This is a genomic window from Gemmobacter serpentinus (assembly GCF_008973825.1).
GTDB lineage: Bacteria > Pseudomonadota > Alphaproteobacteria > Rhodobacterales > Rhodobacteraceae > Gemmobacter > Gemmobacter serpentinus.
In genome coordinates this window covers 1-57,671 of sequence record NZ_WCHR01000041.1, presented here as the reverse complement: position 1 = coordinate 57,671, position 57,671 = coordinate 1, and the positions used below count along the sequence as shown (strand labels likewise).

Sequence of the window (57,671 nt, the reverse complement as noted above, 5' to 3'; positions counted from 1 at the left end):
TCTGGGCGTGTTGCAGCACCGCGATCGCACTGTCGAGGGCACCCGCCCGGTCATGCCCCTCCAGCGCGATGCCCGAGGCCTTGTCTTCCAGCCCTGCCCATTCGCGGCGCACACCGGGCAGGATATTCATCGCCCGCACCGTCTCGCGCCGGGCCGCCGTCGCCATGCCAAAGGCAAAGGCCTGATCCTCGGGCTCGCGCTGCTCGGCCCGCACCACCTTCCAGATCGACCGGGCCCGCGCGCTCAGGATCGCCAGAACCGCAATATAGGCCAGCGCCACCAGGCCAAAGACCGGGTGCAGGATGAACAGCACCACGATGAAGATCGGCGACAATGTCGCATCCATCAAGGCCTCGGCCAGCGATCCGGTCAGACCCTGGCGGAGTGTCGCGATATCGCCATAGGCCCGGAAGGCCGCGGGCTTGTCGCCGCGATGGACCGCATCAAACACGCCTTCGCGCAATTCGTGGTCGATCCGGTGACCAAGCGCAAACAGCGCGCTGGAGCGGTAATGTTCCAGTATCCCCCAGACCACCAGCAGGAACCCCACCAGCAAGGTGATGAAGCCCAGGGTTTCCCAGCTATGGCTGGTATAGACACGCTGGGTGACCTGCATCATGTAGATGAAGGGGATCAGCGCGAGCAAAGTGATAAAGATGCTGTGGAACCAGATCCGCACATAGCTGCCGCGCGCTTTCTGGATTACAGAAGAAACCTTCATGGGCGATCCTAGATTGTCCCGGCGACAGGGATCACAACTGGGGGCTGGAAACAAGCATGTACAGCATTTTTGAAAGCTGGGAAGCAGCTACCGGCGCGGCATTGCGGATTTATGACCCCTTTGCCTACCGTCCCGCCCTTTATACGCGCATGGTGCCGGTCTGCCTGTCGGAAACGCTGGCGCTGGCCGAACGCTGGCCGGTGCTGTGGCGGCGCGATGCCCATGGCGATCCAGACCTGGTGGTGCTGCGGGGCTTGCACCCGCAGCATGAGCTGCCCGAGGCGCATGGCGTCAGCCGCACCGCGCTGCCGCTTCTGGTGCAGGCCTTTCCCTTCCGCTTCCGCGATCCCACCGCAGGCGGCGAGATCGGGCTGGAACGCGGCGCGCCGATGCGCGAACGCGATGCCGGTTCCTATATCATCAGCGAGACCGGCGAATTGCTGCCCGGGGCCGAACTGAAGCTGCGCGCGCTGGAGGCCTGGGAGGCCGAGCGCGCCCTGCGCCATGACGTGACCGCGGCGGTGTTCCGCCACGGCCTGCTGGAACCCGTGCGCCTGCCCGGCGATCTGAGCGCGCGGTTCGGTCTGCCCGATTTCATGGTGGTGGTGCCCCATCCCGACGATTCCCTGATCTTCGGGGCGATCGATCCCGCGCATTGGCGCCTTGTCGCACAGTTCCTTGCGGCGCAAAGGCTGTCGCTTTACACGATGGCGCGACTGATCGCCCTGACGGAAGGCGCTGCCTGATGGCCTGGTATGATGATCTGGACGGTGTCTCCGGCGCAGAGCCGCTGAGCGATGCCCGGCTGGAAGCCTGGCCCGACCGTGCGATGGATGCCCGGCTGCATCGGCTGCGCTTCTGCCCGGCCACCCTGCCCGAACTGTATCAGGTGGCGCGGCATCTGCCGCTGACTGTGATCGAAGAGACGGGCATCGAACAGGCGGGCACAGACCAGATGGGCCGCCCCTGCGTCATGGTGGATTTCCGGCCCGAGACCCTGCGCCGCCCGGCCTTTGATGCCGGCGGCACCCTGCAACGCAGCTATCGCCCCGCCGCCACCCGGCTGCTGCCCTATATCACCACGCCGGAGGGCCGGGTGATGCGTCTCCTGGACCGCGCCGGGCCGCCCGACATTCCGCGCCCGCCCGAATTGCAACTGCAACTGGCACAGATGCTGCGGGCCCAAGGGTTCGGCATCAGCCAGCTGAGCGCCGCCGCCGCGATCCTGATCGCCGAAGGCCTTCTGGCCCCGCAAGACCATGGCAATGGGGCGCGGGAATGGCTGCCCGCCGCCGATGCCCCGCCCCCCCGGATGGATGGCAGGCCGGATCCGCTCTATTTCCTGGCGCTGCGGCTCCTGGCGGTGCTGGAGTTTTCGCGCCTGCATCGCCGCGAGACCGGGCGCGACGGGGCCGCAGGTCCGGGGCCGTTTTCGGGCCAGTTGCAAAGCCTGCTCAGCCGCGATGAAGCCTTGCGCAACCAGACCTTCCTGATCCAAGATGATGTGCTGGATTTTTCAGCATTCCTGTCACCATCCTGATTCGAGTCGCCGGGAAGTTTTCCCAATCGCCCGCGGAATCGACCCTTGATTGTAGCGGAATCATCGTCAAACAGAACCGGAACCGGGATCATCCGACAGATTTCAGATCCCCCCATTAAAGTGGCAATTGCTTAAAAAACGGGTGAACTTTCCACCAGCCCTCCCCTAAAACGTGCAGCGCAGGCCTTTTGCTTTCTTGAAAGCGTTACCGAAACCGACTAATCGCTGCACAATATCATTGTTTCACGTTCGAGTTATCTGCGTTCCCCGCGCCCCATCCGGCGCATAGACGACGCCGAAACCATCCTTGTGTTCTTCCGTTCGAGTGAGACGCGTTACCAGGTACCCTCTCGGGTGCCCTCTCCGAACATGCTGAACCCAACTCTTTTCAGGGACGAAATCTTATGGCGGTAGATGAGTATAGCAGCGGCGGTGCCGTGACGAAGGGCCTGGAGGATCTGGGCCTCAAAAGCAACTGGGCCAAGGCCATTCTGGACAGCATTGCGCCGACCCAGGGCGAAGACATCAAGGTTGCCATCCTGCAACCGGGCGATGCCGTGCCGGCCGATGCCGATCTGATCGTGCGCAGCGCCGCGGATGGCACCGTGACCGTGCAGGTTCCGGGTTCGTCGGACGTGACCACGATCGGCACCAAGGGCAGCAATGTCTTTGCCGGCGGCAACAAGCTGACCAATGACAAGGTTCTGGCCGGCAACGGCAATGACACCGTGCTGGGCGGCAAGGGCAATGACCAGTTGCTGGGCGGCAATGGCCGGGACGTCATGCATGGTGGCGAGGGCCGCGACACGCTTTATGGCGGCGCAGGCAATGACACGCTCAATGGCGGCAAGGGCAATGACATGCTCTATGGCGGCCATGGCAATGACACGCTCCATGGCGGCACCGGCAGCGACAAGCTCTATGGCGGCGACGGCAATGACCGGCTCTATGGCGGCGAAGGCAGCGACACGCTCAATGGTGGCGCGGGCAATGACGTGCTCTATGGCGGCGCAGGCAAGGATCTGTTCATCGCCGGCGCAGGCGACACGATCTATGGCGGCGCAGGCGTGGATACCGTGCGCATCGATGCCGATTTCGACGATGTCAGCATCCAGACCACCGGGGCCAAGACCGTCATCACCTTCGGCGACGGCACCTTCGTCACGATCACCGGCGTCGAGAAGCTGGACTTCAAGGACGAAGACCACACGCTGTAAGATCACAGTCTCCGCAGCCGCCCGGCCCATTCCCGGGCGGCTGTCTTCCGACCGGACAGACCGTTTTACCGGAACAATCAGGTGCCCCAGATCTCCGATGCGGCAGGTCAGGACCCGCGCCGCGCCGATCCCTCCCTTTGCGATCAGCTGCTCCGCCTGCAGATCGCGCTGAGCGCAAGTGCCGCGCCCGCGGCCGATGCCTTGATGCAACGCGCCCTTCTGCTGTTCCGGCTCGGCCAGATTTCCCATGCGCTGCGCGATCTGGAGCGGGCGCTTGCCCTCGACCCTGCCGATCCGCAGGCCATGGGCTTTTATTGCCGTATCAGTGCCGGTTTGCGCCCCGCCGCCGCCCGCCATGCCATGGCCACCGCCCTGCTCTCCAGCCCCTTTGCCGATATGCAGCAACGCCATCTGGCGCTTTCCGCGCTGGACCCGGCCCTGCTGCCGCTGCTGCTGTGCACAGCCCAGCCCGAGACCGAAAGACTGACCCTGCTGCAAGGGCCGGGGGATCTTTTGCAGATCACCGGCACAGGCCCGCAGGATGTGCCGCAGCCCTTGGGCCGCGATGCCGCAAGCGGAGTCTCGGCGCTGGATTACCATCTGGCCCGCCCCGATGCCGGATCTGCCCCCCGCCGCCTGGGCGTCCGGCTCAATGACCAAAGCTGCGCCGTTGATATCGACGCCGCCGATGCTCCGACCACGCCCCGCGGGTCCCAGATGCCCGCCAAGGCCGCCCGGCTCTGGATCATCCTGCCGCTGAAAGATGGCGGTGCGGTGCTGGAACGCTGTCTGGCCTCGGTCATGGTCAACCTGCAGGATCTGCATGGCGCAAGGCTGCTCCTGGTCGATGACGGATCGGAACGGCCCGAGACCCGCGCCCTGCTGCGCAAAATGGCGCAATCGCCCCGCATCCGGGTGATCCGCAGCCCCGGGGGCCTTGGCTTCACGGGTGCCGTCAATCTGGGCCTGCGCCATATCGGAACCGGGCCTGTCCTGCTGCTGAACTCCGACACCTGGTTGCCGCGCCATACCCTGACCCGGATGCTGGCGCATCTGCGCGACCCGGAGGTCGGCACCGTCACGCCCTTGTCGAACAATGCCGGCAGCCTTTGCCTGCTGGGGCCCGGGCAGGCCGCTGCCATGCCTCCCGATATCATCAGCACAAGGCTGGCACAGGCGGCCCATCGCCTGCAGCCCGGCCTGGCCGTCGATCTGCCCAATGGCAATGGCTTTGCCATGCTGATCTCGGATCCCTGCCTGCGCGCCATCGGGCCGCTGTCGGGGCTTTATGAAAGCGGCTATTATGAAGAGGTCGATTTCTGCCTGCGCGCCGGTTTGCGCGGCTGGCGCCATGTTGCGGCCTGCGACTGTTTCATCGCCCATGTCGGGTCGGTGACCTATGGCGCGCAGAAACAGCGGCTGGTGGCCCAGAACCGCCGACGGCTGATGCAGCGCTTTCCCGGCTATCAGATGCAATATGCGCGTTTCGCGGCGCTCGATCCGCTGGCCGGGCCGCGCGGACGGATTCTGGCCGCGTTAGAGCCGCATTGGCGCCCCGAGCCGCTGGCCGATCCCGCCCGGCAGGCCCTCGACCGGATCGGCCACGCCGTGCTGGTGCTGCCCCCGGGCCCCGACGATGCGCCCCTGCTGTTGCCCTGCATCGGAGAGATCCCGGACAGATGGGCCGCCACCGCCGACAGCCTGCATCTGGTGCCGCAGGCGCAGTTGCAAAGCATGGGCCTGCGCCTGCGCCCCGCGCATGGGCTGATCGCGCGCTTTGACGCGGCAGCCGGGCAATTGCTGATCGGGGCCGAGTCCGGGGGGACTGCGCTCTTTGCCCTGGCCTGCCCGGCCGGTGCAGCCGCCCCGGCCCCCCAGGCGCTGAAGGTGCTGGCCCGGGCGATCCGGCAGCGCATCGCGGCCCCCCAGGCCGAAAGGACAGCCCATGCCGATGCAATCTGATCTGCGCTTCATCGCCCCCGGCCTGCTGCAAGGTTTTGTGCAGGCCGCCAATCAGCCCGACCGCATCTGGCATGTCGGGCTTTTCGTCAATAACCGGCTGCTCGAGACGCAAATAGCCGACCGGCCAGAGGCCGCGCAGCCCGGCTGGCCCGCAGGACATGGCTTTGCCTTCACGCTGAACCAGGCGGCGCTGAATGATCGGGATCAGCTGCGCCTGCAGGTGCTGAACCACCCGCATATCCTTTGCGATCAGGGCTTTGCCAGCCTGCGCGCCCATCCGGCCCCGACGGCGCGCGGCCTGGCCTTCGTGCGCCATGCCCATGGGCTGACGCTGAGCGGCGTGCTGGAAGATGGCGTCACCGAATTTCCCGCCTATGAGATCCTGGCCCTGGAGGGCGAGCGCATCGTCGGGCGCAGCCGGATCTGGCGCTGGCAGCATATCGGCGATCCGCAAAGCCCGCAGGGGCGTTCGGTCGCCTTCGACCTTTATCTCGATCCCGATCTGGCCGATGGCCAGACCCACCGCCTGCATGTTGAAACCTCGACCGGCCTCGTGCTGGAGGGCAGCCCGCTGAATGTCATCGCCTGGCCGAACCGGCTGCGCGCAGGCCTGCAGGCGCGCGCCGGCCGGACCGAAACGGCGGCGCGCCGCCACGAGGCGATGCTGGACCGGCTGCTCGGCCATAGTATGCCACTGTCAGGCTATGGCGGGCTTTACCCCGACCGCGCGCCGCTGACGGCCCCCACGGGCGGCCGCATCGGCCCGGATGGGCAGTGGCGCCGGCTGGGCAAGACCGGCTGGGTGCTGTGCCATGCCGATATGGTGGCACCCTGGGCAGCGGCAGCCGCACAGATGACCCGCGCCCTGCCCGGCCTGACAGAGGCGCGGGCGGTGTTTTGTGATCTGGCGGTGCAGCAAGGCGATGGCAGCCTGTTCCCGCTGCTGTTTTCGGCCTTTGATGCCGAGCGGCTGCTGGAACAGGGCCATCTCGGCCTGTGCTTTGCCGTGCCGGAAGCGGCGTTGGATGCGGATGCACCGTCCTTGATCGCGCTGCTGCTCGACTGGCTCATGCCGGACGGGGGCCGCATAGACCCGGCGCGTATCTGGCACCTGCCCCATCCCGGCGGGATGATCGCGGCCAGGGATCTGGAGGCCAGCGCGGGTGCCCGCGCCACAGCCCTGCGGGCTGCCTTGCTGCGCCCCGGCCGCCTGCCCGCAGGCACGGCGATCACCGACAAGACGCAGGCCCGCGCCAGCTTCCCCGCTTTGCATCTGCAACGTCCGGTGACGGATCACGCGGTCAGCCTGATCGTGCCGACCCGCGATCAGGGCGCGCTGCTCGACAAGGCGGTGAACGGCTTGATCGACAGCCATCCGGGCTTTGATCTCGATATCATCATCGTCGACAATGGCAGCACCCAGTCCGAGGCGCTGGAGGTGCTGAACCGGCTGGAAGATCGCGGGGCCCGCATCCTCGAATATGGCGAGGGCTTCAATTACGCCGCCATCAACACCGCCGCTGCCGAACATGCCCGCCATGATCAGCTGTGTTTCATGAACAATGACGTGGATTTCCCGCAGCCCCGCGTGCTGGCGGAGCTGTGCGGGCGGCTGGGCTGCCCTGATGTCGGTGCCGTCGGGCCGCTGATGCTGCGCGCCTCTGATATCATCCAGCATGGCGGTGTGGTGCTTGGGCCCTGGCAGGGCGCGGTCCATGCCTTTGAAGACCGGATGGCGGGCGACCCCGGCTATGGCGAACTGCTTTGCGTGGCCGCCGAGGTCAGCGCGGTGACCGGGGCCTTCCTGCTGACGCGGCGCGCGCTGTTCCAGCAGATGGGCGGATTCGATGCGAAACATTTCGCGGTGAATTTCAACGATGTGGATTACTGCCTGCGGCTGCGGGCCGCGGGCTACCGCGTGGTGGTCTCGCCGCATGTGGCGATCCGGCATTATGAATCCGTCAGCCGCGGCCAGGAGATCGCGACCCCGGCGGGCCTGCGGATGCAGCGCGAGCTGTCCTGCCTGCGCGAGATCTGGCGCGACACGCTGCTGAATGACCCGCAATATCACCCGCTTTTTGCGCTGGACAGTCTGCCCTATCGGGCGCTGTCTGCCGATCATCCATATGCACCCGGCCTGCGCCGGGCCGGGGGGCAACCGCCCCGCCCGGTTCCGGGCTGGCTGTGACCCCGAGAGACCAGACAAGATCCCCAGTGGCAGATCCCAGAATGACCGACCAACCGATCCCGACCCTTTACAATCTCGGCTCCGGCCCGCGCAGCCTGCTGTCGAGCCTGACCGATGCCTCGGCCTTTGACGGCTGGCGCGAGGTGCGCATCGACCTTGATCCCAATAATGCGCCCGAGATTTTGGCCGATTTGACCGATCTTTCGGCGGTGGTGGCCGATCACAGCGCCAGCATCGTCTATTGCTCGCATGTGCTGGAACATTTCCACGACCACTATCTGACCACCGTTCTGTCGGAAATCCTGCGCATCCTGCGCCCTGATGGTGCGGCGGTGCTGCGGGTGCCGGATCTGATGGCGGTCATGCGGAGCCTGGATGAGAATGATCTGGAAAAGCCGCTTTACCCCTCGCCCTCGGGGCCGATCAGCGCGCTGGATGTGATCTACGGCCATCGCGCCTCGATCCGCGAGGGCAATCTTTTCATGGCCCATCACACCGGCTTCACGCAAAGTTCGCTGGCGGGGCGGCTGTTGGAGGCGGGCTTTGAAGAGGTGCGCACCCAGCCCGGCACCTCGTATGATTTCTGCGCCATCGCCACCCAGCAGCCTGCGGCCTGTCAGCGCCAGGTCGATATGCTCTGCGCGCTCAGCATCGCCTGACCCTGTGAGCCGGGGATGTTTCGCGCGCGAAACATCCCCACTTCAGAACCAGCGTCCCACCGCCATCAGCCGCATCACATCGGCGCGGCGCGCATCTGCCTTGTCGCGCACCGACAGGCTGGCGGCCGTGGCGGTCGGGGCCGCGTCCAGCATGACACAGGCGAGAACCGTGGCCTGCGCGGTGCCGCTGACCGCAGGCACAGCGGCAAAGACGGAAGGATAGGTCCAGCCGACCGCAGCCGAGGCAGAGGCGGTCAACACATGGGCGCAGATCAGCGTGCCATCGGCAAAGCGGACAAACTCGCCATTGGCCCCGGATCCGCGCTGGATCACCGCCCCTGTCGGCAGGCCCGCACTTTGTGCCACAGTGCCCAGGATGTTCGATCGCGCAAAGACCGGCGATCCGGCCAGCGTCAGCCCGGCCAGAAAGGCCGCAGCCCCGGTGCTGCGATTGATGCGCAGCCCCTCGACCCAGGTGCTGCCATCGGCGCTGACCTTCACGCTGAAATCATCATTGCCGGTCAGGCCCATCTCGGCCCGGCCATCCCAGTTGCTCTGAAACATCAGCGATGCGGTCTGCGCCGCACCCGCCTTGTTGATCTTCATCTGATGGCCCGCGCCCGCATGGCTGAACAGCGTGGCATGCGAGACCACGGACAGCCGGTTGGTCGCATCCGAGGTGGTGGCGATGCCGATCCCGTCCAGCTGGTCATGGGGCAGACGCTGCCAGGAACTGCCCCGCCAGATCCGCAATTCGGCCTCGGCCCGCCCCCAGGCGCGCCAGCCTTCACGCGGGGCGAGGAACAGCCAATCCCCCGCCACCCGCAGCGCAAGCTTGCCGCCCTGGCCCGACCAGCTGCCTCCCGCACCGCCCCCCACCGCCCAGATCTGCCCGACGCCCGGATCGGCGGGGGGCGTGGTCGCGCCAAAGCCTTCGACCACCAGCTGTGCCAGCGCATCCAGCCGCTCCAGCGCCTCGTTATGGGTGACGTGCTTCTGCGCCTGGGCAGGCAGCAGATAGGGCAGGGAGAGATTGGGCGAGGTATCGGGCATGGGGCGCGGTCCTTTGCGGCAAAGATCGCGCCGATCCTTGCGCGCCCCGCCCTGACAAAGCCTGACGCCTGCGCGCGGGGCAGGGGGGCCTCGTTAACCCCCGGGCCTTAGCCCTTGCGCGCCTTCACCCAGCCCAGGAAAGCACGATCCGGGGCGCTGAGGCGCGGGCGGCCGGAGGATACCCAGAAGGCCCGCCATTCGGCCTCCAATGCATAGACATCCATCCCCGGGGCAAGGGCGCGCGCGGCCTCCAGCACATCGGGGTCGAAATGCGAAGGCAGGCCCGCGTCGGGTGCTGTCTCTTCCTCGATGACGCCGATCCGGGCAAAGCGGATCACATCGCCCGGCTCTTCCTCCATCCGGTAATCGGGCAGCTGCGCCTCTTCGATCATCTTGCGGATCGCGGCGCGAAACACCCGCACCGGCGCGGAAGACCCCGCCTTCTTGTGCAGGACCGGGACAGAGATGCGCCAGTCCGGCTGGCGGCCGCAATGCTTGCGCGCCAGCTCATAGACCCGCCGCTCCAGCGGTTTGCGCAACCCGAAATAATCCCGGCTCAGCGTCAGGACCGAGCGTGCCAGCACCGCACGGAACACCCATTCCGACAGGGTCACCATGACCGAGATCATCCGCCCGCCGCGGGTCTTGCGCAGGATCTCCCAGCTTTCGATCAGGCCGAAACCGCTGGTGGCCTCGATGCCGCCGGTCACGATATTGGTGGTGATACGGGTGCCCGCCAGCCGCTCAAAGGCCTCGCGCAGCCGCAGATAGCTGTCACCGCCGGTATCGCGCTGCGTCGCGAGCAGCAAGTCATGCGCCTTCAGTTGCAGCGTCCGGCTGACCTCGCGCCCGGCATTCAGGCCCGCCATCAACTGGCTGATGCAATAGATCAGGATATCCTTGTCATGGATCGTCGCGCGCCCCTTCACCGAAGGGACAACCTCGACCTTGGCGCCATTATGCTCATAGCTCAGGATCCGGCGATCGGGCTTGGTGGACAGCGAAAAGATCGGGTGTTCCATCGTGCCGAGATCGTCCTTCGGACTGGCCTCCAGCACATCGCAGATGAACAGATCGCCAATGACCGGTGCCGGAATATCCGCCCCAGAACCGGGCCCAAAATTGGATCGTCGTCGCGCAGGGAATGCCCCCGCAACTGCCTGCCCTGCCATCTGCGCCTCGTGATTTGTCCCCGATTTCGGTTCGGGGTTTCAGTGACACTCACCCTAAAGTTATCCACATGCGCCGTCCAGTATCGCGATTGGGGGATCAGAGTCGCCCTTTCGGCGGATCAGAGTCGGAGAAGTGTCGGATCAGAGTCACCCGATGCGCCTCAGATCAATTTTTTTCTTTCAAGATCAGCTATTTGCAAAAACCTATGCTGACCCGTAACATATAAGATAACATCGCTATAACAGGAAAAAATCGCACATGGGTCTTCACCGCACCCGGCGATAGCCCCGAAAAGGCACACGGCACACCCTGCCCAAAGCCCGCAAGTCATAGAATCAGCAGAGAAAATCCTGTCATGTCATGTCTTTGCTTCCATGTGATGCGTTTTTCGGTATACTGCAGAAAACACGGCACATGAGGCAGAAATGAAGCCCGAGGCAGCAGCCCCCCTTCCGCCCTATTTCGGCATTGATCCCGATGCGGCGCTGACCGCGCTTGGCACCCCCACCACGACCGAAGGCTTTGGCCGGATTGCGCGCGCCTGCGAGACCGGACGCAATGATCTGGCAGGGCGCGGTCTTGATGCCAGCGGCGGGCGCAAGCTGCGGCTGTTCTCCACTTGGGAGATCACGCGCTATCTGATCCCGGTGGCGCAGGCCCATTTCCGGCGCGTGCTGAAGCAGAACCCCGATCTGCCACAAGGCCTGTCGGAGACCGAGGGCGGCGCCAAATGGTTCACCTTGGACGAGGTGCTGCGCCTGCGCGCCTTCTTTGCAGTCGAGGGCTCCAAGGCCAAACCCTATACGCCCTACCGCCCCAAGGATCTGCCGGCCAAGATGCTGGCGGTCGCCAACTTCAAGGGCGGGGTCGGCAAGACCTCGACCTGTGCGCATCTGGCGATGTCGGCGGCGCTGGATGGCTACCGCGTGCTGGTGATCGATCTGGACAGTCAGGGCTCGATGACCTCGATCTTCGGGGGAAGGGTCGAGGATGAGTGGCAGACGGTCTTCCCGCTGCTCGCACGGCATTACGCCAGCCATCTGCGTATCGACAACCAGCGCCGGCTGGACCGGGGCGATGCGCCGATCCCGCTCGATGAGACACTGACCGAGGCGCTGACGGTCAAGGCGCAGGATCTGGTTCAGAAGACCCATTGGCCCAATATCGATCTGATCGGCGCGCAGCTGAACCTTTACTGGGCCGAGTTCCAGATCCCGGTCTGGCGGATGCAATCGCGCGGCTGGAAGCTATGGGATGCACTGACCGAAAGCCTGGCCGCCGATGGCTTGCTCGACCAATATGATGTGATCTTCCTCGATACCCCGCCCGCGCTTGGCTATCTGACGATCAACGGGCTGGCCGCTGCCGATATTCTGCTGGTGCCGATGGGGGCCTCGTTTCTGGAGTTCGATTCCACCGGGCGCTTCTTCGACATGCTGCATTCCACCTTCCGCTCCATCGAGGAGGGGGAGAATATGGCGGCGCGGGCACTCGGTCGGCCCGAGTTGAACTTTGAGTGGGATGCGGTGCGCACTCTCATCACCCGGTTCGACAGCAGCCAGCAGGCCGAGCTTGCGGCGCTGATGCAGGGCTGGCTGGGCCAGACGCTCTCGCCGCATCGGCAGGATTTCACCGCGCTGATCGGACAGGCGGGCGAGCAGGTGCGCGGCATCTATGAGGCCGATTACCGCGATTTCAACCGCGAGACCTATGCCCGGGGCCGCGAGACATTCGACGAGACATGGGCCGCCGTGAAGGCGCTGATCCTTGGCAGCTGGCGCCGCGATGAGCTGGATCGGGTGGCGGAGGCGGCGCAATGAACGATTGTTTCGCGCGCGAAACGGGCAGGGCGAATACGTCTCTGTCTGCCCGGGTAGAGACTGATTTCGGAAAGGGGATCTGACATGGCCAAGCGCAGACGTCTGACCCCCTTTGGGACCATGGCCGAGCCCGAGGATATGATCGAGGCCTCCGCCGTCTCCTCTCTAGCCCCCATGGCACCTGTGGCCCCGGCCCCGCTGGCGCGCCCGCCCATCGCCGATATGGCCGGGGCTGCGGCCGCGACCGCCGCGATGGAGGAGATGGCGGCAAGTCTGCGTCAGGCCCGCGAAAGCGGGCGGCTGGTGCTGGCTTTGCCGTTGGAACAGATCGAGGCGGGCTATCTGGTGCGCGACCGCATCGCCACCGACCCCGAAGAGATGACCGCCCTGGTCGAATCCTTGCGCGCCCGTGGCCAGCAGACCCCGATCGAGGTCGCCCTGACCGGCCCCGATCGCTACGGGCTGATTTCCGGCTGGCGGCGGCTGACCGCGCTGCGGCAACTGGCGCAGGAAGATGCGGCTTTCGGCACTGTGCTGGCGCTTTTGCGCAAACCCGATCAGGCGTCAGACGCCTATATCGCCATGGTCGAGGAAAACGAGATCCGCGTGGGTCTTTCGTTCTATGAGCGCGCGCGCATCGCCGCCAAGGCGGTCGAGGCCGGGGTCTATCCCGATGACCGGGCCGCCCTTCGCGCGCTTTTTGCTTCGGCCAGCCGGGCCAAACGCTCCAAGATCGGGTCGTTCCTCACGGTGGTGCGGGCGCTGGATGGTGTGCTGCATTTCCCCGAATCCATCGGCGAGCGGCTGGGGCTGCAACTCGCGCAAGGCCTGGAGGCCGATCCGGATCTGGTGTCCCGGCTGATCCCGGCCTTGCAGGACCGCCCGGCGGATGCCAGCGACGAGCAGGCCCGCATCCAGCAGGTGCTGTCCCCGCGCAGATCGTCAGAAACCGGCACTATACCGCCGCTAGAGCCGATTTCCGGCCTCAAGGTGATCCGCCATCCCTCGGGGCGGCTGATCCTGGAAGGGCCGCGTCTGGATGACGGATTGGCCGCAAGGCTGATCGACTGGCTGAAAGCGCAGGGCTGATCCGGGCGGCTGGCTGAAGCAAAAGGGCAGGGCGCTTGCGCGACCTGCCCGCCTCGCGCCATATGGCGGCGTAAATTTCAGATGCGGGTGTCGCAATGACGGATGGCAAGACGGTTCTGGTGACCGGGGGCGCGGGCTATATCGGGGCCCATGCCTGCAAGGTGCTGGCACAGGCAGGTTTTACCCCGGTCGCCTTCGACAATCTCAATACCGGCTGGGAAGAAGCGGTGAAGTTCGGCCCCTTCTTCAAGGGCGATCTGATGAACCGCGCCGATGTGGACGCGGCCTTCGCGCAATACAAGCCGGCCGCGGTGCTGCATTTCGCGGCCCTCAGCCTTGTCGGCGAAAGCATGACCGACCCGGGCAAATACTGGCGGGTCAATGTCATGGGCGCGCTGAACCTGATCGAAGGCGCGCTGGCGGCGGGCTGCAAGAACTTTGTCTTCTCCTCGACCTGCGCGACCTATGGCGATCAGGACGGGGTGCTGCTGGATGAAAACTCGGTGCAGCTGCCGATCAATTCCTATGGGGCCAGCAAACGCGCCATCGAGGATATGCTGGCCAATTTCGGCGCGAGCCATGGATTGAACCATGTGATCTTCCGCTATTTCAACGTGGCGGGTTGCGATCCCGATGGCGAGATCGGCGAACAGCACACGCCCGAGACCCATCTGATCCCCCTGATGCTGGAGGCGGTGGCAGGCAAGCGCCCGGCGCTGACGGTGTTTGGCTCGGATTATGCCACGCGTGACGGCACCTGTGTGCGCGATTATGTCCATGTGATGGATCTGGTGCAGGCCCATGTTCTGGGGCTGAACTGGTTGCTGGAGGGCAAGGGCAACCGGGTGTTCAATCTGGGCACCGGATCGGGCTTCTCGGTGCGCGAGGTGATTGACGCAAGCCGCGCGGTGACCAATCGCGAGGTCCCGATCATCGAGGGCGCGCGGCGGGCCGGCGATGCGACGGCGCTGGTCTCGGGCTCGGCCCGCGCGGTGGAGGAGCTGGGCTGGCAGCCCAGACATTCCACCTTGCCCCAGATGATCCGTGACGCCTGGGCCTGGACGCAAGGGCCGGGTTACAGCAAGTAAGCGGTCAGATGGCGGGGCAGAGGCTGCCCCGCCACCCTCCTTGATCATCAGGCATCATTCAGGATGTCGCGGTGGTAACGCACCAGCAGCGTGCAGCCAAAGGCCATCAGGCCCAGGCCCAGCAACAGCACATAGGCCGGGCTGACATAGCTGGAATTATACATCGGATAGAAGCCCGCGCGCATCTCGCCCACGACATGGATCAGCGGATTATACCACAGGATCGCACGGGCAAAGGCGGGCAGCGATTCAAAGGTATAAAGCACCCCCGACAACAGCATCAGCGGCCGGGTCAGGATATTCCAGACCATGTCCCAGATCGGGAAAAGGCCGCTGATCGCACAGTTCAGCGCCCCCAGGCCAAGCGCGAAGACCAGCGCCATCAGATGCGCCATCAGGATCGGCGGCAGATCCAGTGACAGCCGCACATTGGGCAGGAAGGCGATGCCGGTGAAGACGATGGTCGCCACCGAGATCCCGGTCAGCGCATTCAGCAGGAACCGCGCAGCCATGGCATCGACCCAGGTGACCGCCGGATACATCAGCAGCGGGCGGGAATAGTCGATCGCGTTCATCGCGGTCTTGGCGACGGTGCTGTAAAGCGAGAAGGGCAGAAAGCCCGTCGCATAGAACAGGATGAAGCTGGTTCCCAAAGGCGGCGCGCGCAGCATGAAGGAAAAGGCGATGGCCAGAATCAGGATGGTGCCCACCGGCTCCAGCACGGCCCAGACATAGCCCCCGGGCGAGCGCCCATAGCGCGAGGACATCTCGCGCAGCATCAGCGCCATGATGGTGCGGAAGGTCGGAAATTCCCGCGTTTTCACCCGGCGCAGCGCAGGCTTGGGCCGTTGCGCGGGCATCGGGCCTGCTGCGGGCAGATCGGGAAGGGGGGGTATGCTCTGGGTCTGCATCGCTCTATCGCGCACTGGCGTTTCAAGGGGGTATTATGTAGAACAGTCGCAAGAAGTTCAAACGCGGTCGATCCTCGGGGCAAGTCTTTGACAGAAAAAGATAATATTGTAGTTCCCCCGGCTGCAAGCGATGCGCCCGCGGCCCCGGCTCCGCGCAAACCCGCCTCCAAACGTGGCAAAAGCGGCCCGCCGCCGGTGATCCAGGTCCTGCCGATGGCCGAACCGGCGCGCTTCCGCCGACGCCATATGGGCGTGGTCTGGTCTTTTGCGATCCTGGTCCTGCTGCCGATCCTTGTCACCGCGACCTATCTCTGGGGCGTGGCACAGGATCAGTATGCCTCGACCGTGGCCTTCACCGTGCGGCGCGAGGACAATGCCTCCACCGGGCTTGTGGGCGGTCTGGCCCAGCTTGCCGGCGGCGGCGGCATGTCGGAATCCGATATCCTTTATGAGTTCATCCAGAGCCAGGAGATCGTCTCGGCCATTGACGAGCGCGTGGGGCTGGGGGCGATCTATTCCACGCATTGGCCGGGCGATCCGGTTTTCACGCTCTGGCCCGATGCCCGCATCGAGGAGTTGCATGATTACTGGGGCCGCATGGTCCGCATCTCCTACGATCAAAGCACCCGCCTGATCGCGCTGCGCGTGCTGGCCTTCACCCCCGAGGATGCGCAGCGCATCGCCGGCGAGATCGTGGCCGAAAGCCAGCGCATGATCAACGACCTGAACAACCAGGCCCGCGAAGACGTGATGCGCTATGCCAATGCCGATCTCGATCAGGCACTGGCCCGGCTGAAGGATGCGCGTGAGGCGCTCAGCCTGTTCCGCACCCGCACCCGCATCGTCGATCCGGCGGCGGATATCCAGGGCCGGATGGGCGTGCTGAACAACCTGCAGCAGCAGCTGGCCGAGGCCCTGATCGAAAATGACCTTATTCTGGGTTCGACCCAGGAAAACGATCCGCGCCGCAATCAGGCCGCGCGCCGTATCCAGGTGATCCGGGACCGGATCGCAGCCGAGCGCCAGACCTTCGCCAGTGCCGAAGGCGCGGGGGGCGTGGATGAGAATTACCCCGATCTGATCGCCGAATTCGAACGCCTGACCGTCGATCTGCAATTCGCCGAAGAAAGCTATCGCACGGCGCTTGCGGCGGTCGATCTGGCCCGCGCCAATGCCTCGCGCCAGTCGCTGTATCTGGCACCCTATATCCGCCCGACCTTGCCGCAGACGGCGGAGTTTCCGCAGCGCCTGGTGCTGACCGGGCTGGTCTCGATCTTCCTGCTGCTGATCTGGGCGATCGGCACGCTGGTCTTCTACAGCATCCGTGACCGTCGCTAGGGCAGGTTGGGGGCAGCACGCGCATGATCCGGTTCGAGCATCTGAGCAAGAGCTTTGCGCTTGGCGGGCGGCGCAAGGTGGTCATTGACGATCTGAGCCTGACCCTGCCCGAAGGCCGCTCGCTGGCGCTTTTGGGGCGCAACGGGGCGGGCAAGTCCACGCTCTTGCAGATGGTCGCGGGCACCATGCGCCCGAGCAGCGGCCGGATCGTCTCGGAAGGCACGATCAGCTGGCCGGTGGGCCTGGGCGGCGCGGTCCATCGTGATCTGACCGGGGCGCAGAACATCCGCTTCATCGCGCGGGTCTACGGCGTGGAGACCAGCCAGCTGATCGAGTTTGTGCGCGATTTCTCGGAGCTGGGCGAGCATTTCCACATGCCGGTGCGCAGCTATTCCTCGGGGATGCGTTCGCGTCTGACCTTCGGGGCGGCCATGGGCATCCGCTTTGATACCTATCTGGTCGATGAGGTGACGGCGGTGGGGGATGCCAGTTTCCGCCGCAAGAGCCGGGCGGTGTTCTCCGAGCGGATGAAATCCTCCAGCGCCATCATGGTCAGCCATGATACCCGCACGGTGCGCGAGTTCTGCGATGCGGGTCTCGTGCTGGAACGCGGCCAGCTGCATTACTTCGAAGATCTGGAAGACGCGATCAAGCTGCATCAGGATCTGATGGGGGCGACGTGAGGGGCGAAGAGCGCGTCAGGCCTGTCATGCGGAAGTTGTCGGCTTCTTGATATGGGTTGCCTGACGGACAGGGCCGCTGGCTGCTGGAAGGAGGGGCCGCTCAACCCTCTGTCGCCAGAGCTGGAACCTCAGAAATGGCCACCCTGCCAAGTCTTTCAAAAGTTTCACCCGCCCGGCTCGACCTTGCTCTATGGTGTGGTCAGGACAACCATGTTATTGGCCCTGCTGAGGTTCACATGCTAGTGCCAGACGACAATCAGGATCTTCCAATGCAGGATATTCAATCCGCTACGGCGTCATTTAGCCTGCCTACAGCAAGCCAGGATTTCCCGCTACATTCTCCAGCCTTTTGGATCCCGCATTTTTCGGGTGAGGGCGACGCGTTGCGCTTTGCGCCGCTCCTGTTCTGGTTATCGGCAGTCCTGAAGCCTGCGCGTACGACGGTTCTTGGCCTTGGCGATGGCACCGCCTGTTTCGCCATTTGCCAGATGATCGAACGGCTGCAGATTGACGGAACATGTGCCGGTATTCATATCGCGGGAGGTCCACAAGACAAGATCCCGGATGCCATCGCCAGGTATGCTGCGCAGTTTTATCCAGGGATCCTGAAACTTCACACCATACAGGGAGCACCTGATGCGGTCTGGCCAGGTACCGATCCTCAGGATTTGCTTCTCGTCGATCTGCAAAATGCAGATACATGGCCTGACGCGCTGGTAGAAAATCTATCTTCACGGCTCTCGGCTGACGGTTGCCTCGTCGTGTATGGCTTGTCGCAGGCTGCGCAGACCGATGGGATACAGCATCTGCGGCAACACTTGCTGCGGGCCGATTGCATCAATGTAGATATGGGGGCAGGGTTTTCGATTCTGTGCGGGAAGCCAGCCCTTCTTGCTTATGCCCTCAGTGAGGACAAGCTACATGTGCGACAGGATATCCAAGCGATGTTTACGCGCTTGGGAAATGGGCTTGCAGCAGAGCGCAGGCAGGATGCAATGATGGGGCTGCTGGCCGAGACGCAGCAAGCTTTCGCCGAGGCACAGCGCCGTATCGCGCAGTTCGAAACCGAAATGGCGGACCTTTCTGCTGCCATCGACTTGCGTGGGCGCAAGCTTGGTCAATATCAGGCCCTGTATTTCGACGCAAAAATTGAGATTGATAAACTCAGGCATCTGCAAGGTGAGACTGTCAGTGTGCAGGCCGAGCGCCAGAAGAAGGAAAAGGCGCTGGCGCAATGCGATGCGCTGAGCCTCGCCCTACGCAAAAACCGCGAGGTGCATTTCCGAGAAACCGCGGCCCTGACCAAACTCCTGGAAAAGCAGAGGCAGCGGTTGGAGGATCAACGGAAGAAGTTGGAGGACCAACAAACCAAGATCAAGACTATCTCACTCGAGAAGGCTGCCCTGCTGTCCAGCACTTCGTGGAAGATTACTTCTCCTCTCCGTAGCATCGTTTCGAAGTTTCGAAAAAGTCATCGTCGTCAACCCAAGATATCCTAGGTACCGATCATGAGTCGTGACAATATTTCCTTTGATGCCAAGTATTATTTAAGTGCCTACCCAGATGTTGCACAATCTGGACTTGAGCCTCGGGATCATTATGAGCGGTATTGGCGGATCTTGGGGCGCAGCCCCGTCCATACGGAGGAGATGGGTGTTACTGGCACCGAGATGAGCCCGGCAGAACTTGACCGGGCTTATGCGCAGGGTCCGTTGCAGGGCAGTGGCCGTCAGGATCATGATGACCTCGTGTCGATCATCATGCCGAGTTACAACAATGCCGAATGGATCGCGCGATCCATCCATTCCGTCTTGTCACAAAGCTCCGTCAACGTTGAATTGATCGTCGTTGATGACGGGTCCACCGACCATTCCGTCAGTGTCGCGCGGGCGATTGCGGCGGATCACCCGAATGTTCGGGTGATTTCGCTGTTGCGCAATTTCGGCTGTTACTATGCGCGTAATATCGGGGTCACCCGGGCACGAGGTACCTATGTCACCATTGTCGACAGCGATGACATCATCACACCGGACAGGATCCTGCGGCAACTGAATGCCCTCAAGGCCCATCCCGAAAAGAAAGCCTGTCTCGCCCGGACACGGCGCTGGTCGGAAGATATGAGTACGCCGCTCGGAGACCTTCGTTATGCCGAGAACACCTTGTTGTGGAAGCGCTCTTTGATCGACGAGATCGGCTATTACGATACGGTTCGCTTCGGGGGCGATACCGAATTCCGGGTGCGGATCGAAACCCTTTTCGGCAAGGCGGCTGTGCTGCGCATTCCGGATGAAGTTTACTTCCTGCGCACGCTTGAAACCTCGCTGACGACGGCAACTGGCAGCACCGCATATGCCAGTCAGAATGGTGTGCTCCGGCCTTCACTGTCGGATGATCGCAAGCGATATTCCGACAATTTGAACACCTGGGTGCAGACGGCCGCCGCGAATATGATGAGCGGAGGCTTGCCATTGGTCGAGTTTCCGCAGCTGGAGCGCCCCTTTGAGCTGGGTGATCCCTCACAGAATGCATCGCCTTCTCTGGGGCAGCGCCGGGTCGGCGCGATGGCGAGTTTTCCGCTGAGAATTGACAGTCTGAAGGCGACGATCGCGTCGATTCTGCCGCAACTCGACCTTCTCATCCTATACTTGAACGATTATGATGAAGTCCCGGATTTTGCCCGCCACCCCAAAATTCGCGCCATCCGCAGCCAAGACGCTGTCGGAGATCTTCGCGACAATGGCAAATTCTATGATTTGCCGCAGGACGATTCCAGCTATGTATTCACCTTTGATGATGACCTGCTCTATCCGCCGGATTACACATCGCGCCTGATCCATCAGATCGAGTTGCTCGGTCGGTCCTGCATTGTGGGCAGCCATGGTGTGATCTTTCCGTATGACGAGTTCACAAAACTCAGCCAGCGGACGGTCTTCCATTTCTTGCACCGCTCACGTGGCAGGTTTGTCGATATGCTGGGGACCGGCACAACTGCTTGGCACAGTTCCACCATCAAGCCGACTCTGGCGGATTTCAGCACCAAGGGGGTCTGTGATCTCTGGTTTGCGGCCCTCAGTATGCGCAAGGGTATCCCCATGTATTCTGTTCCGAGGCGCCGGGCATGGGTCAATGAGTTCGCCAAGTATGAGGTCAGCCTGTGGCAAGAAGCGTCTGAGCGTCCTGAGGGATATTTCGAAATATATCATCGCAGCGTGAAGCCTGTGCTGGCGCGGGGTGGCGTCCGTCGGGCAGCCGAAGCGCACATGATCAAAAGCTTCCCGGCCGATGTTCTGATGGCAGCCGAGGTTGAATTGCGAGAGGCGACAGCGGCAGCACTTCCGCAATTGCCCGCTATGACGCGCCATATCGCGCTACATGGATCCCCCTATGAATATATGGGGAGTACGGAGGACTGCCCGCACTTCCATCTGGTTCTGAGCGGGCATGACAGCCGCAAGGTTATGGACAAGACGCTTCGCGCGGTGGCAGAACAAAAATTCGGGCCTTTCACCTTCGCTGTCACGATGGTGGATGATGGCTCCTCTGATGGAAGTTTCGCCAAACTGGCCGCCATGTCCATCTTGCCGGAGGGGCGGCTGCTGGGGGTCACAACTCGGACGGGAGCTGCCTATGGGCGAGATCTGGCGATCCGGGAAATCTGCACCCGCAACGCGTTCGTTATTCCGTTGACCTTCGGAGAAGTCCTTGCACCAGGTGCCTTGGCAGATCTGTCCCGGCAGCTCATGGCCCGTCCGGCGCTTGATGTTGTTATGATCGCAAGGGATGGAAACAAGCGTGTTCTTGCCTTCCGTCGGAGCCGTTACGATCTTGCGGTAGACATGCTTCAGGATGAACTCGGTCATTGGACTGACGACAGTGATCTGGTCAGGCTGACGCAGCATATCACGCGGAAGCTGGCACGTGGCCGGATCGCGACTCTGGAAGGCCAATACTTGGACACCCCTCACTTTGAGCAAATCTCTCTGTAATCAGCGGATATTGACCTTGCACCGGCTGCAGCGCCCCTTGCGTGGCCTTCGTCATCGGGAAAGAAGCCGTGGCACTCGAAATATGTTCGCCAACTTGGGAAATGCCTGCCTTATCGCTTTGGTTGTGAGAAGTCGAAGAACGCTATGTCTGATATGATTGATCGCTGGCCCCCACTGACATTCGCTGAAGCCGAGGCGGAAGTCTTGCAGAAACACTATGCCGAGGCCAAGGTGATCCTGGAATATGGATCTGGTGGCTCAACGGTGCTTGCGGCCCAAAAACCAGGCAAACTCATTTTCAGCGTTGAAAGTGACCGTGCCTGGTTCACTGCATTGCAGCGAAAATTTGATGAAGCGGAACTGCCGTCACTTCCGATCATGTATCACGCTGATATTGGGCCGACCGGTGCCTGGGGGCGGCCGCTTGATGATCGCGGGTGGGCTGGGTTCTATCGCTACCCTTTGGCAATTTGGGCACAACCCTTCTTTCGGCAACCCGATCTGGTTCTGGTTGACGGGCGCCTGAGGGCCGCCTGTTTTGTGGCAACCTGTCTTAATACACGCAAGCCAGTGACCATACTGTTCGATGATTACGAAAATCGGCAAAGCTATAAAGTCGTCGAGGCCCTGGCCCAGCCAAACGCCATAGTGGGGCGCATGGCTGTCTTTCATATCATGCCACGCGAATGGCCAGTCTGGGCACCAACGCTTCTGGCAGAGCTTTGTACGCAGATGAGCTATGTATTGCCCCAAAAGAAATATGGGCCGAATCAGTATAGCATGATGCGGAGTGAGGTCATGTCCTATGTCCAGAGAATCTGAAAATGTAAATCTTCGGCAGCCGGTGTAATTTCATATGAGAATTGAGGATAAATATAGTCGCTTTCAGTCCGGTAGCTTGACGGCCGAGCGCATCCTCACACGACAGGACCTTGCTGCGATTGATGTCCGGGGCATCAAGGGCCTGCAAGATGTCCTGTTTGAGCGTGGCGCAAGTATAGACAGCTCTTTTCTGGCCCCTGGAAAAGACAGTTTTGTCGGTGCCTACAGTTATATGAATGATGGGGGATATATCCGGGGACGTTGTTTTATCGGCCGCTATAGCAGCATAGGTCGCCGCGTGACCATTGGTGCGGGGCGACACTGGATCTCAGGATTATCGACAAATCCCAGCCTGTCGGGCGGCCCGCCCGAGCGGAATTACACGGCGGCTGAGATGGCCCTGATCGGTGTGTCCGCATCAGGGAAAGCGTCTGCCACCTGTATTGGATGCGACGTTTGGATCGGGGATGGCGCGATCATCATGCCCGGCGTTTCGATCGGCCACGGGGCCATTATCGGCGCAAATGCAGTGGTCACAACGGATGTCCCGCCCTATGCAATCGTCGTGGGCCTTCCGGGCCGCGTGCTCAGGTATCGCTTTGAAGCCGCGCAGGTGCAGGATCTGCTTGCATCCCGGTGGTGGGACCACCCACGAGAAACACTGCAGTCGCTCCCCTTGGGGAATATCTTGAAAGCTCTGGAGGGCTTAAGGGCGCTTTCGCCGCCTGACGACCCTTACGAGACATTCCGTCTGGCGGTGCCCTCTCAGTAATCGTTCCCGGGACGGTAAGGCCTACCCTTTCGCGCCCTGGCCCCGCGCATAGGCATCCTCATAGCGGATGATGTCATCCTCGCCGAAATAGCTGCCGGTCTGCACCTCGATCAGCACCATGGGCAGCTTGCCGGGGTTCTCCATCCGGTGATGGGCACCCAGCGGGATATAGACCGACTGGTTCTCGGTCACGAGGGTCACGCTGTCATCGACCGTGACCCGCGCGGTGCCCTCGACCACGATCCAGTGCTCGGAGCGGTGGAAATGCGATTGCAGCGACAGGGCGGCCCCCGGATGGACATGGATCCGCTTCACCTGGAAACGGTCGCCGATCACCAGACTTTCATACCACCCCCAGGGCCGGAAATCGCGTGGCAAGGTCTCGGCCTGGCGCGCGCCCCTGATCTTCAAGGCAGCCACCGCCAGCTTCACATCCTGCGCCCGGTCGGCGCGCGCGACCAGCACCGCATCCGGCATTGCCACCGCGATCAGCCCCTCAAGGCCGATCCCCACCAGCTCCACCGCCGGGTTCTCGGAGCGCAGCAGGGTGTTGCGGCAATCGATGGCGGTGGCGTGGTCAGAGGTCACATTGCCGGCCTGATCGGGCCCGCCCTCGCGCCAGACCGCATCCCAGCCGCCCAGATCCGACCAGCCGCCGGCAAAGGGCACGACCGACAGATCGGGCGATTTCTCCATCACCGCATAGTCGATGGAAATATCCTCGATCTCGGACCATGGCTCGGGGGCCAGCCGCAGAAAACCGAAATCGGTGGTGGCTGCGGCCAGCGCCGCCTCGACCTGCGCGACCATGGCGGGCTGATAGGCGTGGTAGGCCGCGATCAGATCGGCGGCGCGCATCAGGAAGATCCCGGCATTCCACAGGAAATGGCCCGCCGCCAGCATCTGTTCCGCCCGCGCGGCATCGGGCTTTTCGACAAAGCGCGACAGCGCCACCGGGCCTTCATCAGCGGGAACAGCCCCCGCCAGTTCCAGCCAGCCATAGCCGGTCTCGGCCCGGTCGGGGGTGATGCCAAAGGTCACCATACGCCCCGCGCGCAGCGCGGGCAGGCCGCGCGCCACTGCGGCGCGGAAGGCGTCTGCGTCAGGGATCGCATGGTCGGAGGGCGCGACCAGCATCACCGCCCGCGCGTCCTGTGCCGCCAGATGCAGGGCGGCGGCCAGCACCGCAGGGGCGGTGTTGCGTGCCGCAGGCTCGATCAGGATCGGGCCGGGGTCGATGCCGATCGCCGCCAGCTGTTCTGTCACCACGAAACGGAAATCGCTGCCCGTCACCACCAGCGGCCGGGCAAAGGCAAGGCCCGACGCCACCCCCGACAGCCGCAGCGCCGAGGCCTGAAACAGCGACTGCCCGTCGATCTCCAGTGCGAATTGCTTGGGATAGCTTTTGCGCGACAGCGGCCAGAGCCGGGTGCCGGAGCCGCCACACAGAAGAACCGGGGTGATCTGCTGCAGGGTCATTCGGGGCGGATCCTTTGTCTTGGTCGCAAATGATACGGTGTTTCAGACATGGTTTTTGATATCGGGACTTGCAGCGGATCGGAACAGCCCGGCACAAGATCCGCGCAGGATTGACAGCAAACCTGTCCATATTTTGGCAAAGTTTCGACACTCGCTCCAGGCGTGTGCGGAACGGCTGGACAGGTCTGGCGCGACTGCCTAAGCACGGGGCGACAGAGAACAGCAGGGCAGGGCCTTTACCAATGTCTCGAACGCAGATTGCCGTGGCCGGACTGGGCTATGTCGGATTGTCCAATGCCGTGCTGCTGGCCCAGCACAATGATGTCCGGGCGCTGGATGTCGATCCGCGCCGGGTGGCCTTGGTCAATGCCAAGGAAAGCCCGATCATCGATGCCGAGATCTCGGATTTTCTGGCGACCCGCCCGCTGCATCTGCAGGCGACCACCGATCCGCAAGAGGCCTATGCTGCGGCCGAATATGTCATCGTGGCGACGCCCACCAATTATGATCCGCAAACCAATTATTTCGACACATCCAGTGTCGAGGCGGTGATCGCGCAGGTGCGTGACATCAACCCCAAGGCGGTGATCATCGTCAAATCCACCGTGCCGGTGGGCTTTACCGCCGATGTGCGCGCGCGCCTTGGCCATGAGGCGGTGATCTTCAGCCCGGAATTTCTGCGCGAGGGCCGGGCGCTGCAGGACAACCTGCACCCGTCCCGCATCATCGTGGGCGAACGCTCGCCCCGCGCCGAACGCTTTGCTGCCCTGCTGCGCGAGGGCGCGGTCAGCCAGGATGTGCCGGTGCTCTTCACCGACAGTTCCGAAGCCGAGGCGATCAAGCTGTTTGCCAATACCTATCTCGCGATGCGGGTCGCCTTCTTCAACGAGCTGGACAGCTATGCCATGGCGCATGGGCTGCAATCGCGCCAGATCATCGAAGGGGTCGGGCTCGATCCGCGCATCGGCCAGCATTACAACAACCCGTCTTTCGGCTATGGCGGCTATTGTCTGCCCAAGGATTCCAAGCAGCTCTTGGCCAATTATGCCAGCGTGCCGCAAAATCTGATCCAGGCCATCGTCGAGGCCAATCGCACCCGCAAGGATTTCATTGCCGACCAGATCCTGGCTGCGCGCCCGCGTCGGGTCGGGGTTTACCGGCTGGTGATGAAGGCCGGGTCGGACAATTTCCGGCAAAGCTCCATCCAGGGCGTGATGAAGCGGATCAAGGCCAAGGGCGTCGAGGTCGTGGTCTATGAACCCGCCTTGGCCGAGGATCTGTTCTTCGGATCACAGGTGATGCGCGATCTGGAGGCGTTCAAGGCCGAATGCGATATCATCATCGCTAATCGCGCAGCCCCCGAACTGGCCGATGTCGCGGTCAAGCTGTTCAGCCGCGATCTGTTCGGGTCGGACTGACCGGGCGGCGATCACCCCGGGATGCATGTCCCGCCGGGCAGGAGGATGAATGCCGCAAGACCGTGACGCCCGCCTGCGCCCGAGCAAGCGCCGGATCTGTCTCTGCCCCGGCTCGATCGGGGGCGGCGGCATCGGTGTGGTCATGCTCAATCTGGCCGAAGAACTGGTCGCGCGCGGCATCGCGGTGGATCTGCTGATTGCCGCCCCTGACGGGGTGGCGCGCGATGTGCCGGAAGGCGTGCGGGTGGTCGATCTGGGCCGGCGCGCCCGCCATGGTCTGGGCCGGGCGGTGAGCTATCTGCGCCGCGAACAGCCCGATGCCATCATCTCGGCGCGCAATTACGTCAACCTTTTGATGCTGGCCGCGCATCGCATCGCCCGGTCGCGTGCCCGGCTGATCTGGAGCTTCCACACCCATCGCAGCGCCGAGATTTCCCGCGCCAGCCGGATGCAACGCCTGATGGACCGGCTGGTGCTGCGTTTCATCGCGGCCCCCGATGCCCGCGTCGCGGTGTCTGAGGGGGTGGCGGCGGATCTGCGGGGGGCGGCGGGGGGCGCGCAGGCGCCGCAGATCGATGTCATCCTGAACCCGGCCTGGAGCCCGGCGCGGGCGGCGCAGGCCCTGCAACCCTGCCCACACCCTTGGCTGGCGGATCGCGCGCCCTGGCCCGCGGGCGCGCAGCCGTGGCCCGCAGATCCGGCCCCGGTGCTGGTCGCCATGGGGCGGCTGGCGGTGCAGAAGGATTTCCCGACCCTGCTGCGCGCCTTTGCCAATTTGCGTCAGACCCGACCGGGGGCGCGGCTGATCCTGCTGGGCGAGGGACCGGCGCGTGAGGCCCTGACCCGGCTTTGCGGCGATCTCGGCCTGCGGCTGGATGTTGACGTGGCGCTGCCCGGCCATGTGGCCGCCCCCTTGGCCTTTCTGTCGCGGGCCGATCTTTTCGTGCTGTCCTCGCTTTGGGAGGGGCTGCCCATGGTGCTGGTCGAGGCATTGGGGGCAGGCCTGCGCATCGTCTCCACCGATTGCCCATCAGGCCCCGACGAGATTCTGGCAGGGGGCCGCCTTGGCCATCTGGTGCTGCCCGGTGATCCGGCGGCTTTGGCGCGGGCCATGGCGCAGGCGCTGGACATGCCTGCCGATCCGCCTCGGCAGATTGCCGAAGCTGCGCGCTTTTCGGCGCATCTTGCGGCAGATCGCTATCTGCGTCTCGCTTTTCCGCAGGACTGATGGCATGGGACGGCCTGCAACCTTGTCTCCTCCGGCAGCCCCCCTATACTGACCGCCAAAAGGAATTTTCTCCGTGACGCCAGCCCTTGACGTTCTGCTGCCCCATTACCGGGACCCTGCAGGGTTGAAGCTGTCCCTCTCCTCGATCGCGGCCCAGACCTGGGGCGGCAGGATGCGGGTCATCATCGTCGATGACGGATCGCCCGAGCCCGACCGGATCGAGGCCGAGGAGGTGGCGCAGGAATTTGCCCGGACCAGCGGCATCGACATGCTGTTTCTGGTCAATGCGCAAAACCTGGGCCGCCCGAAGACCCGCAACCGCCTGCTGGATGCGGTGGAGGCGGATCACGTCACCTGGCTCGATGCCGGCGATATCTGGTACCCCGAGAAGCTCGAGGTGCAGTTCAATCACCTGAGCCGGCTGCGCATGGCGGGTGTCGATATCGACCGGATCTGGGTGACCGGCGCCTATGACTGGCAACAGGTCGGCAGCACCTCGGCCCGCACATTGCAACAGCAGGTGCAGGGCGATCAGGTGCTGGAACTGCTCGATGGCGGCAATCTGCGCGCCTATCTCTGGACGCTGCTCGGCACCGCGCGCGCCTTCCGCATCGCCGGGCGCTTTGACGAGCGTCTGCCGCGCCTACAGGATCTGGATTACTTCCTGCATTTCGTGCGCGGGGGCGGCAAGCTGGTGGTGCCCGAGGATAACCGGCCGCTGTGCCGCTATTTCAAATCCGATATCGGGCGCAATGCGCGCGAGGTCCATGCCTGCCACAAGCTGATCCTGGCCAAGATGCAGCCGGTGATCCAGACCCAGCCGCCGGCGCTGCGTTCCAAGCTGCATTACAAGGCCAATCGCCTTGCCGCGCGGTTCGCGAAAAGCAACGGCAACCGGCTGCTGGCCGCGAATTATCTGGCGCAGGCGGCTTTCGGCTCGCCGCGCCATACATTGCGGGTGTTCAAATCCGTGCTGACCGGAAAGGCGAGCCGCGCATGACCCGCATCCTGCATCTGATCATGGGCCGCGATGGCGCGGGCCTGCCGCTGACGGCGGCCAGCGATCTGGCGGCGCTGCCGGGCGAAGCCGGTCTGCAACTGGCGGCCAGCGCCTGGATGATCCCGGCCCCGGCCTTGCTGGGGCATGAGGATCTGCGGCTGCGCGCGGAAGGGGATACCCGTCTTTCCGTCATGGCCGAGGTGCTGCTGCGCGATCATGGCGGGCGTAGCCAGCCCGCGCTGCTGCTGCCCTCGCTAGAGGCTGCAAGCCTGATGGCGGGCAATGACACATTCCTGTCCTGGGCCGAGGTGCTGGCGGCGCTGCAGGCCGCGTTCCGCCGGGCAGGGACGGATGTCGCGCTGCAGATCTGGCATTTGCAGGTGCCGGGGGCACCTGAGACAAAGGCCGCGGCCGATCTGGCGGCGGCGCTGGTCGCGCAAGGGTTCACCGCTGTGCCGCGCGGGATCTTGCAGCCCGCCCCGGACAGCGATCTGGCGCGGCATCTGCGCGCCGCCGCCCTGGTCAATGATCTGACGGCGCGCATGGCCGCGCAGGCGGGTGGCATGGGATTGCAGCTGGCCTCGCCTGCACCCTTGCGCGCCCATGCCGCGCGTCAGCTGGCGCAGCTGGCCGCCGCCGGGCTGGTGCCGGATACCGGCCATGCTGCGGCGCTGGACCAGCTTGCCGGGGCCTGGCTGCGCGCCCTGACCGGGAGCCTCGCCCCCTTTGAAAGCGTCGCGACCAGATGAACGCCCGGAGCCAGACCCGCGCGGGCACCCGCCCGCCCCGCAAGATCCTGTTCGTCATCGAAAAGCTGACTGCCCGCAGTGGCGGCGCCGAGCGCGTGCTGATCGAGACGGCCAATGCCTTGGCCGCGCGCGGCCATATGGTGGAGATCGCAAGCCACGAATTTCGCCATGGCACGCCCTTCTATCCGCTGGCCCCGGGGGTGATCGCGGTCAATCTGCGCCCGCCCCGGCGTGGGCTGCGGCGGATCGTCGGTCGCGCTCGCGACCTGTGGCACAAGGTGATGCCGGATCTGCCGCCCTTTGACCTGCTGACCTGGGTCTCGCGCAATGGCGGCTTCTGGCGCCGCTTGCAGGCCTATATCCGCGCGACCGAACCTGATGTGACCATCGCCTTCATGCCGCCCGCGACCACCGCGCTGGCCTTGGCAGAGCCGGGTCACAAGATGCGTCGCGTCACCTCCACCCATAACGCGCCGGTGCAGGATTTCCACAATCCCGTCCGCTGGGACCCCAGCCGTCTGGACCGCCGCCGCCGCTTGCGCCTGATGGGCAAGATGGACCGGATCGCAGTGCTTTTGCCGGAATATCGCGATTTCTACAGCGCGGCCCTGCAAGCGCGGGCGCTGGTCCTGCCCAATGCGGTGCCGCAGATCGCGCCCGAAGTGCTGGCGGCCAGCCCGCGGCGCAAGACGGTGATGGCGGTCGGGCGCCTCGCCACGGTGAAGCGCCACGATCTGCTGATCGAGGCCTGGGCCAAGATCGCGCCGGATTTCCCCGACTGGGATCTGCGCATCTATGGCGAGGGCCCGCTGAAGGCCGATCTGGCGGCGCGGATCGCGCAATACGGCCTGACCAATGCCCATCTGATGGGCCATCAGACCAATGTGGCGGAATGCTATCTGGAGGCCTCGATCCTCGCCCATCCGGCAGAGTTCGAGGGTTTCCCGCTTGCGGTGACCGAGGCGCTGGCCTCCGGCCTGCCGGTGGTGGGGTTCGAGGATTGCTCAGGCCTCAACCGTCTGGTGAAGGATGGCGAGACCGGCATTCTGGTGGCCGCTGATGGCGACCGGCTGGCGCAATATAGCGCGGCCCTGGCCGGGCTGATGCGTGACCCGACCCGCATCCGGCAAATGGGCGCGGCGGGGCCTGCGAGCATGGCCGCATACGCCCCCGATGCGGTGATCGATCTGTGGGAAGAGATGCTGTTTGACGCCGATGTCCCGCGCGGCGGCCTGGCGGGCTGAGCCGCGCCAAGGGAAGTTTGGGCTGGAATAGAGACGCTTTTGCGCGCGAGGTCAGGCACCGGACCTCGGCGCTGCGAATGCCGCAGGCCTAACCTATGCGCGCCTAACGCCGCTCCGGCGGGTGGCGCAGGATCAGGATACGCCCCATCTCGGCCAGCTCGGAGAACCACAGCCGCAGCCGGGCAGCGCAGGCGATCAGGCGCCAGCGGATCGGGAAATCGGTGCTGCGCAGATAGGCCAGCATCTCGCGAAGGGGGGGGGTCAGGCTGCGGATCGCCCAGATCAGCCGCTGGCGCGGCGATCCTGATGTCAGCTGCCCGCCCTTGATGCGGCGCACCTTGGTCACGCATTCGGCGCGGCTGCTGCGCGCGGGATGCTGGGTGATTGCATCTGGAACCAGATGCAGCGCGGCACCCGCCCGCCGGGCGCGGCGGCAGAACTCGGCATCGCCCCCCGACAGGCGGCGCGGATCAAAGCCCGAAAGCGTCTCGAACATGGCCCGTTCCACGCTCAGATTGGCGGTGGTGGCATAGCCATGCGCGACATAGCGCGCCTGCGGAATGCCGCGCAGCGCGTCATAAATCTCCCAGATGCCGGGATCGGGGCCGGTGATCATGCGGATCGGTCCGGCCAGCAGGGCCGCAGGCATACGGGCCCCGGCGGCGGCCAGCGCCGCCAGCCAGCCGGGCAGGGGCCGGCAATCGGCATCGGTGAAGACCAGCCGCGCCCCGCGCGCCTTTGCCGCCGCCGCATTGCGGGCAGCATAGGAGCCGGGGCGCGGGCAATGGATATGGGTGACGCGGCCCTGCAACCCCGGCGGGATAAGCGCCTGCAAGGCGGCCTCCGGGTAGGGCTCTCGCTCGTTATCGGCGATCAGGACCTCGAAATCCTGAAAGGTCTGCGCGGCCAGGGCCGCAAGCAACCCGGCCAGATCATCCCAGCCGTGATAGACGGGAATGATGACGCTGAGGGCGGGAAGGCGGGACATATGGCAGATCTTCCAGCGGCCGCGATGCCGCGTTCCGGTTACAGCGTGAACAGATCGGCGGGGATCTCGTCAACCGAATAGCCGAAGGCCTCGAAATCGGCTTTGTAGAATTCCGCGATTTGCGCCATCCGCGCTGCGGTGGTCGCGATCGGCTGAGACGCGGATTTGCGCGACTGATGGACCTTCAGATTGCGCAGCGGCATGTTCAGCTGTGTGAGGCAATGGTTGATTGCCGCATCCAGCCCATCCTCAAGCCGGAAGATCTGCGTATCGGGGCCGATGAAGTCGACCTGCGGCCGGATATGGTTGTCCAGGATCATCGGCCGTTTCGGATAGGCCTTGAACTGGTGCCGCAGCCAGGTGTCGAAATCCGGCATTTCGGCGGGCGGGGCCTCGGCCTCCACAGGCTGATCTGCCGCGGCACGGGCCTTTTTGAGATTTGCCTTGTGCAGATCGCTGCGCCAGCGATATTCGCTGGCCAGGCGCGCATAGGGGTTGCGCACGATGCTGACGCTCTGGTCGTAAAAGCTGGGCGGCACCCATGTGAGCAGCAGGTCCCAATGCATATGCTGCGGGGTGACGACGGAAAATTCCTTGCGCGGCCTGCTTTTCAGCGCCTGCTGCGCCCCGCGCCGATGCAGGACCTCTTCCACCGTAGAGCCACCGGTCTTCGGGATATGGATGAGCAGAAGCATCCGGTCTGCGTGGCGATAGAGAGGCATGCCTTGCGTATCTTCCTTGTCTCGTCCGGCCGCATCGATATCGGCCAGCCCCTGTCGAAGCCTCGCAGGGCGAACCCGGCTCCCACCGTTCAAGGGGCGGGCCTGAGGCGGCTCTGCCCCCTATGCGGGATTGGTCGTTTTGCGTCAAGCCGCTGTGGCTTTGGGCATGTCCATGACATGGGCATAGGGGCCCCTGGCGGCCCGCCTGCGCCTTCGGGGGAAAGATATGCTCTCAGGGCTGATCAAAGCCCCGATCCTGTCCTGCTTTGCGCCCGTGAAACAGGGGGCATGTTCTTCAAGGTCTCCGGCGATCAGCGCCGCGTGAAGATGCGTTTCGCCGCCCGCAGCGGTTTGGTCACTTTCCAGGATGTGCTGGACATCAGGGCGGCGTGCCGTGTCTCCACGCTCCCTGATCGGGGGGTGCCCTGGGTCTGCGGAACCCCTGTCTTGATAAGGATCCCGCTTGCGCCTGAAACCGGGAAGAGGGGTCTCCAGGCGGAGCGCCCGCCTGGAGACCTGTCTCATCCTTCCGGCCCTGGTGCCGGGGTCAGGTCAGGTTGCCACCATAGATCGCGGTGGCCCGCTTTTGCTTGCGGGTGACGCGCTCCGCATCCGCCTTGGCCATGGCGGTGCAGGGCTCCAGATCGAAATTCCGGGTTTCGAAATCGGCAAAGGGCAGGAAGCGCGAGCCAAGCGCCACAACCGACTGATGTTTGGCGGCGTAGTAATCGCCAGAGATCTGGATGTAATAGCCTCGGATCCCCGCCCGGGCCGCAATCATATGCGGATGGAAGCGGCTGGTGATCATGACATCATCCTTGCTGAAGCCGGGATCGGCCAGCAGGTCGCCGACATGGGCGGCTTCGGTCTGCGGGAACAGATCGCGGATCGCCTCGAACGCATCCTGATCGCGATGCGGCGCGCAGACCCAGAATTTGATCTTCTCGAACCGTTTGCTGATCCTTTCGCGCCGGCGGTCCAGCCGCCGCAGCAGGGGGGCCAGGCCGCTGTCTTTCATGAAACAGGAAATGTGCAGCGTCGGGGGTTGGTCATGCAGCGGCGGCGGGGGTTCCATGAAACAGTCGTCCAGCCCGTCTGGCACGACATTGTCGCCCGCGCTGTGGTCGCGGATGAAGCCTTCGGCGGCGGGGTCGCGCAGCTCCAGAGAGGTGAAGCCATTCAGCACAGTGCGGAAGGCCTGTTGCAGCGCCGCAGGCGGCGGGTCGATCGGCAGCAGGCCCAGCCCGGTGCCATGCAGCCGGGTGCCGAACCGGGCCTTGAGCGCCCCGGCAAAGCCCAGCAGGAAGCCGGTATTGGGCCATTTGCTGGAAATATAGCCGCCACCAAACAGGTGGAAGCGGTTCGCTTGCGCCAGAAAACCTTCGGCAAGGTTCAATTGCGGGAAGGCGGCAAATCCGCCCTGATCAAAGAAGGCCAGGCCGCGCGCGAAATTCTTCCAGAAATCCGGGCTGCTTTTGGGAAAACCCACCTCGCGCACGATGGCAACATGTGAGGCTTTCCAATGCGCGGGCTGCAGCAGCAGCGTCGAAACCGTCGGCAGGGTGGTATCGATGACCACCCGGTCTTCGGGATGATGCTGCGCCAGATAGCGCAGCCAGCCACGCGCCATCAGCTCGTCGCCATAATTGGGAATGCCGCTTCCGCCAATCAGGTAATGCATTTGGGTCCTTGTGAAATATCGAGGGCTGGGGCGTATCGCAAAAAGCGGCGCATCAGGGCCAGATAAGGGATGGCATCCGGGCATCGGCGGCGCATCCGATCGGCCCTGCATGGCTAATGCCGGTGCCGTCTGTCCCTGCGGGATGCGGCCCCCGGATCGCAGGCGGAAAGACTTGAAACAGACACTTTGCAAACATGATATTTCGCGACCCGATCCTGCGCCGACCAATGTCCGATATCCTCGCAATTTCGGGTTTCGACAAGCGGGAATCTGAGGGCTGCCGCAGTCTGCGCAAAAGCCGCCTTTTCCGCCGGGAAAGAGAGAAGATTTCTTTGCCCGACAGGGGAGGGAAGGGGTGGATTTTCTTTGGGCGCGCGCCGCTTCGGGGCGGATGTCAGGCGCTGTCGCCGCCGGCGGCCTCTTGCCGGTGCAGCGCCGCGCGGATCGCATCCAGCAGGGCCTTGCCGGTTTCGGCATCCGCCATGGCCCCGGCGGGTGTCCCGGCCAACAAGGCGCGGATCGGGGTCAGATCCTCGGGCGGGGCCATGTCTTCGCATGGGGGGGCCTGATCGGCAAAAAGCGCATCGCGCGCCAGAAAGCGTTGCGCCACGGCCCGGTTGTTTTCCGCCTGTCCGGCGAGGATGTCTGCCGCGCGCGCCGCCGGCAGATGGCGCAGCAGATCGGGCTGGTTGCCCCGGCGCTGGTTGTGCCGCTCCAGCAGGCGCCGCAGGCCCCTGCGGAGATCCGCATCGGGGGCGGCATCCAGCAGCGCAATCTGATGGCGGGTCAGGCTGACATTGTCGCGCCGTGGCCGCGACAGCGCCTTGCGCGCTTGCGGCTGGCGGGTGGCCACGCAGAAATCGGCCCAGAGGTCGCGCCGGGCCCGGCGTTCATAGGCGCGCACCACGATATTCTCGGCACCGAAACTGTCAGACCAGGCCGCCAGCAATGCCGCATAATCCAGCCGGGGGGCGATCTGCGCCAGGAAGGCCTCAAGCCCTTGGCCGGGGCCGAATTTCAGCGATTGGCCATAAAGGGAATCGACCCAGTAATCCTGCCTGCGCAGATAGACCACGACCTTGGTTTCGGCAGGCAGCAACGCCCGCAGGCGCGGGATGGCGGCCGCGGGCAGACGGGACAGGTCTTCGCTGCTCAGAATGGTATCGCCCGCAAAGCCCGCCGCGGCGGCGGTGAGATGCGCACAATGCGCCTCCACCAGATCCAGATCGGCCTGCGGCGTATGGTCAAAGCGATGCCCCATCATGGCATGGGCCAGATAGTGATGGGCATTGGTCGGCTCCAGATCGAGGCCAAGCGTGCCGCTGGGATAAAGCAGTCCGGCCTTGGCCAGAGCCGGGCGGGCCATCGCCATGGAGATCTGGAGAGAGGTGGTTCCGGTCTTTTGCATACCGATATGCAAAAACAGGGTCATCCGGTCATGTGTCCTCATTGATATGAAAGGGCGCACCATTACCGACAGAGGGCAGACTAGGCGGGATCGGGGGGAGAGGCAAACCGTACGGGCCCCTTGGTGGCGATTTATCGCCAGAACGGCCTGATTTAGCGCCCGGAAGAGGCACCCGGCGCGGGGTTTGTCGCGAGGTTTGGTGCCTCTGCGGCGGCGGGCAGGCCAGCACCCTGCAGCCAGCCAAGCCGCCGGGCCAGACCGGGCAGGCGGTGGCGCAACAGCCCCCGCAGCGCGTAATGGCCGAAATACCAGGCGGCTTGCGGCAGGCCGAGGCCGGGGATCTGGCGATACATGCGCCAGGTATCGGCGGCGGCGCGTCCCTTGGGCGCCGAAAGCGAACCGGCATCCTCGCGATAGGTCATCAGCACCAGCGGCAGGCCCAGCACCACCGGCGTGTCGCGCAATAGATCGAGCCAAAGCGCGAAATCCTGCCGCCGGCGCAGATCCGGCATGGCGCGCGGGCCGAAATGCGCCCGGTCATAGATCGCGGTCGAACAGGCGACGGTATTGGTCTTCAACAGATCGGCGCGGCGGGCGCGGGCGGGCACGCCCACCACCCGGCGGTTGTCCTTGGCGGCATTGACCCGCAGATAGGCGGTGCAGGAAAACGGGATGCCGGTCTCGGCCATGGCGGCCAGTTGCAGTTTCAGCTTCTCGGGGTGCCATTGGTCATCGGCATCCAGAAAGGCGATGAAGCGTCCGCGCGCGGCGGCAATCCCGGCATTGCGGGCCGGGCCTGCACCTTGCTGGCCTTCGGTCGAAAGGCAGCGGATCCGCGGGTCTGATGCGGCAAGGCGGGCCATGATTGCGGCACTGTCATCGCGCGATCCGTCATCGACCAGCAGCGCCTCCCAATCCATCAGGCTCTGCGCCTGCACGGATGCGACCGTCGCAGCCAATGTTTCGCCCGCATTGAAAACCGGGATCACGACAGAGACCAAGGGTGCGGTGTCAGGCGCTGTCATGCGCGCAGCGCCTGCGCGACAAAGCTGCGCAGCTGCGCGAGCAGGGCTGTGGCGGCCTCCGGGCTTTCGGCCTCGGTATAGAGCCGGAACTCCGGCGCATTGCCGGAGGGGCGCAGATGCAGCACCCGGCCAGAGGCGAGGCTGATGCGCAGCCCATCTGTCAGGTCGCGGGTGATTTCCGTCTCTGACAGCGCAGAAAGCATCGTGTCGGGATTGTCGATCATCTGGGCCAGGAAGGGGGCGGTGACCTCGGGTGGGGTTTCCTCCAGCCGGTCGGTCGCGGTGAAACGCGGGGGCTGGGCGGCCAACAGCGCGGGCAGGCCGCCGGCCTTGCGCGCTTCGGCCAGCACGGTGACCAGCGGCAGCAGGCTGTCGCGGGTCATCAGCGCGGGCAGGGGGCCTGCCGGGCCGGTGGCATCAAAGCCCAGCAGGAAGCCGCCATTGGCCTCATAGCCGACCACAGGGCCCCCTGCTTCCTCCATCGCGGCGATGACGAAGGGCGAACCGATTTTCGTGCGGATCACCTGCACGAAAGCCCCTGACGCTTCCGCGCCGCTATTGGAACTGACCGGGGTCACGACGATTGCGGCCCCGAGGCTGGCCGCCGTGATCTGGCCCAGAATATCGCCCGGGATCACCGCGCCTGTGCCATCGGTCAAAAGCGGGCGGTCGCCATCGCCATCGGTGGAGATGATCGCATCGAACCCCGGCGCCCAGGCGGCCAGATCTGCGCGGGCAGTCGCGCTGACGGCCTCGGTATCGACCGGCAAAAATGTCTCTAACCGGCCGATAGAGACGCATTCGGCGCCAAGCGCCGCCATCGCCTCCGCCAGCAGATCGCGCGACACCGCGCTATGCGCCCAGATGCCGATACGCAGGCCGGACAGCGCCTGTGCGCCAAAACCCGTGACATAGCGTGTAACCCAGTTGGCACCGACGGATCCGGCCAGCACAGGCGCAGGCCCCGACCCGCGCGGCGCGGTGCCGAGATGGGCCAAGATCGCCGCCTCATGCGCCTTGGTGATCTCGCCGGTGGGTGTGTAGAACTTCAGCCCGTTGCGATCGGCGGGGATATGGCTGCCGGTCACCATCACCGCAGCCGCCCCCGCCTGCATCGCCGCCAGCGCCAATGCGGGCGTCGGCACCGCGCCGCAATCGGTGACGGCAAGACCCATGCCCTGCGCGGCCCCGATCACCACCCCGGCCAGATCCGGCGAGGAGGCGCGCAGGTCGCGCCCGACCCAAAGCCCGCTGCCCATCGGGCAGGCCGCCACAAAGGCGCGGATATGATCCGCCACCAGATCGGGCGTCAGTTCCGTGACCAGACCGCGCAGCCCGCTCGTGCCGAATTTGGGTGCCATCCGTCTTCTCTCCCCGCTTGTGGCGGCGAAGATGGCAGCAAGCCCGCAAAATCGCCAGAGCCGGGCCGCCGCCCGCGTTCATTTCCTGCCTGAAAATGCGGGCGGGCGGTTGATTTTTGCCGCCCGAAGGCGCAGTCATCTCCCGTTGAGCCAGCCGGAAAGCCAAGATCATGCCCGCATATCGTTCCCGCACCACCACCCATGGCCGCAATATGGCGGGGGCCCGTGGCCTCTGGCGTGCGACCGGGGTGAAAGACAGCGATTTCGGCAAGCCGATCATCGCCATCGTCAACAGCTTCACCCAATTCGTGCCGGGGCATGTCCATCTGAAAGATCTTGGCCAGATGGTGGCGCGCGAGGTCGAGGCGGCGGGCGGCATCGCCAAGGAATTCAACACCATCGCGGTGGATGACGGCATCGCCATGGGCCATGACGGGATGCTGTATTCGCTGCCCTCGCGCGAGCTGATCGCCGACAGCGTGGAATATATGGTGAATGCCCATTGCGCCGATGCGATGGTCTGCATCTCCAATTGCGACAAGATCACCCCCGGCATGTTGATGGCGGCGATGCGGCTGAACATCCCCGCGATCTTCGTCTCGGGCGGACCGATGGAGGCGGGCAAGGCCACGCTGGGCGACGGCCGCGTGGTCAAGCTCGATCTGGTCGATGCCATGGTGGCGGCGGCCAATGACGCGATCTCGGATGCGGATCTGTCGGCCATCGAACAGGCCGCCTGCCCGACCTGCGGCTCCTGCTCGGGGATGTTCACCGCCAATTCGATGAACTGCCTGTCCGAAGCCCTGGGTCTGTCGCTGCCGGGCAATGGCTCGACTCTGGCGACGCACGCCTTCCGCAAGGGCCTGTTCCTTGAGGCCGGGCGCCGCGTGGTCGATTTGGCCCGGCGCTGGTATGAGCAGGATGACGACACCGTGCTGCCGCGGGTGATCGCGGGCAAATCGGCCTATGAGAATGCGATGGCGCTGGATATCGCCATGGGCGGTTCCACCAATACCGTGCTGCACCTGCTGGCCATCGCGCAGGAAGGCGGCGTCGATTTCACCATGGAGGATATCGACCGGTTGTCGCGCAAGGTGCCCTGCCTGTGCAAAGTCGCGCCCAATACTGCCAATGTGCATATGGAGGATGTCCATCGCGCCGGTGGCATCATGGCGATTCTGGGCGAGCTGGACCGCGCCGGTCTGATCGACCGCAATTGCCCGACTGTCCATGCGCCCTCGATCGGGGCCGCGATCGACCAATGGGATATCGCGAAATCGAACAACCCCGATGCGCGGCAGCTGTTTCTGGCCGCCCCCGGCGGGGTGCCGACGCAGGTGGCCTTCAGCCAGTCCTCGCTCTGGCCCGATCTCGATACCGACCGCGAAAAGGGCGTGATCCGCTCGGCCAAGACGCCGTTCTCCAAGGATGGCGGGCTGGCGGTGCTGACCGGCAATATTGCCCTCGATGGCTGCATCGTGAAAACTGCGGGCGTCGATGAATCGATCCTGAAATTCACCGGCACCGCCAAGGTCTTCGAAAGCCAGGACGCCGCCGTTTACGGCATCCTGAATGGTGGGGTCGAGGCCGGCAATGTGGTGGTGATCCGCTATGAGGGGCCGAAAGGCGGCCCCGGGATGCAGGAGATGCTGTATCCGACCTCCTATCTGAAATCGAAGGGTCTGGGCAAAGCCTGCGCGCTGATCACCGATGGCCGCTTCTCGGGCGGCACCTCGGGCCTCTCCATCGGCCATGCCTCGCCCGAGGCGGCGGCGGGCGGTCTGATCGGTCTGGTGCAGGATGGCGACGTGATCGAGATCGACATCCCGAACCGCACGATCCATCTGGCGGTGCCGGAGGCGGAACTGGCGCAGCGCCGCATTGAGCAGGACGCCAAGGGCTGGAAACCGGCGCAGCCGCGCAAGCGCCAGATCTCCACCGCGCTGAAGGTCTATGCGCAGTTTGCCTCCTCGGCTGACAAGGGCGCGATCCGCGTTCTGCCGGAGTAAGGTCTGGGCAAGGCCTTCGGCCTGCCCCGTCGGGCGGGCCAGAGACGGGAATGCAAAAGGCCGGGCAGAGCGCCCGGCCTTTTGCATTTGGAGTGATCCCCGGATCAGCGCGCCAGCAGCGCCGCCACGATCCGTTCGGCCGCCTCTTCCGCGGTCAGATCGACGGTGTTCACCGTGATCTCGGGGGCTTGCGGCGCCTCATAGGGGCTGTCGATGCCAGTGAAGTTCTTCAGCTGGCCAGAGCGGGCCTTCTTGTACAGGCCCTTCACATCGCGTTCTTCGGCCACTTCCAGCGGCGTGTTCACGAAAACCTCGATGAACTCGCCCGAGGCCATCAGATCACGCACCATCTGCCGCTCGGCCCGGAAGGGCGAGATGAAGGCGGTCAGCACGATCAGGCCCGCATCGGTCATCAGCCGGGCCACTTCGCCGACGCGGCGGATGTTTTCCACCCGGTCGGCATCGGTGAAGCCCAGATCGCGGTTCAAGCCGTGGCGCACATTGTCGCCATCCAGAAGGAAGGTGTGCTTGCCAAGGGCGTGCAGCTTCTTCTCGACGATATTGGCGATGGTCGATTTGCCCGAGCCCGACAGGCCGGTGAACCAGACCACGGCGGGTTTCTGGGTCTTCAGGCTGGCATGGGCGTCGCGGTCGATATCCACCGCCTGCCAGTGGATGTTCTGGCTGCGGCGCAGCGCGAAATGGATCATGCCTGCGGCCACGGTCGCATTGCTCATGCGGTCGATCAGGATGAAGCCGCCCAGATCGGGGTTCTGCGCATAGGCCTCGAACGGGATCGCGCGGTCGGTCGAGATATTCACCACGCCGATCGCATTCAGCGCCAGCGTCTTGGAGGCCTTGTGCTCCAGCGTGTTGACGTTCACCTCGTATTTCGGCTCGGTCACCGTGGCGGTCACGGTCTGGGTCCCGATCTTCAACAGATAGGGGCGCCCGGGCAGCATCGCCGCCTCGTCCATCCACACGAGCGTCGCCTCGAACTGGTCGGCCACTTCGCAAGGCGCATCGGCCTTCACGATGACATCGCCGCGCGAGCAGTCGATCTCGTCGGCAAAGGTCAGGGTGATCGATTGCCCGGCAATCGCGCGGTCCAGATCGCCGTCAAAGGTCACGATGGATTTGACCGTGGTGGTTTTCCCCGAGGGCAGCACGCGGATCGCGTCACCGGGGCTGATGGTCCCGGCACCGATCTGGCCGGCAAAGCCGCGGAAATCGAGATTGGGGCGGTTCACCCATTGCACGGCCATGCGGAAATCATGGTCCTGCATCCGGGCGTCATTGACCGGCGCCTCTTCGAGATGCTGAAGCAATGTCGGCCCCTGATACCAGGGCATGGCGGCGCTTTTGCTCGCGATATTCTCGCCCTTCAGCCCCGAGATCGGGATTGGCAGGAAGGTCTTCATGCCGATCTGCTGGGCGAAATGCGAATATTCCTTCACGATCTCGTAGAAGCGTTCCTGGCTATAGCCGACCAGATCCATCTTGTTGATCGCCAGCACCACATTGCGGATGCCCAGAAGGTTCACCAGATAGGAATGCCGCCGCGTCTGGGTCAGCACGCCCTGACGGGCATCGATCAGGATCACCGCCAGATCGGCGGTCGAGGCGCCGGTGACCATGTTGCGGGTATATTGCTCATGGCCGGGGGTATCGGCCACGATGAACTTGCGCTTGTCGGTGGCAAAAAAGCGATAGGCCACATCGATGGTGATGCCCTGTTCGCGTTCGGCCGCCAGGCCATCGACCAGAAGGGCGAAATCGATATCGCCGCCCTGGGTGCCGACCGCCTTGCTGTCGCGCTCCAGACTTGCCAGCTGATCCTCGAAGATCATCTTGGTGTCGTAAAGCAGCCGCCCGATCAGGGTGGATTTGCCATCATCGACCGAGCCGCAGGTGATGAAGCGCAGCATGGTCTTGTGCTGGTGCTTCACCAGATAGGCGTCGATATCCTCGGCGATCAGCGCATCGGTGACGTAGATCGGGTCTTGCGGCATCTCGGTCATCAGAAATACCCCTCCTGCTTCTTCTTCTCCATCGAGGCCGACTGATCATGGTCGATGGCGCGGCCCTGCCGTTCCGAGGTGGTGGTCAGCAGCATTTCCTGAATGACTTCCGGCAGGGTGCGGGCCTCGCTCTCCACCGCGCCGGTCAACGGGTAGCAACCGAGCGTCCGGAAGCGGATCGAACGCATGACCGGGGTCTCGCCGGCTTCCAGCGGGAAACGTTCATCATCGACCATCAGCATCAGCCCGTTGCGGATCACCGTCGGGCGCTTTTCGCTGAAGTAAAGCGGCACGATCTCGATGCCCTCAAGATGGATATATTGCCAGATGTCCAGCTCGGTCCAGTTGGAGATCGGGAAGACCCGGATGCTTTCGCCCTTGGCCTTGCGGGTATTGTAAAGCTTCCAGAGTTCCGGCCGCTGGTTCTTCGGATCCCAGCGATGATTGGCCGAGCGGAAGGAGAAGACCCGTTCCTTGGCGCGGGATTTTTCCTCGTCGCGCCGCGCGCCGCCAAAGGCCACGTCGAAATCATATTTGCTCAGCGCCTGTTTCAGACCTTCGGTCTTCCACATATCGGTATGCAAGGACCCGTGGTCGAAGGGGTTGATGCCCTTTTCCACCGCTTCGGGGTTGTGATGGACCAGCAGATCCATGCCCGCATCCTTGGCCGCCTTGTCGCGCAGCGCATACATCGCCTTGAACTTCCAGGTCGTGTCGACATGAAGCAGCGGGAAGGGCGGCGGGGCCGGATAGAAGGCCTTCTTCGCCAGATGCAGCATCACCGCCGAATCCTTGCCCACCGAATAGAGCATGACCGGGTTTTCGGCATTGGCCACCACTTCGCGCATGATGTGGATGCTCTCGGCCTCCAGCCGCTGCAGATGGGTCAGTGTGGCTTGGCTGACCCCCTGGGTATCGACCGTGCTCGTCGTCATGTGGAAACCCTTTGAAACATGTTGGCCGCATGTCGCAAATTTTTCGCCTTGCTCCAAGGGGAACAGCAAGGATTTGCTCTCATTTGCGTGGAAAATGCCTCTCATCCGCTGCGTTTTGGGCCTTTGGCCCGGGGCAGCGGCCGGGTTGCGCCGAAACACTGTCCCGTCCGGGCGGCGATCCATGGAACCGGGTTCTTTTCTGGGGCGCAGAAAACCGGGTGGCGGGCCGCGCATCCTGCGGGCGATCGGGCACAGGATCGGGGCATATGATCGGGGCAAACAGCCTGCGATACGGGATGATTTCCCGTTTCCCGCAGGCGAATGGCCGCTGCGGCTTGCCAGGGCAGACAGGATTGCCCTAGGCTTTCTCCATTCCAGAACGCCCGTTGCGACCGCAATATGTTTGTCCCATCATCCTTCGTGCAGGAGCCCGGATCATGAGCCTTTCGATCAGCGGAACCTCCACTTACCGCCTGCAGGGCGGGGTGGCCACGGTTGAGGTGGCCCGCGTCACCTATACCGGCTCTGGCATTTCCGGCACGGTCCGGCTGGAGCTATGGGCCACGACCACGCCCTATAGCGGCGGCTCGATCAGCGGCTATCGCATCGCCGATTATGTCCCGACCTCCAATGGGGGGCGGCTGTCATCGGGGCAAGCCTTCTACGATATCCGCTTCTCGGATCAATATACGCTGCCCAATGGGCAATATTATATCACGCTGGTCGCTGCGATGTATACGGGGGCTGCCAATAACAACGGCTTCAGCCTGAGCGATGCGTCCAGTTTCGCGCAGCGCATCACGGTGGGGCCGGTCACCCCGCCGCCCGTCGATCCCGATCCGCCGGTGACGCCTCCGGTCGATCCGGGCGATCCAGATCCGGGCGATGGCGATCTGAACCGTATCACCGGCTCGCCTTTCAGTGACCCCAACCTGCAGGGCACCGATGGCGATGACGCGATCTTCGGGCTGAGCGGCGATGACAATATCTCAGCCCTGAACGGCAATGACGAGGTCTATGGCGGTTTCGGCAATGACACGATCTCGCTCTGGAGCGGGAACAACACGGCTTACGGCGATTTTGGCGCCGATCTCATCTATGGCGGCCGGGGCAATGACAAGATCTATGGCGGCATGAGTGGTGACGAGGCCGATACCCTGTGGGGCGGTCTGGGGCGCGACACATTGCAAGGCGATATGGGCGATGACAGCCTGTTCGGCAATGAGGGCAATGACCGGCTTTATGGCAATCTGGGCAATGACCGGCTCTATGGCGGGGCGGGGAATGACCGGCTGCTCGGCGGACAGGGGGATGATACGCTCTCGGCCGGATCGGGGCGCGATACGCTGACCGGGGGCGCGGGCCATGATGTGCTGTTCGGCGGCAGCGGGGCCAGCCTTCTGGAAGGGCAAAGCGGGCAAGACAGTCTCTATGGCGGCAAGGGGGCCGAGCGGCTGTTTGGCGGTGTGCAGGATGATGTTCTGATGGGCGACGCGGGCAATGACCGTCTTTATGGTGGCGCCGGGCAGGACCGGCTCTATGGCGGCAATGACCGTGACACGCTCTATGGCGGGTCGGGGAACGATACGCTGATCGGGGATCGCGGGGCCGATCAGTTGTTGGGAGGGCCGGGGGCGGACCGTTTCGTGTTCCTGTCGGTTCTGGACACGCCGGTCCGCGGCAAGCGCGATCGTATCGTCGATTTCGCGCGCGAGGATGGTGACATCATCGATCTGACGGCGATTGATGCCAATACACAACGCGCGGGCGATCAGGCGTTCAAATTCATCAAGACGGCCGGGTTTTCCGGCAAGGCGGGCGAGTTGCGCTTTGCCAATGGCGTGCTGAGCGGGGATATCGATGGCGACCGGCGCGCCGAATTTTCGGTGGCGATCCCCAATATTTCCAGCTTGCAGGTGAGGGATTTTGACCTGTAAGAGGCGGGGATGAGCAGATTCCAAATCTGCCTGATAATCAATCTTATGTAATATTTTTAGTGCAAATCCATGAGCGGGCCGGAATTTGCAGGCGCTGTCGTCAGCTGTCATGGATTTGATGAATATTTCTTGATACGAAAATCTGGCAGATGACGGAGCGGCATCTTGAAGATAGAAAAACTTGAAATTTCAGGACTTTTCCTGATTACGCCACGTCGCTTCGGCGATGATCGGGGTTTCTTCGCCGAAACCTGGTCGCGCCGTATTCTGGCCGATGCCGGCATCACCACCGATTTCGTGCAGGACAATCATTCGCTGTCGGTGAAGCCCGGCACGGTGCGCGGCTTGCACTTCCAGTCGCCCCCCCATGCCCAGGCCAAGCTGGTGCGTTGCGGGCGCGGGCGTCTTTTCGATGTCGCGGTGGATCTGCGGCGCGGCAGCCCGACCTATGGCAAATGGGCCGGGGTGGAGCTGTCGGCCGAAAACGGTTTGCAGCTTTATATCCCGGCGGGCTTTGGCCATGGCTTCGTGACCCGCGAACCTGATACCGAGATCGTCTATAAATGCTCGGATTACTACGCGCCCGAATGCGATGGCGGTCTTCGCTGGAATGACCCCGATATCGCGGTGGATTGGGGTATCTCCGAGGCTTCGGGCATTTCCGACAAGGATGCGAAGGCACCGCTTCTGGCCGATTTCGACAGCCCCTTCACCTGGGAGGGTGCAGCATGAAAATCCTGGTGACCGGCGGCGCCGGTTTCATCGGCTCGGCCGTGGTGCGTCAGGCGGTTTCGCGTGGCCATCAGGTGGTGAACCTCGATGCGCTGACCTATGCGGCCTGTCTGGACAATGTGGCGGGCGTGGCCGACAGCCCGCTTTATGCCTTTGAACAGGCCGATATTCGCGACCGCGCGGGCCTGGACCGGGTGTTTGCGGCGCATCAGCCCGACCTGGTCATGCATCTGGCGGCTGAATCCCATGTCGACCGCTCGATCGACGGGCCGGGTGCCTTCATCGAAACCAATGTGACCGGCACCTATAACATGCTGGAGGCCGCCCGCGCCTATTGGCAAAGCAAGGGCCGCCCCGAGGGCTTCCGCTTCCATCACATCTCGACCGACGAGGTGTTCGGCTCGCTGCCCGCCGACAAGTCGGTGAAGTTCACCGAAGATACGCCCTATGATCCGCGCAGCCCCTATTCGGCCTCCAAAGCCGCATCGGACCATCTGGTGCGGGCCTGGCACGAGACCTATGGCCTGCCGGTGGTGCTGACCAATTGCTCCAACAATTACGGCCCCTTCCACTTCCCGGAAAAGCTGATCCCGGTGGTGATCCTGAACGCGCTGGCCGGGAAGCCGCTGCCGATCTATGGCGATGGCTCGAACATTCGGGACTGGCTGTTCGTGGAAGATCACGCCGATGCGCTGCTCTTGGTGCTGGAAAAGGGCACGGTCGGGCGCAGCTACAATATCGGCGGCGAGAATGAGCGCACCAATCTGGAACTGGTGCAGACGCTATGCGCCATCCTGGATCGGCTGGCCCCGAAACCTGCCGGTTCCTACGCGGATCAGATCACCTTCGTGACCGACCGTCCGGGCCATGATGCGCGCTATGCCATCGACCCGGGCCGGATCCGCGCCGAGCTTGGCTGGAAACCCTCGGTCACCGTCGAGGAAGGGCTGGAGCGCACCGTCGCCTGGTATCTGGCCAATGAGGCCTGGTGGGCCCCCTTGCAGGCCCGTCAGGGCGTCGGCCAACGGCTGGGCACCAAGGCATGAAGCTGCTGGTATTCGGAAAAACCGGCCAGGTTGCGCGCGATTTGCAGCGCCTGGCCCCCGAGGCGATCTATCTCGGTCGCGATGAGGCCGATCTCATGGATCCGGCGGCTTGCGCGGTTGCAATCCACGCCCATCGCCCGGATGCGGTGATCAATGCCGCCGCCTGGACTGCCGTGGACAAGGCAGAAAGCGAAGAGGCGGCAGCTCTGGTGGTGAACGGCGATGCCCCCGGCGCCATGGCGCAGGCCTGCGCCGCGCTGGATGTGGCCCTGGTGCATATCTCCACCGATTATGTCTTTGACGGCGCGGGGACCGGGCGCTTTCGCCCCGAAGACCCGACCGCGCCCCTGGGTGCCTATGGCCGCACCAAGCTGGCGGGCGAGCGGGCGGTGCAGGCCGCAGGCGGCCCGCATGTGATCTTGCGCACCTCCTGGGTGTTCTCGGCGCATGGCGCGAATTTCGTGAAAACCATGCTGCGACTTGGGGCGGACCGCCCTGCCCTGCGCGTGGTGGCCGACCAGATCGGTGGCCCGACCCCGGCGCCTGCGATTGCGGCGGCCTGCCTGCAGATCGCGGGCGCGCTGCGGGATGGCGCCAAGGGTGGCATCCATCATTTCGCGGGCAGCCCTGACACCAGCTGGGCAGGCTTTGCCCGGGCGATCTTTGCGCAGGCGGGGCTTGCCACCGTGGTCGAGGACATCCCGACCGCCGCCTATCCGACCCCGGCGCAGCGCCCGCTGAATTCCCGCCTTGATTGCTCCGCACTGGCGGCGGAATTCGGCATTAATCAACCGGACTGGCAGGCCGCTCTGGCCACCATCATCACCGAATTGAAGGGTGGCTGAGATGCAGCGCAAGGGGATCATTCTGGCCGGCGGATCCGGCACACGGCTTTACCCGATCACCATCGGCGTCTCGAAGCAGCTGATGCCGATCTATGACAAGCCGATGATCTATTATCCGCTCTCGGTCCTGATGCTGACCGGGATCCGCGAGATCGCGATCATCACCACGCCCGACGACCAGGCGCAGTTCCAGCGCCTCTTGGGCGATGGCAGCCAATGGGGCCTCAGCTTCACCTGGATCGTGCAGCCCTCGCCCGATGGGCTGGCCCAGGCCTATCTGCTGGCCGAGGATTTCCTGGCGGGCGCGCCTTCTGCTATGGTGCTGGGCGACAATATCTTCTTCGGCCATGGCCTGCCCGAGATGCTGCGCGCAGCCGATGCCCGCCCGACCGGCGGCACGGTCTTTGGCTATCATGTGTCAGACCCGGAGCGCTATGGCGTGGTCGCCTTCGATACCGAGGGCAAAGCCACCCGCATCATCGAGAAACCGCCCGAGCCGCCGTCGAACTATGCCGTCACCGGCCTCTATTTCCTGGACGGCACCGCCACCGAACGCGCCAAGCAGGTGCAGCCCTCGCCACGGGGCGAGCTGGAGGTCACCGACCTGCTGGAGACCTATCTGCACGAGGGCGCCCTGTCGGTGGAGACCATGGGCCGTGGTTTCGCCTGGCTCGATACTGGCACCCATGGCTCGCTGCTGGATGCCGGGAACTTCGTGCGCACCCTGTCGCTGCGGCAGGGCATGCAATCGGGTTGCCCCGAAGAGATTGCCTTCCATGCCGGCTGGATCGACCGTGACCAGCTGGCGGTTCACGCCAAACGCTTTGGCAAAAGCGAGTACGGCGCCTATCTGGCACGGCTGGCGCAAGAGGGCACGCATTGAGCCCGGTTTCTGGGAGCCCGGTTTCTGGCCGGTTCGGACAAAAGTAGCCCCTGGCCGGGGCTTGCGGGGCGGCAATGCGCCCCGGGCCCGGCATACAGGGGGGTTATGTGGTGATCTTGGTTGTCGCTGGCGGGATGTCTTTTTGCTTCCCGAGGTAACGTTCGCGTTCTTCCGCCGGTTTTACAGGTTCAATCCATTCCCTGCTGCGTGCCGCAAAATGGCACATGGTAGATCGTAGCTCGTATCATTGTTCGATTTCAGGGGGTTTCCGGCTGGAGCTCCCGGCCTCTTCGTGCGGCAGGTGACCTGCTGCTAAAGCGATCATCTTGCAAGATAAATTGGCGTACGTCCCATGACCCCCAAAAGCTCACTCTCGAAATCTGTGCCCGCGCAAGGCGTGGCATTCAGTGGCCATGTCGATCAGGTCAAAGCTGGCGAGATCCGGGGCTGGATCAAGGCGGTCGATGACGACGCCCCGCTGCGCATCGATGTTGTTGTCAATGGCGTGCTGGTGGCGGGCAATGCCGCGGTCGGGATGCTGCGCGATGGCCCGCAGGCGGCCGGCGCATCCGAGCAGGAGCGCCATGCCTTCGTGGTTCCTTTCGATCTGTCCCTGGTGGCGCAGCCCGAGCGGCCGCGGGAGCTGGCGGTCGAGATCCTGCACCATCCGGGGGGGCAGGTGCTGCTGTCGCAATCCTTTGCGGTGGAGGCACCGGAGCCGCAGGAGGGGCCGAGTTCCGGATATGTCGGCCACATCGATCGCTGCACGAATGGTGTGTTCAGCGGCTGGATCAAGGCGGTCGATGACGATGCCCCGCTGCAGATCGATGTGGTCGTCAATGGTGTGCTGGTGGCGGGCAATGCCTCGGCCGGAATGCTGCGCGAAGACCTGAAATCCGCAGGGATCGGGCATGGATGCTATGCGTTCGTGGTGCCCTTCGATGCGGCCCTGGTGATGAAATCCGCCGAGACCCGGGAACTGGCGGTGGAGATCCGCCACCATCCGGAGGGGCAGCTGCTACTGTCGCAATCCTTTGTGGTGCCGGAACGCCGGGACGGGCTGGCCCCGGGCTATATCGGCAATATCGACCGCTGCGAGAACAGCGCCTTCAGCGGCTGGATCAAGGCTGTTGACGAGGATGCCCCGTTGCAGATCGATGTGGTCGTCAACGGCGTGCTGGTTGCGGGCAATGCCTCGGCCGGGCGGCTGCGCGATGACTTGCAGGCGGCCGGGATCGGGCATGGCTGCTATGCTTTTGTGATCCCGTTCGACCGGTCTCTGGCGGTGCAATCGGGAGAGCAACAGGATTTGGCGGTGGAGATCCTGCGTCATCCGGGGGGGCAGCTGCTGCTCGCGCAGTCGGTTGCGGTGCCGGAGCTGCAGGAGGGCCCTGTCATGGGCTATATCGGCAATATCGACCGTTGCGAGAACGGCGTGTTCAGCGGCTGGATTAAAGCCGTCGATGACGACACCCCATTGCAGATCGATGTTGTTGTCAATGGTGTGCTGGTGGCGGGCAACGCGCCTGCCGGGATGCTGCGCGAGGATCTGGAAAGCGCGGGCATCGGGCATGGGCGCTATGCTTTCGTGGTGCCTTTCGATCTGCAGATGGTGGCGCAATCCAGCGAAATGCGGGAACTGGCGGTGGAACTTCGGCACTATCCGGGGGGGCAACTGCTGCTGGCACAATCCTTTGCCCTGCCTGAGACGGAACTGCGCGAGGGGTTGGCCTCGGGCTATATCGGCACCATCGACCGCTGCGAGAATGGTGTGCTCAGCGGCTGGATCAAAACAGTCGAGGACGATACCCCGCTGCGGATTGATGTCGCGGTCAATGGCGTGCTGGTCGCCAAGGACATCAGCGCCAGCGAGCTGCGTGCAGACTTGCGCCGGGCAGAATACGGAACCGGGGCCTATGGATTCACCGTGCCGCTGAACTTTGCGCCGGAAGATGGAGAAAAGGTGCCTGTGGAGCTGCGCAATGCGCGGACAGGCAGGGCGATCCTCAAATACTGGCATATGCCGGAGCCGCCCCAAGTGGTATCCCTCCCGATTGTCGAGGCCGTCGCGGTGGTGGAGCCGCCCGAGCCGATGAACTGCCAGGTAAAACTGGAAACCATTCGCAACGGTGTGCTGCGGGGGTGGGCGATCAATACTGACAAGCCCGCAGGGATCTTCCCGGTCGAGGTGCTGATCAATGGCATCCTGCTGCGCACCGTGATGAATGACCGGTCGCGCGATGACCTCGCCCGGCTGGGGAAGTCCAGTGGCTTCGGGGGGATCCAGACCGAGCTGCCACTGGCGGCCCTGGGGGCAGGAGAGCATGAGGTCACCCTGCGCACCCCGGATGGCAAGACGGCGGTGGCCTCGGTCACGGGCGAAGAGCCGGTTGTCCGGATTCCTGTCGCAAGCGAGCTGGCTGCGGGCGCAAAAATTGCGGTGGTTGTGCCGGTTTACAATGCGGCCGAGGATCTGGAGATCTGCATCGAGCGCCTGGCCATGTTCACGCCGCCCGAGGTTGATATCCTCTTTATTGATGACTGTTCCCCTGATCCGCGGATTGCGGGGATCCTCAAGGCCGCGACCAAAGCCCATCCTTCGATGCGCGCCCTGAAGAATACCAAAAACCTTGGCTTCTCGGGCACGATCAATCGCGGCATCAAGGAAACCGGGGCGGCCGATGTGATCATGCTGAACTCGGATGCCCGGGTGACGCCGAAATGGATCGAGGGCCTCTGGACCGCGGCCTATAGCGACCAGAGGATCGCCACCGCCACGGCGATGTCCGATCGGGCCGGGGCGTTTTCGGCGCCGCAGGCGGGCAATGAAAACCCGCTGCCTCCGGGCGTGGACGAGGTGACCTTTGCCCGTGCCTTCCGCCGGGCCAGCCTTGGCCTTTATCCCCGCGTGCCGACCGGCAATGGCTTTTGCATGTATGTGCGGCGCGCCTGTATCGCCGAGATCGGCCAGCTGGATCACGTTGCCTTCCCGAAAGGTTACGGGGAGGAGAACGATTTCTGCATGCGGGCGGGCCGGGCGGGCTGGCAGCATGTGATCGATGACCGGACCTATGTTTTCCATGACCGTTCGAAAAGCTTCGGAGATTCCAAGGCCGAACTGATCACGGCGGGGCGGGCGATCATCGATGCGCGCTATCCGGATTACCAGAAGGCGATCTCGGTGTTCGGCAACAGCCCGACGATCGCGCTGGCACGGATGGCGGGGTATCGCGCCTCGCATGATCTGATGTCGGGCAAGGCACCGGCCACGCGGGTGCTGTTCGTCATTGCCACCCAGACCGGGGGCACGCCGCAAACCAATGCCGACCTGATGCGCGCCTTTGATGGCGATATCGAGGGCTGGACCCTGCGCTGTGACAGCCGGATGCTGGAACTGTGCCGTCTGGATGGCGACAGCATTGCCGTTGTGGCACAGCACACGCTGGAAGAGCCGGTTGATCCGCTGACCCACCACTCTTTCGAATATGAGCGCGTGGTTCAGGGCTGGCTGATCGCCTATGATTTTGATCTGATCCATATCCGCCACCTTGCCTGGCACAGCCTGCGCCTGCCGGCCATCGCCAGGCGGCTGCATATGCGGACGGTGTTCTCGTTCCACGATTTCTACATGCTGTCGCCGACGATCAAGATGATCGACGATGACGGTGTGTTCTTGGGCGACAGCTTTGGCCCGGAGGGCCGCGAGAAGCGGGAAAGCCTCTGGCCGCGCGGGACGCAGCCTGATCCGACCGGCCCCTGGCTGGAATTCTGGCGCAAGCGCAATGAAGAGGCGCTGCTGCAATGCGATGCCTTCATCACCACCTCGGACAGTGCGCGCGAGCTGATCCTGCGCCATCTGCCAAACCTGCCGGCGGAACGGTTCATCGTGATTCCGCATGGCCGCGACTTTGCCGAGTTCTCGCGGCTTCGGACACCATATCTGCGCTATGACGAGCCGCTCCGGATCCTGCTGCCCGGGAATATCAACGAGGCGAAGGGGTTGCATGTTGTCTTCGACCTTCTGGAGCATGATCGCGCTGGCCGGCTTGAATTTCATGTGCTGGGCAATATCGACTTGCGCCGCCATCGCGGACATCCCCGCCTTGTGTTGCATGGCCAATACAAGCGCGACGAGTTCGCAAGCCGTGTCGCGGCACTGAATGTGCATGCGGGCGCGATCTTCTCGATCTGGGACGAGACCTATTGCCATACCTTGACCGAGCTTTGGTCCGTGGGCCTGCCGGTGGTCGTGTTCGACATGCCCAATGTGGCAACCCGGGTGCGCAACAGCGGCGCGGGCTGGGTGATGGATCACAGCGATATCCCGGCGCTTTACGAGCAGCTGCTGCGCAAGCTGTGCGACCCGCGCGAGCAGGCGGCAAAAGTCATGGCCTTGTCCGAGTGGCAATCCGGCTATGGCGCGGCCAATGGCACGCGCATGATGGCGGCCAGCTATCTGGCGATCTATCGGGACCTGCTGCGCGATGTCGCGCGTGTTCCGGGCAGCGGCACCCGCGCGCGTGTCGCCGTCGTGTGCCCGGCCGAGCCCACGCTGCGCCGGGCCAATGCCGCGACGGCGGTACGGGTCTGGGAACGGTGCCGCAACAGCATCAACCGGGATGTCACCTTCATCCGCATGACGCCCGAGGCCTTTGTCCCGGCCGTGCGGCTGGGCATGGTCGATGCCGCGATCGTGCAGCGCACGGCCTTGCCGCGCCCGCTGGTGGAACCGGCGCTGGAGGCCATGCGTGAGAAGGCCGTGCCTTACGTCCTGGATATCGATGAGGATCTGTTGAACCTCCCCGAAGACAAGGACCCCACCGGCATCTATGCCGATTATGCGCCTGCCCTGCGCGCCTTGCTGGCGGAGGCCCGGCGCGTGACCACCTCGACCGAGGCCCTGCGCGAGGCCATGCTGCCCTTTGCAGGCCAGGTCGAAGTTGTGCCGAGCCGGCTCAGCGACCGACTCTGGACCCGGCTGCCCGCCACACGGCGCAATGACGAAAAGGGCGTGCGGGCGGTCTATATCGGGACTGGTCAGCAGGACGAGGATCTGGCGATGATCCTGCCGGTGCTGGATGCGGTCCATGCAAGGGCGGAGCGGCTGCAATGCACGCTGATCGGCGTGCCGGCCGCTCCGGAGATTCTCGAGGGCCGCGAAGACTGGCTGGAACTGGTCGAGGTTCCGCCGGAGGCGCGGGATTACGGGCAGCTCGTGCCCTGGCTGCTGCAACAGGCGCCCCGGTTCGACTTCGGTCTGGCCCCGCTGCTCGACACGCCGTTCAACGCCACGAGCACACCGCTGAAACTGCTGCATTATGCCGGAATGGGGCTGCCGGTCCTTGCCTCGGATGTGCCGGTTTATCGCGCGGCGGTGGTGGCGGATGATCCGCATGTGACGCTGGTCGAGAATACCGAAAAAGCCTGGGACCGTGCCCTGAGCAATGCGCTGAAGGCATCCCCCCGCAAGGATACGGTCGATGAGGCCTGCCGCCAGCGGCTGCGCGAGACGGGGATGCTGGCAGAAACCCTGCCTGCCTTTGACGCGATGCTGGTCGCGATGCGGGCGGACATTAACTAACTGAAGACGGATTGGAAATAAAAATCAGCTTTAATAGTCATGTAGCTGGTTTTAAGTGGAATGAATGTGTGACGCTATGAACGATACATCCATGGATAATATAAAATCCGCCAAGGATCTGGTGGGGGATATTGAGTATATTTCAGATACTGAATCGCCGGATTCCTACCAGAGCTTTCCTCCTGCATTTTGCAATCTTGAGGATGTTCCGCCGGGAAAATGGCGCTCACTGCTTGAGAAAACCTTGGGGCGGGATGTCGCTACCCTGCCAAAGGGCGAAATCTACCGCGCCAGGAATGCCAGTATGGTTGGAAATGGATTTCTTGTGACGGAATCCGGTATCCAGATTGCAGATACCCTCCCGAATGGCAAGCCCATTGAAATTACAGAGCCTGCGGTGCAGGTCGTGGAAGATTTCGCGGTTTTGTTACGTAAACATGGAGATTCCAATTTTGGACACTGGTTGGTGGAAATTTGCACACGAATTCCACATTTCAGGCGCGCTTTCCCACTGGAACAGTGGAAAGTCATCGTTCCGAGCCGCCCTTTGAGCATGCGGAACCTGCGTCAGACGACGCTGGAATGGATGGGGATAGACAAGGACCGGATCATTTGGGCAGAGAATGAACATACTTTGCTGAGCGATGTGGCCTTCATGACTGTGAATTCCATTCACAGCCATACGCATGACCCGCTGGGGGTGAGCGAATTCCGAAGGGAGGCCTTGTCTCATGTGGAGACAGGTGGACACAGGAGACTATATGTTTCGCGGGACAACAGCATGCGCCGCAGGCTGTTGAACGAGGCCGATGTTCTGTCGAAACTTGCAGAGTTTGGATTTGAGATTGTTTCCCCGGAAGCTTTTCCCATAGAGCAGCAAGCCCAAATTTTTTCATCGGCTCAAGTTGTCATTGGGGTTTCGGGTGCCGCAATGACGAACATTCTCTTCGCGCCGTCGAGCTGCAAGGTGCTTTCTTTTAATCCAGATTCTGCGCCGGAGTTTTTCTTTTGGGACTTGGCAAATATAGTTGGTCAGGAGTTTTCATTTATTTTTGGCCCTGCATCTGATCCACATCTTTTAAGCCATTCAGATTTCACAGTTGACATTAATGCTCTTGATCGATGGTTGAGAGAGAGGTGCATCAATCCGTGATGTCGCCCTTCGATCACACCTGGATCGAGGGAGCCGCTGGCAGCTAGGATACCTTGCGGCCTCTGCCAGATCCCCGACCGCAGCGCGTATGCCCTGACGAAACAGCACACCGCCTGAAATCATCGGTGCGGTGTGCCTTGCATCATGACTGTATCAATGTAAGCGGTTCCAGCGGACCACACTTATTCAGCTTGACGGACTGAAGCTCCACGGCAGGAGTTCGTCGAGACGGATTTGCGGATGACCGTCGGCGAGGGCTTCGAGGGTCGCCTTGAGATAGGCTAGGGGGCTCTCGAGGCCAAGGCTACTCGTGTTTTGTGAACCGCGCCGGGTTTGCGGGCGCGGATTGTTCCGCTTGCGGTGCTTACCCTCGGCGCATTTGCATGATACCGCTCTGGCGCGATTCCGGATGCCGATCTGACCCTGATGCGATGGGGCCTTGCGCGCGCAAAGCCCGAATCCCCCTGGCCAGAGCAGATGCGCGCGCGCCGGGGCATCGTGGGTCCTTGCACGGCCTTAACGCGGATAAAGGAAAACATCATGTGTGGTATCGTCGGTATCGTTGGCGCAAGCCCCGTCAACCAGTCGATCTATGATGCCTTGACGGTGTTGCAGCATCGCGGCCAGGACGCCGCCGGCATCGTCACCATCGACCCGATGAACCATTTCCGTCTGCGCAAGGCCAATGGGCTGGTGCGCGATGTGTTTGACACCCGGCATATGCAGCGCCTGCAGGGCAATATCGGCATCGGCCACACGCGCTACCCCACCGCGGGCAGCTCCAGCGCCTCCGAGGCGCAGCCCTTTTATGTCAATTCGCCCTTCGGCATCACCCTGGCGCATAACGGCAATCTGACCAATGTGCAGGCGCTGCGCAAAGGCCTGTTTGAGCGCGGACGCCGCCATGTGAACACCACCTCGGATTCGGAGGTGCTGCTGAATGTCTTTGCCAGCGAGCTGGACCGCGCCCCGCAATATCCGCTGACCCCCGATGATATCTTTGCGGCGGTCGAGGCCACCCATCGCACCATCAGCGGCGCCTATGCCTGTGTCGGCATGATCATCGACCATGGGCTGTTTGCCTTCCGCGACCCCCATGGCATCCGACCGCTGGTGATCGGCCAGCGCGTGCTGGAGGATGGCCGGGTGGAATATATGGTGGCGTCCGAAAGCGTGGCGCTGGATACGCTGGGCTTTGACTTCCTGCGCGATGTCGCCCCGGGCGAGGCGATCTATGCCACCACCGAGGGCGCGCTGTTCACCCGGCAATGCGCCGAGGCACCGCAGCTTTCGCCCTGTATCTTCGAATTCGTCTATTTTGCCCGCCCCGATTCCCGGCTGGACGGGGTTTCGGTCTACAGTGCCCGGATGCGCATGGGCCAGAAGCTGGGCAAGCGTATCGCCGAGGCCTGGCAGCATCTGGAGATCGACGCGGTCATCCCGATCCCGGAAACCTCCTGCGATGTGGCGCTGGAAATCGCGCAGATCATCGGCAAACCCTATCGTCAGGGTTTCGTGAAGAACCGCTATGTCGGCCGGACCTTCATCATGCCGGGCCAGACCGTGCGCAAGGCGTCCGTCCGGCGCAAGCTGAACGCGAACCGCATCGAATTTGCCGGCAAGAATGTGCTGCTGGTCGATGATTCCATCGTGCGCGGCACCACCTCGCAGCAGATCGTCGAGATGGCCCGCGATGCGGGTGCCAAGAAGGTCTATCTGGCCTCGGCCGCGCCCGAGGTCCGCTTTCCCAATGTCTATGGCATCGATATGCCAAGCGCCAATGAGCTGATCGCGCATGGTCGCGATGTGGAACAGATCCGCGTCGAGATCGGGGCCGATGCGTTGATCTTCCAGGACCTGGATGATCTGATCCAGGCGGTGCGCAGCGACAACCCGGCGATCACCCAATTCGACTGCTCGGTCTTTGACGGCATCTACAAGACCGATGGCGTCGATCAGGCCTATCTCGATTACATGGAAATGCTGCGCAAGGATGACGCCAAGGCGATCCGCCGCCAGAACGAGGCCGAAAACCTGGAACTGCACAACGAGGGCTGAGGGCCGGGGCCACCAGGGGCAGAGCAATCGCGGCAGGCACCTTGTTCGGTGCCACTCACGACCCGGCTATGGCAAGCGTCACAATCCGCGGCGAGGCTGACGTGGCGGGCTATGCCGCTTGGGGTGATACCTTTGAAGGCGTGTATTGACCCAGTGAAAACCTGCTCATGCTACAAGGGAGAACGTAGCGATGAGTGTGACCATGGACGACGGCATCACCCGCGAATTGTTGGGTTGGCATCTGTCACGATCGGGAAAGGCCACGACTGCAGCCAGTGCGCTGGAGCATGCCCTGATCAGCCGGTTCGGAACCCTCGGCCGCGTCAACAACGCGTTCCTGCTGAGGTCGGACAACGGCCCGGTCTTCACCAGCCGCAAGTTCACGGCACTGGCTCGCAGCTAAGGGCTGAAGCAGGAGTTCATCACCCCACACTGCCCACAGCAGAATGGCATGGTCGAGTGTGTGATCCGGACGCTGAAGGAGCAATGCATCCATCGCCAAGGCTTCGATAGAATCCAACACGCGACACGCGCTATCGGCGACTGGATCAGCTTCTACAACCACCGCCGCCCGCATCAGGCGCTGGACATGAAAACCCCCGCTGAGGCATTCGCATTAGCGGCTTAACCTGTGCAGATTCCGCTGGGTCGATACAGGATGAGCATCGGGGGGCAAAGCACAGCCTCTTGCGCCTTGGCCCGCAGATCTGTAGGTCGACAATGCGGGAAGTGTGGCCGAGTGGTTTAAGGCTCTGGTCTTGAAAACCAGCGTGGGGGAAACTCCACCGTGGGTTCGAATCCCACCGCTTCCGCCAAATCTAGCCATCAACTTATTGTTTTTGCCAGAATTTTTCCACAGGGCGGGATTTCAATCCCACATCTGCTCCCGCATCGATGGGCGGAACAGGGGCGATTTCGCGGGAATAACGCGGAACGCTCAGTTTTTCGGACATTCCCTCAGCACAACAGATATTTCGTCGATGATACCCTGCCCCCAACCCGGGCCGACAGTCGCCCTCCGAAAGAGCAACGCCTAACTTGTGACAAAAGTAAGCTACTCCGCGTTCCTTGGACAGTTTTCGGGGATATTTAAGCTACAGCCTGTGCCTGCCGGTCGGTTTCGATTCTGTTGAAGTAGACCACGGC

General features: G+C 63.5%; 45 protein-coding genes and 1 tRNA gene (1 of these 46 running past the window's edge). 32 read left to right on the top strand and 14 right to left on the bottom strand.

Features of this window, described 5'->3' with window-relative positions; genetic code table 11:
* On the bottom strand, window positions 1–721 hold the start of the coding sequence (locus tag GBJ34_RS18640; protein WP_151720706.1) for a type I secretion system permease/ATPase. The gene continues 983 nt to the left of window position 1, outside the view; 721 of the gene's 1,704 nt are visible here — the first part of the coding sequence; the start codon lies at window positions 719–721; its stop codon lies off the left edge, out of view.
* 56 nt (window positions 722–777) lie between these two features.
* Between GBJ34_RS18640 and GBJ34_RS18635 the strand changes: the two genes are divergently transcribed.
* The 6 genes from GBJ34_RS18635 to GBJ34_RS18610 all read left to right on the top strand — a co-directional run bounded on the left by GBJ34_RS18635 (window position 778) and on the right by GBJ34_RS18610 (window position 8,287).
* Window positions 778–1,467 (top strand): SapC family protein, encoded by a 690-nt coding sequence (locus GBJ34_RS18635; protein ID WP_151720705.1) that lies wholly within the window; start codon window positions 778–780, stop codon window positions 1,465–1,467.
* Window positions 1,467–2,261: a hypothetical protein gene (locus GBJ34_RS18630; protein ID WP_151720704.1), complete on the top strand. Its 795-nt coding sequence runs from the start codon at window positions 1,467–1,469 to the stop codon at window positions 2,259–2,261. Before GBJ34_RS18635 ends, GBJ34_RS18630 begins: the two co-directional genes overlap by 1 nt.
* 404 nt (window positions 2,262–2,665) lie before the next feature.
* Window positions 2,666–3,478, top strand: coding sequence for a calcium-binding protein (locus tag GBJ34_RS21120; protein WP_151720703.1), 813 nt, complete (start codon window positions 2,666–2,668; stop codon window positions 3,476–3,478).
* Window positions 3,479–3,559: 81 nt separating this feature from the next.
* Window positions 3,560–5,440: a glycosyltransferase gene (locus GBJ34_RS18620; protein WP_151720702.1), complete on the top strand. Its 1,881-nt coding sequence runs from the start codon at window positions 3,560–3,562 to the stop codon at window positions 5,438–5,440.
* Complete coding sequence (locus GBJ34_RS18615) at window positions 5,424–7,628, top strand: glycosyltransferase (protein ID WP_151720701.1); 2,205 nt, start codon at window positions 5,424–5,426, stop codon at window positions 7,626–7,628. Before GBJ34_RS18620 ends, GBJ34_RS18615 begins: the two co-directional genes overlap by 17 nt.
* A gap of 41 nt (window positions 7,629–7,669) precedes the next feature.
* Window positions 7,670–8,287 carry a class I SAM-dependent methyltransferase gene (locus GBJ34_RS18610; protein ID WP_151720700.1) on the top strand — a complete coding sequence of 206 codons (618 nt, stop codon included), beginning with the start codon at window positions 7,670–7,672 and terminating at the stop codon, window positions 8,285–8,287.
* A gap of 42 nt (window positions 8,288–8,329) precedes the next feature.
* On the opposite strand, the gene GBJ34_RS18605 is transcribed toward GBJ34_RS18610, so the two are convergent.
* Both GBJ34_RS18605 and GBJ34_RS18600 read right to left on the bottom strand, forming a co-directional pair.
* Window positions 8,330–9,340: a DUF2793 domain-containing protein gene (locus tag GBJ34_RS18605; protein WP_151720699.1), complete on the bottom strand. Its 1,011-nt coding sequence runs from the start codon at window positions 9,338–9,340 to the stop codon at window positions 8,330–8,332.
* Between the two features lie 107 nt (window positions 9,341–9,447).
* Window positions 9,448–10,512 carry a replication initiator protein A gene (locus tag GBJ34_RS18600; RefSeq protein WP_151720698.1) on the bottom strand — a complete coding sequence of 355 codons (1,065 nt, stop codon included), beginning with the start codon at window positions 10,510–10,512 and terminating at the stop codon, window positions 9,448–9,450.
* A 426-nt stretch (window positions 10,513–10,938) separates the two neighbouring features.
* Between GBJ34_RS18600 and GBJ34_RS18595 the strand changes: the two genes are divergently transcribed.
* The 3 genes from GBJ34_RS18595 to galE all read left to right on the top strand — a co-directional run bounded on the left by GBJ34_RS18595 (window position 10,939) and on the right by galE (window position 14,510).
* On the top strand, window positions 10,939–12,333 hold the full coding sequence (locus GBJ34_RS18595; protein WP_151720697.1) for an AAA family ATPase: 1,395 nt from the start codon (window positions 10,939–10,941) through the stop codon (window positions 12,331–12,333).
* A gap of 84 nt (window positions 12,334–12,417) precedes the next feature.
* On the top strand, window positions 12,418–13,422 hold the full coding sequence (locus GBJ34_RS18590) for a ParB/RepB/Spo0J family partition protein (RefSeq protein ID WP_151720696.1): 1,005 nt from the start codon (window positions 12,418–12,420) through the stop codon (window positions 13,420–13,422).
* Window positions 13,423–13,517: 95 nt separating this feature from the next.
* Entirely contained in the window at window positions 13,518–14,510 is a 993-nt protein-coding gene (gene galE, locus GBJ34_RS18585) for a UDP-glucose 4-epimerase GalE (protein ID WP_151720695.1), read from the top strand.
* Between the two features lie 47 nt (window positions 14,511–14,557).
* Here the strand turns inward: galE and GBJ34_RS18580 are convergent, their stop codons facing one another.
* Window positions 14,558–15,370, bottom strand: a complete 813-nt coding sequence (locus GBJ34_RS18580) for an ABC transporter permease (RefSeq protein WP_151720694.1) — start codon at window positions 15,368–15,370, stop codon at window positions 14,558–14,560.
* 264 nt (window positions 15,371–15,634) lie between these two features.
* Between GBJ34_RS18580 and GBJ34_RS18575 the strand changes: the two genes are divergently transcribed.
* From GBJ34_RS18575 to GBJ34_RS21160, 6 genes are all read left to right on the top strand, one after another.
* A complete protein-coding gene (locus GBJ34_RS18575) occupies window positions 15,635–16,759 on the top strand; it encodes a sugar transporter (RefSeq protein ID WP_151720693.1) in 1,125 nt (374 codons plus the stop codon).
* A gap of 23 nt (window positions 16,760–16,782) precedes the next feature.
* Entirely contained in the window at window positions 16,783–17,442 is a 660-nt protein-coding gene (locus GBJ34_RS18570) for an ABC transporter ATP-binding protein (RefSeq protein ID WP_151720692.1), read from the top strand.
* Window positions 17,443–17,576: 134 nt separating this feature from the next.
* Complete coding sequence (locus GBJ34_RS18565; protein WP_151720691.1) at window positions 17,577–18,941, top strand: hypothetical protein; 1,365 nt, start codon at window positions 17,577–17,579, stop codon at window positions 18,939–18,941.
* Window positions 18,942–18,950: 9 nt separating this feature from the next.
* Window positions 18,951–21,428 carry a glycosyltransferase family 2 protein gene (locus tag GBJ34_RS18560; RefSeq protein WP_151720690.1) on the top strand — a complete coding sequence of 826 codons (2,478 nt, stop codon included), beginning with the start codon at window positions 18,951–18,953 and terminating at the stop codon, window positions 21,426–21,428.
* Window positions 21,429–21,572: 144 nt separating this feature from the next.
* A complete protein-coding gene (locus tag GBJ34_RS18555; RefSeq protein WP_192931289.1) occupies window positions 21,573–22,250 on the top strand; it encodes a hypothetical protein in 678 nt (225 codons plus the stop codon).
* A gap of 34 nt (window positions 22,251–22,284) precedes the next feature.
* On the top strand, window positions 22,285–23,022 hold the full coding sequence (locus GBJ34_RS21160; protein ID WP_318843234.1) for a CatB-related O-acetyltransferase: 738 nt from the start codon (window positions 22,285–22,287) through the stop codon (window positions 23,020–23,022).
* Window positions 23,023–23,043: 21 nt separating this feature from the next.
* Here the strand turns inward: GBJ34_RS21160 and GBJ34_RS18545 are convergent, their stop codons facing one another.
* Window positions 23,044–24,501, bottom strand: coding sequence for a mannose-1-phosphate guanylyltransferase/mannose-6-phosphate isomerase (locus GBJ34_RS18545; protein WP_151720689.1), 1,458 nt, complete (start codon window positions 24,499–24,501; stop codon window positions 23,044–23,046).
* 242 nt (window positions 24,502–24,743) lie between these two features.
* Here GBJ34_RS18545 and GBJ34_RS18540 point away from each other — a divergent pair, with 242 nt between their 5' ends.
* The 5 genes from GBJ34_RS18540 (at window position 24,744) to GBJ34_RS18520 (ending at window position 30,140) form a co-directional block, all read left to right on the top strand.
* Window positions 24,744–25,919 carry a nucleotide sugar dehydrogenase gene (locus GBJ34_RS18540; protein WP_151720688.1) on the top strand — a complete coding sequence of 392 codons (1,176 nt, stop codon included), beginning with the start codon at window positions 24,744–24,746 and terminating at the stop codon, window positions 25,917–25,919.
* A 49-nt stretch (window positions 25,920–25,968) separates the two neighbouring features.
* Window positions 25,969–27,147, top strand: a complete 1,179-nt coding sequence (locus GBJ34_RS21115) for a glycosyltransferase (RefSeq protein ID WP_151720687.1) — start codon at window positions 25,969–25,971, stop codon at window positions 27,145–27,147.
* Window positions 27,148–27,220: 73 nt separating this feature from the next.
* Window positions 27,221–28,147, top strand: a complete 927-nt coding sequence (locus GBJ34_RS18530; protein ID WP_192931288.1) for a glycosyltransferase family 2 protein — start codon at window positions 27,221–27,223, stop codon at window positions 28,145–28,147.
* The gene (locus tag GBJ34_RS18525; protein ID WP_151720685.1) at window positions 28,144–28,896 is read left to right on the top strand and encodes a hypothetical protein; all 753 of its coding nucleotides are present in this window, start codon (window positions 28,144–28,146) and stop codon (window positions 28,894–28,896) included. Before GBJ34_RS18530 ends, GBJ34_RS18525 begins: the two co-directional genes overlap by 4 nt.
* Entirely contained in the window at window positions 28,893–30,140 is a 1,248-nt protein-coding gene (locus tag GBJ34_RS18520) for a glycosyltransferase (protein ID WP_151720684.1), read from the top strand. Before GBJ34_RS18525 ends, GBJ34_RS18520 begins: the two co-directional genes overlap by 4 nt.
* A gap of 103 nt (window positions 30,141–30,243) precedes the next feature.
* Here the strand turns inward: GBJ34_RS18520 and GBJ34_RS18515 are convergent, their stop codons facing one another.
* The 6 genes from GBJ34_RS18515 to GBJ34_RS18490 all read right to left on the bottom strand — a co-directional run bounded on the left by GBJ34_RS18515 (window position 30,244) and on the right by GBJ34_RS18490 (window position 37,325).
* Window positions 30,244–31,128: a glycosyltransferase family 2 protein gene (locus GBJ34_RS18515; protein WP_151720683.1), complete on the bottom strand. Its 885-nt coding sequence runs from the start codon at window positions 31,126–31,128 to the stop codon at window positions 30,244–30,246.
* A gap of 38 nt (window positions 31,129–31,166) precedes the next feature.
* Window positions 31,167–31,823, bottom strand: a complete 657-nt coding sequence (locus GBJ34_RS18510) for a sulfotransferase family 2 domain-containing protein (protein WP_192931287.1) — start codon at window positions 31,821–31,823, stop codon at window positions 31,167–31,169.
* Between the two features lie 574 nt (window positions 31,824–32,397).
* The gene (locus GBJ34_RS18505) at window positions 32,398–33,531 is read right to left on the bottom strand and encodes a polysaccharide pyruvyl transferase family protein (protein ID WP_192931286.1); all 1,134 of its coding nucleotides are present in this window, start codon (window positions 33,529–33,531) and stop codon (window positions 32,398–32,400) included.
* A 394-nt stretch (window positions 33,532–33,925) separates the two neighbouring features.
* On the bottom strand, window positions 33,926–34,963 hold the full coding sequence (locus tag GBJ34_RS18500; protein WP_151720680.1) for a hypothetical protein: 1,038 nt from the start codon (window positions 34,961–34,963) through the stop codon (window positions 33,926–33,928).
* 128 nt (window positions 34,964–35,091) lie between these two features.
* Window positions 35,092–35,964 (bottom strand): glycosyltransferase family 2 protein, encoded by an 873-nt coding sequence (locus GBJ34_RS18495; protein ID WP_151720679.1) that lies wholly within the window; start codon window positions 35,962–35,964, stop codon window positions 35,092–35,094.
* Window positions 35,961–37,325, bottom strand: coding sequence for a phosphohexomutase domain-containing protein (locus tag GBJ34_RS18490; RefSeq protein WP_151720678.1), 1,365 nt, complete (start codon window positions 37,323–37,325; stop codon window positions 35,961–35,963). The genes GBJ34_RS18495 and GBJ34_RS18490 overlap by 4 nt, the downstream gene beginning before the upstream one ends.
* 170 nt (window positions 37,326–37,495) lie before the next feature.
* Here GBJ34_RS18490 and ilvD point away from each other — a divergent pair, with 170 nt between their 5' ends.
* Window positions 37,496–39,334 (top strand): dihydroxy-acid dehydratase, encoded by a 1,839-nt coding sequence (ilvD, locus tag GBJ34_RS18485; protein ID WP_151720677.1) that lies wholly within the window; start codon window positions 37,496–37,498, stop codon window positions 39,332–39,334.
* A 104-nt stretch (window positions 39,335–39,438) separates the two neighbouring features.
* Here ilvD and cysN read toward each other — a convergent pair whose 3' ends face one another.
* Both cysN and cysD read right to left on the bottom strand, forming a co-directional pair.
* Window positions 39,439–41,355 carry a sulfate adenylyltransferase subunit CysN gene (cysN, locus tag GBJ34_RS18480; RefSeq protein WP_151720676.1) on the bottom strand — a complete coding sequence of 639 codons (1,917 nt, stop codon included), beginning with the start codon at window positions 41,353–41,355 and terminating at the stop codon, window positions 39,439–39,441.
* Window positions 41,355–42,290 (bottom strand): sulfate adenylyltransferase subunit CysD, encoded by a 936-nt coding sequence (gene cysD / locus GBJ34_RS18475; protein ID WP_151720675.1) that lies wholly within the window; start codon window positions 42,288–42,290, stop codon window positions 41,355–41,357. Before cysD ends, cysN begins: the two co-directional genes overlap by 1 nt.
* A gap of 437 nt (window positions 42,291–42,727) precedes the next feature.
* Here cysD and GBJ34_RS18470 point away from each other — a divergent pair, with 437 nt between their 5' ends.
* From GBJ34_RS18470 to GBJ34_RS18440, 7 genes are all read left to right on the top strand, one after another.
* The gene (locus GBJ34_RS18470) at window positions 42,728–44,227 is read left to right on the top strand and encodes a calcium-binding protein (protein ID WP_151720674.1); all 1,500 of its coding nucleotides are present in this window, start codon (window positions 42,728–42,730) and stop codon (window positions 44,225–44,227) included.
* A 165-nt stretch (window positions 44,228–44,392) separates the two neighbouring features.
* A complete protein-coding gene (rfbC, locus tag GBJ34_RS18465; RefSeq protein ID WP_151720673.1) occupies window positions 44,393–44,959 on the top strand; it encodes a dTDP-4-dehydrorhamnose 3,5-epimerase in 567 nt (188 codons plus the stop codon).
* Window positions 44,956–46,005, top strand: a complete 1,050-nt coding sequence (gene rfbB / locus GBJ34_RS18460) for a dTDP-glucose 4,6-dehydratase (protein WP_151720672.1) — start codon at window positions 44,956–44,958, stop codon at window positions 46,003–46,005. Before rfbC ends, rfbB begins: the two co-directional genes overlap by 4 nt.
* Entirely contained in the window at window positions 46,002–46,850 is an 849-nt protein-coding gene (rfbD, locus tag GBJ34_RS18455; RefSeq protein ID WP_151720671.1) for a dTDP-4-dehydrorhamnose reductase, read from the top strand. Before rfbB ends, rfbD begins: the two co-directional genes overlap by 4 nt.
* A gap of 1 nt (window position 46,851) precedes the next feature.
* Window positions 46,852–47,733, top strand: a complete 882-nt coding sequence (rfbA, locus tag GBJ34_RS18450) for a glucose-1-phosphate thymidylyltransferase RfbA (RefSeq protein WP_151720670.1) — start codon at window positions 46,852–46,854, stop codon at window positions 47,731–47,733.
* A 352-nt stretch (window positions 47,734–48,085) separates the two neighbouring features.
* Window positions 48,086–53,314: a glycosyltransferase gene (locus tag GBJ34_RS18445; protein WP_151720669.1), complete on the top strand. Its 5,229-nt coding sequence runs from the start codon at window positions 48,086–48,088 to the stop codon at window positions 53,312–53,314.
* Window positions 53,315–53,390: 76 nt separating this feature from the next.
* Window positions 53,391–54,467: a glycosyltransferase family 61 protein gene (locus GBJ34_RS18440; protein WP_192931285.1), complete on the top strand. Its 1,077-nt coding sequence runs from the start codon at window positions 53,391–53,393 to the stop codon at window positions 54,465–54,467.
* Between the two features lie 186 nt (window positions 54,468–54,653).
* Here GBJ34_RS18440 and GBJ34_RS20930 read toward each other — a convergent pair whose 3' ends face one another.
* Complete coding sequence (locus GBJ34_RS20930) at window positions 54,654–54,878, bottom strand: transposase domain-containing protein (protein ID WP_226341270.1); 225 nt, start codon at window positions 54,876–54,878, stop codon at window positions 54,654–54,656.
* A gap of 129 nt (window positions 54,879–55,007) precedes the next feature.
* Between GBJ34_RS20930 and purF the strand changes: the two genes are divergently transcribed.
* From purF to GBJ34_RS18420, 4 genes are all read left to right on the top strand, one after another.
* On the top strand, window positions 55,008–56,525 hold the full coding sequence (purF, locus tag GBJ34_RS18430) for an amidophosphoribosyltransferase (RefSeq protein WP_151720667.1): 1,518 nt from the start codon (window positions 55,008–55,010) through the stop codon (window positions 56,523–56,525).
* A 190-nt stretch (window positions 56,526–56,715) separates the two neighbouring features.
* The gene (locus tag GBJ34_RS20925; protein ID WP_226341267.1) at window positions 56,716–56,928 is read left to right on the top strand and encodes a hypothetical protein; all 213 of its coding nucleotides are present in this window, start codon (window positions 56,716–56,718) and stop codon (window positions 56,926–56,928) included.
* A gap of 3 nt (window positions 56,929–56,931) precedes the next feature.
* Window positions 56,932–57,153 (top strand): integrase core domain-containing protein, encoded by a 222-nt coding sequence (locus tag GBJ34_RS21270; protein ID WP_226341269.1) that lies wholly within the window; start codon window positions 56,932–56,934, stop codon window positions 57,151–57,153.
* 97 nt (window positions 57,154–57,250) lie between these two features.
* Window positions 57,251–57,340 (top strand) — tRNA-Ser (locus GBJ34_RS18420).
* Window positions 57,341–57,671 lie beyond the last annotated feature (331 nt).

What these genes read in the sequence shown, in the direction of transcription:
- GBJ34_RS18440 (WP_192931285.1), top strand. Translation starts at nt 53,391, where the DNA reads ATGAACGATACATCCATGGATAATATAAAATCCGCCAAGGATCTGGTG.
- rfbA (WP_151720670.1), top strand. Translation starts at nt 46,852, where the DNA reads ATGCAGCGCAAGGGGATCATTCTGGCCGGCGGATCCGGCACACGGCTT.
- GBJ34_RS18525 (WP_151720685.1), top strand. Translation starts at nt 28,144, where the DNA reads ATGACCCGCATCCTGCATCTGATCATGGGCCGCGATGGCGCGGGCCTG.
- cysN (WP_151720676.1), bottom strand. Translation starts at nt 41,355, where the DNA reads ATGACCGAGATGCCGCAAGACCCGATCTACGTCACCGATGCGCTGATC.
- GBJ34_RS18600 (WP_151720698.1), bottom strand. Translation starts at nt 10,512, where the DNA reads ATGGCAGGGCAGGCAGTTGCGGGGGCATTCCCTGCGCGACGACGATCC.
- GBJ34_RS18445 (WP_151720669.1), top strand. Translation starts at nt 48,086, where the DNA reads ATGACCCCCAAAAGCTCACTCTCGAAATCTGTGCCCGCGCAAGGCGTG.
- GBJ34_RS21120 (WP_151720703.1), top strand. Translation starts at nt 2,666, where the DNA reads ATGGCGGTAGATGAGTATAGCAGCGGCGGTGCCGTGACGAAGGGCCTG.
- GBJ34_RS18635 (WP_151720705.1), top strand. Translation starts at nt 778, where the DNA reads ATGTACAGCATTTTTGAAAGCTGGGAAGCAGCTACCGGCGCGGCATTG.
- GBJ34_RS18470 (WP_151720674.1), top strand. Translation starts at nt 42,728, where the DNA reads ATGAGCCTTTCGATCAGCGGAACCTCCACTTACCGCCTGCAGGGCGGG.
- GBJ34_RS18555 (WP_192931289.1), top strand. Translation starts at nt 21,573, where the DNA reads ATGTCTGATATGATTGATCGCTGGCCCCCACTGACATTCGCTGAAGCC.
- cysD (WP_151720675.1), bottom strand. Translation starts at nt 42,290, where the DNA reads ATGACGACGAGCACGGTCGATACCCAGGGGGTCAGCCAAGCCACACTG.
- GBJ34_RS18615 (WP_151720701.1), top strand. Translation starts at nt 5,424, where the DNA reads ATGCCGATGCAATCTGATCTGCGCTTCATCGCCCCCGGCCTGCTGCAA.
- GBJ34_RS18505 (WP_192931286.1), bottom strand. Translation starts at nt 33,531, where the DNA reads ATGCATTACCTGATTGGCGGAAGCGGCATTCCCAATTATGGCGACGAG.
- GBJ34_RS18545 (WP_151720689.1), bottom strand. Translation starts at nt 24,501, where the DNA reads ATGACCCTGCAGCAGATCACCCCGGTTCTTCTGTGTGGCGGCTCCGGC.
- GBJ34_RS18495 (WP_151720679.1), bottom strand. Translation starts at nt 35,964, where the DNA reads ATGACAGCGCCTGACACCGCACCCTTGGTCTCTGTCGTGATCCCGGTT.
- GBJ34_RS21160 (WP_318843234.1), top strand. Translation starts at nt 22,285, where the DNA reads ATGAGAATTGAGGATAAATATAGTCGCTTTCAGTCCGGTAGCTTGACG.
- GBJ34_RS18500 (WP_151720680.1), bottom strand. Translation starts at nt 34,963, where the DNA reads ATGACCCTGTTTTTGCATATCGGTATGCAAAAGACCGGAACCACCTCT.
- GBJ34_RS18560 (WP_151720690.1), top strand. Translation starts at nt 18,951, where the DNA reads ATGAGTCGTGACAATATTTCCTTTGATGCCAAGTATTATTTAAGTGCC.
- GBJ34_RS18575 (WP_151720693.1), top strand. Translation starts at nt 15,635, where the DNA reads ATGGCCGAACCGGCGCGCTTCCGCCGACGCCATATGGGCGTGGTCTGG.
- GBJ34_RS18540 (WP_151720688.1), top strand. Translation starts at nt 24,744, where the DNA reads ATGTCTCGAACGCAGATTGCCGTGGCCGGACTGGGCTATGTCGGATTG.
- GBJ34_RS18595 (WP_151720697.1), top strand. Translation starts at nt 10,939, where the DNA reads ATGAAGCCCGAGGCAGCAGCCCCCCTTCCGCCCTATTTCGGCATTGAT.
- GBJ34_RS18510 (WP_192931287.1), bottom strand. Translation starts at nt 31,823, where the DNA reads ATGCTTCTGCTCATCCATATCCCGAAGACCGGTGGCTCTACGGTGGAA.
- GBJ34_RS18610 (WP_151720700.1), top strand. Translation starts at nt 7,670, where the DNA reads ATGACCGACCAACCGATCCCGACCCTTTACAATCTCGGCTCCGGCCCG.
- rfbB (WP_151720672.1), top strand. Translation starts at nt 44,956, where the DNA reads ATGAAAATCCTGGTGACCGGCGGCGCCGGTTTCATCGGCTCGGCCGTG.
- GBJ34_RS20925 (WP_226341267.1), top strand. Translation starts at nt 56,716, where the DNA reads ATGAGTGTGACCATGGACGACGGCATCACCCGCGAATTGTTGGGTTGG.
- GBJ34_RS18570 (WP_151720692.1), top strand. Translation starts at nt 16,783, where the DNA reads ATGATCCGGTTCGAGCATCTGAGCAAGAGCTTTGCGCTTGGCGGGCGG.
- GBJ34_RS18630 (WP_151720704.1), top strand. Translation starts at nt 1,467, where the DNA reads ATGGCCTGGTATGATGATCTGGACGGTGTCTCCGGCGCAGAGCCGCTG.
- GBJ34_RS18565 (WP_151720691.1), top strand. Translation starts at nt 17,577, where the DNA reads ATGGCCACCCTGCCAAGTCTTTCAAAAGTTTCACCCGCCCGGCTCGAC.
- GBJ34_RS18490 (WP_151720678.1), bottom strand. Translation starts at nt 37,325, where the DNA reads ATGGCACCCAAATTCGGCACGAGCGGGCTGCGCGGTCTGGTCACGGAA.
- GBJ34_RS18515 (WP_151720683.1), bottom strand. Translation starts at nt 31,128, where the DNA reads ATGTCCCGCCTTCCCGCCCTCAGCGTCATCATTCCCGTCTATCACGGC.
- galE (WP_151720695.1), top strand. Translation starts at nt 13,518, where the DNA reads ATGACGGATGGCAAGACGGTTCTGGTGACCGGGGGCGCGGGCTATATC.
- GBJ34_RS18520 (WP_151720684.1), top strand. Translation starts at nt 28,893, where the DNA reads ATGAACGCCCGGAGCCAGACCCGCGCGGGCACCCGCCCGCCCCGCAAG.
- GBJ34_RS21115 (WP_151720687.1), top strand. Translation starts at nt 25,969, where the DNA reads ATGCCGCAAGACCGTGACGCCCGCCTGCGCCCGAGCAAGCGCCGGATC.
- GBJ34_RS18590 (WP_151720696.1), top strand. Translation starts at nt 12,418, where the DNA reads ATGGCCAAGCGCAGACGTCTGACCCCCTTTGGGACCATGGCCGAGCCC.
- purF (WP_151720667.1), top strand. Translation starts at nt 55,008, where the DNA reads ATGTGTGGTATCGTCGGTATCGTTGGCGCAAGCCCCGTCAACCAGTCG.
- GBJ34_RS18605 (WP_151720699.1), bottom strand. Translation starts at nt 9,340, where the DNA reads ATGCCCGATACCTCGCCCAATCTCTCCCTGCCCTATCTGCTGCCTGCC.
- ilvD (WP_151720677.1), top strand. Translation starts at nt 37,496, where the DNA reads ATGCCCGCATATCGTTCCCGCACCACCACCCATGGCCGCAATATGGCG.
- GBJ34_RS18580 (WP_151720694.1), bottom strand. Translation starts at nt 15,370, where the DNA reads ATGCCCGCGCAACGGCCCAAGCCTGCGCTGCGCCGGGTGAAAACGCGG.
- rfbD (WP_151720671.1), top strand. Translation starts at nt 46,002, where the DNA reads ATGAAGCTGCTGGTATTCGGAAAAACCGGCCAGGTTGCGCGCGATTTG.